Source organism: Gemmatimonadota bacterium (assembly GCA_026705765.1).
In the GTDB taxonomy this organism is placed as follows: Bacteria; Latescibacterota; UBA2968; order UBA2968; family UBA2968; genus VXRD01.
The window spans coordinates 1-57,671 of the sequence record JAPPAB010000055.1; the positions used below are offsets into that span (position 1 = coordinate 1).

Annotated in this window: 52 protein-coding genes (1 of these 52 running past the window's edge); 38 read left to right on the forward strand and 14 right to left on the reverse strand. The window is 50.9% G+C overall.

Translation table 11 applies throughout. The annotated features are described in order from the left end of the window. The 3 genes from OXH16_07120 to OXH16_07130 all read left to right on the forward strand — a co-directional run. On the forward strand, window positions 1–551 hold a 551-nt coding region (locus OXH16_07120; protein ID MCY3681150.1), incomplete at its 5' end, for a hypothetical protein. 11 nt (window positions 552–562) lie between these two features. Continuing rightward, window positions 563–1,135 (forward strand): 16S rRNA (guanine(966)-N(2))-methyltransferase RsmD, encoded by a 573-nt coding sequence (rsmD, locus tag OXH16_07125; GenBank protein MCY3681151.1) that lies wholly within the window; start codon window positions 563–565, stop codon window positions 1,133–1,135. Window positions 1,136–1,203: 68 nt separating this feature from the next. Next, window positions 1,204–1,344 (forward strand): DUF5069 domain-containing protein, encoded by a 141-nt coding sequence (locus OXH16_07130; protein MCY3681152.1) that lies wholly within the window; start codon window positions 1,204–1,206, stop codon window positions 1,342–1,344. A gap of 194 nt (window positions 1,345–1,538) precedes the next feature. Here OXH16_07130 and OXH16_07135 read toward each other — a convergent pair whose 3' ends face one another. The 7 genes from OXH16_07135 to OXH16_07165 all read right to left on the reverse strand — a co-directional run bounded on the left by OXH16_07135 (window position 1,539) and on the right by OXH16_07165 (window position 12,927). Continuing rightward, entirely contained in the window at window positions 1,539–4,754 is a 3,216-nt protein-coding gene (locus OXH16_07135) for a chondroitinase family polysaccharide lyase (GenBank protein MCY3681153.1), read from the reverse strand. Between the two features lie 85 nt (window positions 4,755–4,839). After that, window positions 4,840–6,525 (reverse strand): iron ABC transporter permease, encoded by a 1,686-nt coding sequence (locus tag OXH16_07140; GenBank protein ID MCY3681154.1) that lies wholly within the window; start codon window positions 6,523–6,525, stop codon window positions 4,840–4,842. Then, window positions 6,512–7,609, reverse strand: coding sequence for an ABC transporter ATP-binding protein (locus tag OXH16_07145; protein ID MCY3681155.1), 1,098 nt, complete (start codon window positions 7,607–7,609; stop codon window positions 6,512–6,514). The genes OXH16_07140 and OXH16_07145 overlap by 14 nt, the downstream gene beginning before the upstream one ends. Window positions 7,610–7,621: 12 nt before the next feature. Next, window positions 7,622–9,025 (reverse strand): ABC transporter substrate-binding protein, encoded by a 1,404-nt coding sequence (locus OXH16_07150; GenBank protein MCY3681156.1) that lies wholly within the window; start codon window positions 9,023–9,025, stop codon window positions 7,622–7,624. A 165-nt stretch (window positions 9,026–9,190) separates the two neighbouring features. Further along, a complete protein-coding gene (locus OXH16_07155; protein ID MCY3681157.1) occupies window positions 9,191–10,372 on the reverse strand; it encodes a hypothetical protein in 1,182 nt (393 codons plus the stop codon). Window positions 10,373–10,603: 231 nt separating this feature from the next. Further along, on the reverse strand, window positions 10,604–11,899 hold the full coding sequence (locus OXH16_07160) for a neutral/alkaline non-lysosomal ceramidase N-terminal domain-containing protein (protein ID MCY3681158.1): 1,296 nt from the start codon (window positions 11,897–11,899) through the stop codon (window positions 10,604–10,606). Between the two features lie 20 nt (window positions 11,900–11,919). After that, the gene (locus tag OXH16_07165) at window positions 11,920–12,927 is read right to left on the reverse strand and encodes an NAD(P)-dependent oxidoreductase (protein ID MCY3681159.1); all 1,008 of its coding nucleotides are present in this window, start codon (window positions 12,925–12,927) and stop codon (window positions 11,920–11,922) included. A gap of 93 nt (window positions 12,928–13,020) precedes the next feature. Between OXH16_07165 and OXH16_07170 the strand changes: the two genes are divergently transcribed. Beyond that, entirely contained in the window at window positions 13,021–14,796 is a 1,776-nt protein-coding gene (locus tag OXH16_07170; GenBank protein ID MCY3681160.1) for an ABC transporter ATP-binding protein, read from the forward strand. 13 nt (window positions 14,797–14,809) lie between these two features. Here the strand turns inward: OXH16_07170 and OXH16_07175 are convergent, their stop codons facing one another. Both OXH16_07175 and OXH16_07180 read right to left on the reverse strand, forming a co-directional pair. After that, window positions 14,810–16,318, reverse strand: coding sequence for an SLC13 family permease (locus OXH16_07175; GenBank protein MCY3681161.1), 1,509 nt, complete (start codon window positions 16,316–16,318; stop codon window positions 14,810–14,812). Window positions 16,319–16,843: 525 nt separating this feature from the next. Further along, the gene (locus OXH16_07180; GenBank protein MCY3681162.1) at window positions 16,844–19,570 is read right to left on the reverse strand and encodes an insulinase family protein; all 2,727 of its coding nucleotides are present in this window, start codon (window positions 19,568–19,570) and stop codon (window positions 16,844–16,846) included. A 227-nt stretch (window positions 19,571–19,797) separates the two neighbouring features. Between OXH16_07180 and OXH16_07185 the strand changes: the two genes are divergently transcribed. From OXH16_07185 to OXH16_07205, 5 genes are all read left to right on the forward strand, one after another. Then, complete coding sequence (locus tag OXH16_07185) at window positions 19,798–20,022, forward strand: YggT family protein (protein MCY3681163.1); 225 nt, start codon at window positions 19,798–19,800, stop codon at window positions 20,020–20,022. Between the two features lie 14 nt (window positions 20,023–20,036). Then, complete coding sequence (locus OXH16_07190; protein MCY3681164.1) at window positions 20,037–21,242, forward strand: multidrug effflux MFS transporter; 1,206 nt, start codon at window positions 20,037–20,039, stop codon at window positions 21,240–21,242. Then, window positions 21,239–22,183 carry an ROK family protein gene (locus tag OXH16_07195; GenBank protein MCY3681165.1) on the forward strand — a complete coding sequence of 315 codons (945 nt, stop codon included), beginning with the start codon at window positions 21,239–21,241 and terminating at the stop codon, window positions 22,181–22,183. Before OXH16_07190 ends, OXH16_07195 begins: the two co-directional genes overlap by 4 nt. 83 nt (window positions 22,184–22,266) lie before the next feature. Continuing rightward, window positions 22,267–23,181: a phytanoyl-CoA dioxygenase family protein gene (locus OXH16_07200; GenBank protein MCY3681166.1), complete on the forward strand. Its 915-nt coding sequence runs from the start codon at window positions 22,267–22,269 to the stop codon at window positions 23,179–23,181. 23 nt (window positions 23,182–23,204) lie between these two features. Further along, window positions 23,205–24,446 (forward strand): amidohydrolase/deacetylase family metallohydrolase, encoded by a 1,242-nt coding sequence (locus OXH16_07205; GenBank protein ID MCY3681167.1) that lies wholly within the window; start codon window positions 23,205–23,207, stop codon window positions 24,444–24,446. A gap of 55 nt (window positions 24,447–24,501) precedes the next feature. Here the strand turns inward: OXH16_07205 and OXH16_07210 are convergent, their stop codons facing one another. Continuing rightward, a complete protein-coding gene (locus tag OXH16_07210; GenBank protein MCY3681168.1) occupies window positions 24,502–26,847 on the reverse strand; it encodes a GWxTD domain-containing protein in 2,346 nt (781 codons plus the stop codon). Between the two features lie 420 nt (window positions 26,848–27,267). Here OXH16_07210 and OXH16_07215 point away from each other — a divergent pair, with 420 nt between their 5' ends. Genes OXH16_07215 through nqrF form a run of 6 tightly spaced genes read left to right on the forward strand, consistent with a single transcriptional unit; the run spans window position 27,268 to window position 33,172 of the window. Then, a complete protein-coding gene (locus tag OXH16_07215; GenBank protein MCY3681169.1) occupies window positions 27,268–28,614 on the forward strand; it encodes a Na(+)-translocating NADH-quinone reductase subunit A in 1,347 nt (448 codons plus the stop codon). An 8-nt stretch (window positions 28,615–28,622) separates the two neighbouring features. Beyond that, the gene (locus OXH16_07220) at window positions 28,623–29,822 is read left to right on the forward strand and encodes an NADH:ubiquinone reductase (Na(+)-transporting) subunit B (protein ID MCY3681170.1); all 1,200 of its coding nucleotides are present in this window, start codon (window positions 28,623–28,625) and stop codon (window positions 29,820–29,822) included. Further along, entirely contained in the window at window positions 29,812–30,609 is a 798-nt protein-coding gene (locus OXH16_07225) for a Na(+)-translocating NADH-quinone reductase subunit C (protein ID MCY3681171.1), read from the forward strand. The genes OXH16_07220 and OXH16_07225 overlap by 11 nt, the downstream gene beginning before the upstream one ends. Before the next feature lie 49 nt (window positions 30,610–30,658). Then, window positions 30,659–31,285: an NADH:ubiquinone reductase (Na(+)-transporting) subunit D gene (locus OXH16_07230; GenBank protein MCY3681172.1), complete on the forward strand. Its 627-nt coding sequence runs from the start codon at window positions 30,659–30,661 to the stop codon at window positions 31,283–31,285. 1 nt (window position 31,286) lies between these two features. After that, window positions 31,287–31,898, forward strand: coding sequence for an NADH:ubiquinone reductase (Na(+)-transporting) subunit E (gene nqrE, locus OXH16_07235; GenBank protein MCY3681173.1), 612 nt, complete (start codon window positions 31,287–31,289; stop codon window positions 31,896–31,898). 23 nt (window positions 31,899–31,921) lie between these two features. After that, the gene (gene nqrF / locus OXH16_07240) at window positions 31,922–33,172 is read left to right on the forward strand and encodes an NADH:ubiquinone reductase (Na(+)-transporting) subunit F (protein ID MCY3681174.1); all 1,251 of its coding nucleotides are present in this window, start codon (window positions 31,922–31,924) and stop codon (window positions 33,170–33,172) included. Between the two features lie 107 nt (window positions 33,173–33,279). Here nqrF and OXH16_07245 read toward each other — a convergent pair whose 3' ends face one another. Beyond that, the gene (locus OXH16_07245) at window positions 33,280–33,723 is read right to left on the reverse strand and encodes a CBS domain-containing protein (GenBank protein MCY3681175.1); all 444 of its coding nucleotides are present in this window, start codon (window positions 33,721–33,723) and stop codon (window positions 33,280–33,282) included. A gap of 509 nt (window positions 33,724–34,232) precedes the next feature. Between OXH16_07245 and OXH16_07250 the strand changes: the two genes are divergently transcribed. Both OXH16_07250 and OXH16_07255 read left to right on the forward strand, forming a co-directional pair. Continuing rightward, window positions 34,233–35,228, forward strand: coding sequence for an FAD:protein FMN transferase (locus OXH16_07250; GenBank protein ID MCY3681176.1), 996 nt, complete (start codon window positions 34,233–34,235; stop codon window positions 35,226–35,228). 10 nt (window positions 35,229–35,238) lie between these two features. After that, the gene (locus OXH16_07255; protein ID MCY3681177.1) at window positions 35,239–35,463 is read left to right on the forward strand and encodes a hypothetical protein; all 225 of its coding nucleotides are present in this window, start codon (window positions 35,239–35,241) and stop codon (window positions 35,461–35,463) included. A gap of 3 nt (window positions 35,464–35,466) precedes the next feature. On the opposite strand, the gene OXH16_07260 is transcribed toward OXH16_07255, so the two are convergent. Continuing rightward, window positions 35,467–35,766: a hypothetical protein gene (locus OXH16_07260; GenBank protein MCY3681178.1), complete on the reverse strand. Its 300-nt coding sequence runs from the start codon at window positions 35,764–35,766 to the stop codon at window positions 35,467–35,469. Between the two features lie 236 nt (window positions 35,767–36,002). On the opposite strand from OXH16_07260, the gene OXH16_07265 reads away from it, so the two are divergent. The 11 genes from OXH16_07265 (at window position 36,003) to OXH16_07315 (ending at window position 44,339) form a co-directional block, all read left to right on the forward strand. Continuing rightward, the gene (locus OXH16_07265; GenBank protein ID MCY3681179.1) at window positions 36,003–36,482 is read left to right on the forward strand and encodes a Na+/H+ antiporter subunit E; all 480 of its coding nucleotides are present in this window, start codon (window positions 36,003–36,005) and stop codon (window positions 36,480–36,482) included. 1 nt (window position 36,483) lies between these two features. After that, window positions 36,484–36,774: a monovalent cation/H+ antiporter complex subunit F gene (locus OXH16_07270; protein MCY3681180.1), complete on the forward strand. Its 291-nt coding sequence runs from the start codon at window positions 36,484–36,486 to the stop codon at window positions 36,772–36,774. Beyond that, entirely contained in the window at window positions 36,771–37,103 is a 333-nt protein-coding gene (gene mnhG / locus OXH16_07275; protein MCY3681181.1) for a monovalent cation/H(+) antiporter subunit G, read from the forward strand. Before OXH16_07270 ends, mnhG begins: the two co-directional genes overlap by 4 nt. Beyond that, window positions 37,096–37,635, forward strand: a complete 540-nt coding sequence (locus OXH16_07280; protein ID MCY3681182.1) for a DUF4040 domain-containing protein — start codon at window positions 37,096–37,098, stop codon at window positions 37,633–37,635. Before mnhG ends, OXH16_07280 begins: the two co-directional genes overlap by 8 nt. Beyond that, the gene (locus OXH16_07285) at window positions 37,632–38,057 is read left to right on the forward strand and encodes a Na(+)/H(+) antiporter subunit B (GenBank protein MCY3681183.1); all 426 of its coding nucleotides are present in this window, start codon (window positions 37,632–37,634) and stop codon (window positions 38,055–38,057) included. Before OXH16_07280 ends, OXH16_07285 begins: the two co-directional genes overlap by 4 nt. After that, the gene (locus OXH16_07290) at window positions 38,054–38,410 is read left to right on the forward strand and encodes a cation:proton antiporter subunit C (GenBank protein ID MCY3681184.1); all 357 of its coding nucleotides are present in this window, start codon (window positions 38,054–38,056) and stop codon (window positions 38,408–38,410) included. The genes OXH16_07285 and OXH16_07290 overlap by 4 nt, the downstream gene beginning before the upstream one ends. Next, the gene (locus tag OXH16_07295; GenBank protein MCY3681185.1) at window positions 38,406–39,881 is read left to right on the forward strand and encodes a monovalent cation/H+ antiporter subunit D family protein; all 1,476 of its coding nucleotides are present in this window, start codon (window positions 38,406–38,408) and stop codon (window positions 39,879–39,881) included. Before OXH16_07290 ends, OXH16_07295 begins: the two co-directional genes overlap by 5 nt. Further along, window positions 39,878–41,347 carry a monovalent cation/H+ antiporter subunit D family protein gene (locus OXH16_07300; protein ID MCY3681186.1) on the forward strand — a complete coding sequence of 490 codons (1,470 nt, stop codon included), beginning with the start codon at window positions 39,878–39,880 and terminating at the stop codon, window positions 41,345–41,347. The genes OXH16_07295 and OXH16_07300 overlap by 4 nt, the downstream gene beginning before the upstream one ends. After that, window positions 41,344–41,622 (forward strand): hypothetical protein, encoded by a 279-nt coding sequence (locus tag OXH16_07305; protein MCY3681187.1) that lies wholly within the window; start codon window positions 41,344–41,346, stop codon window positions 41,620–41,622. Before OXH16_07300 ends, OXH16_07305 begins: the two co-directional genes overlap by 4 nt. After that, entirely contained in the window at window positions 41,615–43,366 is a 1,752-nt protein-coding gene (locus OXH16_07310) for a Na(+)/H(+) antiporter subunit D (GenBank protein MCY3681188.1), read from the forward strand. Before OXH16_07305 ends, OXH16_07310 begins: the two co-directional genes overlap by 8 nt. A gap of 229 nt (window positions 43,367–43,595) precedes the next feature. Further along, window positions 43,596–44,339: a hypothetical protein gene (locus OXH16_07315; GenBank protein MCY3681189.1), complete on the forward strand. Its 744-nt coding sequence runs from the start codon at window positions 43,596–43,598 to the stop codon at window positions 44,337–44,339. A gap of 102 nt (window positions 44,340–44,441) precedes the next feature. On the opposite strand, the gene udk is transcribed toward OXH16_07315, so the two are convergent. After that, window positions 44,442–45,071, reverse strand: coding sequence for a uridine kinase (gene udk / locus OXH16_07320; GenBank protein MCY3681190.1), 630 nt, complete (start codon window positions 45,069–45,071; stop codon window positions 44,442–44,444). A gap of 66 nt (window positions 45,072–45,137) precedes the next feature. On the opposite strand from udk, the gene OXH16_07325 reads away from it, so the two are divergent. Then, window positions 45,138–46,439, forward strand: coding sequence for an L-alanine-DL-glutamate epimerase (locus OXH16_07325; protein MCY3681191.1), 1,302 nt, complete (start codon window positions 45,138–45,140; stop codon window positions 46,437–46,439). A gap of 396 nt (window positions 46,440–46,835) precedes the next feature. Here OXH16_07325 and OXH16_07330 read toward each other — a convergent pair whose 3' ends face one another. Continuing rightward, entirely contained in the window at window positions 46,836–47,315 is a 480-nt protein-coding gene (locus tag OXH16_07330; protein MCY3681192.1) for a 23S rRNA (pseudouridine(1915)-N(3))-methyltransferase RlmH, read from the reverse strand. Window positions 47,316–47,486: 171 nt separating this feature from the next. On the opposite strand from OXH16_07330, the gene OXH16_07335 reads away from it, so the two are divergent. The 9 genes in view from OXH16_07335 to secA are tightly spaced (at most 28 nt apart) and all read left to right on the forward strand, a layout consistent with a single transcriptional unit that may run on beyond the window. Beyond that, a complete protein-coding gene (locus OXH16_07335) occupies window positions 47,487–49,190 on the forward strand; it encodes a hypothetical protein (protein ID MCY3681193.1) in 1,704 nt (567 codons plus the stop codon). 16 nt (window positions 49,191–49,206) lie between these two features. Further along, complete coding sequence (locus tag OXH16_07340) at window positions 49,207–51,210, forward strand: hypothetical protein (GenBank protein ID MCY3681194.1); 2,004 nt, start codon at window positions 49,207–49,209, stop codon at window positions 51,208–51,210. Then, window positions 51,210–51,902, forward strand: coding sequence for a RibD family protein (locus tag OXH16_07345; GenBank protein ID MCY3681195.1), 693 nt, complete (start codon window positions 51,210–51,212; stop codon window positions 51,900–51,902). Before OXH16_07340 ends, OXH16_07345 begins: the two co-directional genes overlap by 1 nt. 6 nt (window positions 51,903–51,908) lie before the next feature. After that, on the forward strand, window positions 51,909–52,553 hold the full coding sequence (locus tag OXH16_07350) for a riboflavin synthase (GenBank protein ID MCY3681196.1): 645 nt from the start codon (window positions 51,909–51,911) through the stop codon (window positions 52,551–52,553). 17 nt (window positions 52,554–52,570) lie between these two features. Beyond that, window positions 52,571–53,821 carry a bifunctional 3,4-dihydroxy-2-butanone-4-phosphate synthase/GTP cyclohydrolase II gene (locus OXH16_07355; GenBank protein ID MCY3681197.1) on the forward strand — a complete coding sequence of 417 codons (1,251 nt, stop codon included), beginning with the start codon at window positions 52,571–52,573 and terminating at the stop codon, window positions 53,819–53,821. Further along, window positions 53,805–54,281 carry a 6,7-dimethyl-8-ribityllumazine synthase gene (ribE, locus tag OXH16_07360; protein MCY3681198.1) on the forward strand — a complete coding sequence of 159 codons (477 nt, stop codon included), beginning with the start codon at window positions 53,805–53,807 and terminating at the stop codon, window positions 54,279–54,281. The genes OXH16_07355 and ribE overlap by 17 nt, the downstream gene beginning before the upstream one ends. Next, entirely contained in the window at window positions 54,278–54,700 is a 423-nt protein-coding gene (nusB, locus tag OXH16_07365; protein MCY3681199.1) for a transcription antitermination factor NusB, read from the forward strand. The genes ribE and nusB overlap by 4 nt, the downstream gene beginning before the upstream one ends. After that, window positions 54,693–55,427 carry a metallophosphoesterase family protein gene (locus OXH16_07370; GenBank protein ID MCY3681200.1) on the forward strand — a complete coding sequence of 245 codons (735 nt, stop codon included), beginning with the start codon at window positions 54,693–54,695 and terminating at the stop codon, window positions 55,425–55,427. The genes nusB and OXH16_07370 overlap by 8 nt, the downstream gene beginning before the upstream one ends. A gap of 28 nt (window positions 55,428–55,455) precedes the next feature. Next, on the forward strand, window positions 55,456–57,671 hold the 5' portion of the coding sequence (secA, locus tag OXH16_07375) for a preprotein translocase subunit SecA (protein MCY3681201.1). Its footprint extends 1,003 nt past the window's final position; the window shows 2,216 of its 3,219 coding nt (coding positions 1–2,216); its start codon is at window positions 55,456–55,458; its stop codon lies off the right edge, out of view.

Genomic DNA, 57,671 nt, shown 5'->3' on the forward strand with positions numbered 1-57,671 from the left:
CCGGCAAATACGAACTTCAAGTACAAATGAAAGACCTCATCTCTGGACGCACCGGACTCTACCGGCAAGAACTCCAGATCAGAGATTATCAAATCCCAGAGCTTCAAGTCAGCGAAATTCAACTGGCTTCGAACATCGCGGAAGCAGGCGCAGCAAAATTCCAAAAAGAAGACGTGTGGATCATCCCCATACCCACGCGCAGTTATGCTATAAAGCAAAATGTCTATGCCTACTTTGAAATCTACAATCTGACCAAAGACACCTTTGGACAAACCCGTTACAAAACCGAATACCGCATTCGCTCCAGTGCCATGCCCGCCGTTGGCGTATTTGGCGCAGTGGCCACGGGGTTGCGAACCATCTTTAGAACCACCAAACCCCAGGTGGCCATCACCAACGAACTCACAGGACGGGATGCCGACGAGCGCGAATACGTCGAAATCGTACTCAACAAAGTCAGACCCGGTGTCAACGCACTCGAAATCGTCGTAACCGACCTGGTCAGTGGCAAGAGCGTCGAACGCGAAGTGCGCTTCCGGTATGGAAATTAAAACACGCTCTTATGCGCATCATCGCTGGGGAATTTAAGGGCCGCCGCATCCCCTTTAACAACAAAAAGTACGGCAATGCCCGCGTCACATCCGACTTTGTCAAAAAAGCCGTATTCTCTTCCCTCGGCGAAATCCTCCACGGCAAATATTTCCTCGACCTCTTCTCCTGCTCTGGGCAAATCGGCCTCGAAGCCTGTAGCCGAGGCGCGCGGGTGATCATCAACGAACCCGACCGTCGCTGCAACCGCTTCATCGTACAGCTCATAGACAATTGGCAACTCAACGACCGCATCCAGCTTTACGCGCGTCCCGCACAAAAACTCTTGCCCCAACTCGCGCATGCAAAAGCCCTATTCGACATCATCTACCTCGATCCCCCCTACCACCAACAATTAGACGGACAACCCATGTCCTGTGCCATACTCACCCGCCTCGCAACAACGCCGATACTCGCGCCCAATGCCCGCATTCTCGTCCAACACGCCTCTCGTACAACGCTACCCAAATCCTTTCCCAATCTCACCATCTCTCGACAAAAAAAATACGGCGACACAACCTTGAGCACATACACCCTTACTTTCTGACTTGCTACCCATCGCCAAAATCACTATGTTATGACACGAAAAAGCCATTATACCTGAAGGAGGAATCAATGGACAAACTCAGTTCCGCCGTCGATTTTAGACCGCGCAGCCGTCAGCTTTACATGGGCGACATGCCCTGGCTCCCGCGCATTACAGATAAAGCCCGCGCCAAATTGCGAGGCTGCATCGGTGACTACGTCTATCCGTGACCCGCTGACAGAAAGTTCCTGGAGGAACTCGGAGTTGAAGCTGAAGAATTTACGAACATCGTCGCATCCAGCCCGACCGATGCCGAAGTCATCGAAAAAGTAAAACCCATCTGGGACAAGTCACATTCTAAGTAACAACAAAAAAGCCGCCACATAATGTGGCGGCTTTTTTTCGTTATAAAGGCCTCAAACTGTCACGACCCCAACCTTTCTCCTCCATTTCGGAGAGCCACTGGTTTTCCACCCACCGGTTTGCCAAATCCCTGTGTAAAAATCAGAAAATCGCTGAACCCCACCACACCATTGCCATCCAGATCGTATTTTGCGTCAAAACCCGCATCACCCTCCGACAGACCAAATTTGCCGGTAAAGAGCAAAAAATCCGTAAACCCGACCGCACCATCCCCATCAAAATCCAGATTTGCAACACTCACACCTGTTCCCGATATCAGTTTCACCTCTACGCTCTCGCCATCCTGACAGATAAACGCCACAACCGTCTGATCTTCGCTCTCCTCTACAATCTCTGCCAGATCATATGACTGGTCCAGACGCCATTTTCCGCGCATCGTCACCTCTACCTTCCGAGGCTCACTCGGCTGATTGACAATCAACGAACCATCTTGCCGATGCGGCGTCTGAATCTTCCAGTCCCACCCAAAATCCGGATCAGCAACCGAAAGCAATACCCCATCACCCACTTCGCGAGCCATCACCAAACTCGGCAAAGACACACCCTCAACCGGACCACCTATTGGCCTTGCATCCTTATCGAACAGCGCATAACCCGTCGCCTTCATCCCCTGATGATGCACAATATGTGCATCACCATCTCGCTGCCACACATCGTATTCCGGCGCATTGGCAAACGCACGCACCCTATCCGGCGACCTCTGAACCAACACGGCATATTCATAGGACTTACCCTGAGGCATAGGACCGTGATCCAGATACGCCAACTCAAAAGCCCCCACACCCCCAGCATCTTCAAAATCCCCGGGTGCTTGCACCTGGCGCTGCACCTGCAGACCCTCACCATCTGGAATCACATAGCCATTACCCCGTGAATCCATCAGCCACGCTCGCTGCCCCTTTATCCCCTCAAACATATATGGAATCCCCCGCACACGCTCCCCATTCACCCCCGTAGAACGATCCTCAGAAATAGACACCTGAAACAACGGCGTCACCGTCGCATGACCACCATCATTATTCTCTATACCCGAACCCAGGCAAATTAGCACATCATCAAAACAAAACACCGTCTTAACCGCCCGAAAACTCGTATTGAATCTCGTATCGTGCAATCTCAATGCAAACACACCATTTTGTCCCTCCAAATTCACCCCACCCACAAAAGTCTCATCCGAAAAATTGCGGTCACGCCCCTCGTGTTTGAGTTGCTCATGACTCAGGCGAATCACCGTCGTACCCGGCCACATACTCCAATCCCATCCATCCCGAACAATCCCACTCGCCTCACGCGTGACCGGATCGCCACTGGCGTAAATCAGCATCGAACCATAGCTCAAATAACGACCGAGTTGATTTTCCCCACCGGCTGACGACTCGTAATCCCACACGTACTTGCTCCACCCCTTCATACTCACCATCCAGTCCCCGCGTCGATGAATGGACAACGCACCATAAGGCAATGTCCAGTGCCCAGAAGGTGCAGCGATCGGCGGGTATCCCGCACTTGCAAAATCCATCATCATCTGCATCGCACCTGGCGTGTGCAAATACATAATCCGCGAAGCTACCTGTTCAAACAAACCTTCTATCAACAACTGCGATTGAGGTCTCCAAAGCTGCATAAACGTACCAGCCAATTCTGCATCCACCGAAGGATAACTCAAAGCCACATACATATACGCCGGCAAAAGACCATCCGTTACCGTTGTATTGAGCGGAAAGCGCCCGTTAATGGCCGTTGAAATATCATACGCATTCGCCATAATCCTGGACGTCAACAGCGCCTGCTTCAAATTATCGCGCTTATCATCCCCAACTGAAAAAGGCGTATCGTGCAACAAATACACCAGCACAGAAGCCACATGAAAGGCGTTTGGCGCATACGCATTGGCGTAAATACCCCGATGGTGAAAACCCACAAAATCCGGCTTAATCGTATCCAACCACCCCGGCGCAATATCCAGCGCATTATTCAGCCATACAACATAGCGGCGCATATTCGCCACCTTCTCGGGCGAATCGTCCATCATCAAAATGCACAACAACCGATACATCGCCACCGAACGCAAAAAATCCGCATTCGTGCCCGGATCCCAGTTCTCTTCATACAACTCGCCAAACATGCTATACCATTTCAAACTCGCCAATTCCCGTTCCAGTCGATTCGTATCACCCAAAATATCCCGCATCAAATACACCGCGTGGGCATAGCTCGCAATCCGCAAAAACTCGTGATGCATCGCCCCAACACCACTGCCATCTGCCCACCCCTGATCGTGTAAATAATCGAAAACATCTATCACCCGATCACGTGCCTCCACATTCCCATTCAACCGATAATCCAGCACCAGACGCAACAAGACATTCTGAAAAACACTCTGAAAATAGGGCCTGTAGGATGACCGAGCCGCAAACAGGGGTTTACCCAGAATGAGGTCATCCTCGCGTCGAATCTCGTAATTTGCGAGATTGCTATGCCCACGCCTTATATAGGCTGTAAGTTCATTGAGCCGAATCCTCACAGGCTCCCGCTCATCATCCTTCACCCCATTGCCCAGAACCCATGCCTCATATCGTCGGGCAATCTTATCAAAAGCCCGTCTCTCATCATCGGTAATCTGCGAAGGAAGCGGACCCGGCAATCTATTCAGACTCCATCGATATTCGCGGGTTTTATCGCCACTTGTATTTATACCTCCATTCACAAATGGAACCTGTGCATCGGGAGATCGCCTGGAGTCAATTCTTTCTACCAACTCCATCAAATCCAGATACACAGCCCCGCTATTCGGTGCCCTAATTTCAAACGCCGTCACCCGTCCATTTCTCGGACCCGTATAAGAATTATTCCGCGCATCATCCCGCAAATGGATCCACATCGCCCGCCAGCCCGTAAAATTCAAGCCAAACTCAAACTGGTAGCGCGGATTATTTGCCGCCAGTTCGGATTCCGTACCAAACCCAAACGTCAGCACCTCATCGAGTGCCTCCTCGTTGTACACCCACGCCCGAAAACCGTTCAGCGTCCGATTGCGTTGTGTTACTGGATCCGTGAACACAAGCCGGCCATTGTTCTGCCATGCCCACTTCAGAGATTGCGTTCCTCCCTTGTAACGCCTCGCCGAAAGCGAAACCTCACTGCCTGCATCTGCCCGATAGGCTGCCGACAGCGTCGTTTCCTCAAAACTGTAGTGCCACGGTGTATTCTGTGCCATCGCCGCGTCAACCATCCCAAGTACACCCCCTGCAAAAATAATTATCCATCTCCGCAAATTCATCACAAGCCCTTTGAATTTTCATTTAAGCGCGGAACAACTCGCCCATGCGCCTGCCCAAAAATCGCCCGGCTAAAAACAAACTCACAATCAACAACACCATACCAAAAACACCCATCGCACTGGCCAGATACGCGCCATCTGCAATGCGCCCCATAAGCGCGTAAATCGCTTTTGTGATGGGATAGTACTCATCCTTGAGTGCCAAAATCAAACTATCGCTCACCTCGAGCATTGCAAACGCAAAACACAAAATACCGCCAGCCACCAGATTGGCTAAAATCAGCGGAAATGTAATTTGAAAAAGTGTGCGCAACCGGGAAGCCCCCAAATTCTGAGCCGCCTCTTCCAGCGTCACACTCGTCTGCTGAAAACCCGCATACGCCGCGCGCACCATATAGGGCAACCGCCGCACCGCATAGGCAATAACCAGCAGTGGCACGGGATAGTGCCGCGCATCCAAAAAAGTGCCCGAATATCCCGCCAGATACCCAAAAGCCAGCACCAGGCCGGGCAGAGCTAAAGGCAACATCGCCATCGCATCTAAAACGCCCTTATACGGGATGCGGGTGCGCGTCAACAAATAGGCAATGGCAATACCCAGAACAATATCCAGCGTCGTACTCAACACACTCAACATCAGACTCATCTCAATACTGGACAGAGACATCGGGTGTTCAAAAACCATCGTATAAAATCGCCCGGTCGTCTCCTGGGGCAACACAGCCATAAACCAGCGCTCGGCAATAGACGTCAAAAACACACTCATATGCGGAATCAGAGCAATACCCGTAAGCGACAGCATCGCGGCGTAAATCAACACCGTCATCCCGCGAGAAGCCGGGCGCGACCCCGAACTGATATACCCTCGCGCAATCATCTCATAGCGGCGATTGCCCAGCATCGCCTTTGACAGATAAAAGAAAAAGACCGTCAAAAGCAACACAAAGACAACCAGCGCGTAAGCCATCGGATTTTCGTTAATATCCTCAATAGAATTAAAAATCTCGACCGCCACAACCTGGCGATAATTAAAAATAAGCGGCGTTCCCAAATCGGTAAACGCCCAGATAAAAACAATAATCGCCCCGGCAAAATAGCCCGGCAACATCAGCGGAAATGTCACCGTGCGAAAAAGACGAAACCCGCTACTGCCCATATTGCGCGCCGCCTCTTCCAGGCTCGGATCGACATTGGCAAGAGCAGCGGCCACATTGAGATACATAATGGGATAGAGATGCAGCACCTCTAAAATCACCACCCCCACAAAACCACCGCCGCCAAACCAATCTACCGGCTGATCGATAAGCCCCAAATCCAAAAGTAGCAAATTGATCGAACCAAAACGCGCAAACATCTGCTTCATGCCAATAGCCCCTACAAACGGGGGCAAAACCATAGGCACCAGAATCAGACCATTGAGAAACCCCTTACCCGCAAAATTGTATCGCACCAGCAAAAATGCCAGAGGCAAACTGAGCAACGTAGTCGCAATAGTCGTAATCATCCCCAGCCGAAAACTATTGAGGATAGCTTCCTGATAGACCGGACTCGTCACCATTAACTCGTAAAACGCAAACGTAAACCTGCCATCGACCACCAGCGACTGCACAAAGGCATACCACAGGGGATAAAACAAAAACAACGCAAAAAAGCCGATCAACCCCACCAAAAAAATGAGCGTGGGCAAATTGAGATCAAACCGCCTCATCGCGCTCCTCCCCTTCATCGCGCAAGACAACCACCTCCTGCTTCGAAAACCCCAGTCGCACCTCATCGCCGGGTTGTGCGTACTGCATAGTTGCGCCGTATGCAATCAGTCTGATCTGATCGCCGCTCGCCAATTCAACAAAAAATTGCTCGACTTCCCCCAGATAAATCGCACGCCGCACGCGCCCAAAAATGACATTATCCGCCGTCCCAGATTCATCTGAAAGAAAATCCATTGCCTCGGGCCGAATCGCGCACAACACCTGATCCCCCGCCTGAACACCCTCATACCCCGCCTGGCCGCGAATATCCCCCACATCTGTTGTAGCGACCACCTCGGATTCCACAGATTTTATTTCCCCAGAAATCAAATTAATCTCGCCAATAAAATCCGCGACAAAGCGCGTGATCGGTCGTCTATAAACATCCCGCGGAGTGCCGACTTGCGCCACCTTCCCCATCTGCATAACCGCAATGCGCGCACCCATAGCCAGTGCTTCTTTTTGATCGTGTGTCACATAAATCATCGTAACACCCAAAGAGCGCTGCAAATCCTGTAACTGCTCGCGCATCTCCAACCGCAATCGCGCATCCAGATTGGAAAGCGGCTCATCCAGCAGCACAACACCTGGTTCTATGACCAGTGCCCGCGCCAGTGCCACGCGCTGTTGTTGCCCTCCCGAAAGCTGATTGGGTGACCGCTCGGCATAACCGCTCATCTGAACCATTTCCAGGGCGCGCCTCACTTTTTGGTCGCGCTCCTGCTGCGACATATTGCGCATGGTGAGGCCGTATTCCACATTCTTCCAAACCGTCATATGAGGCCACAAGGCATAATTCTGAAACACCATACCCGTATTGCGCTCGTGCGCAGGCACAGCAGTCACATCGCGCGCGTCAAAAAGCACCCGACCCGTCTCGGGCTGCTCAAAACCCGCCAAAATGCGCAACAACGTGGTTTTGCCACAACCAGAGGGGCCCAGCAAAAAAAAGAACTCCCCCGCGTCAATTTCCAGATTGATGCGATCCAATGCCAGAACATTGTCAAAGCGCTTGGTCACATTTTCCAGCTTAATCCCGAACATATCTCACCCTCTTTAGCCACTGCGCAAACGCCACAAATAAGCCACCACACAGCAGGCAATACCCATAGGGAAAAACAAAGTAATCGCATTGGTGATGCGCACAGACAAAGGCATATCGCGAGCACCGTATTTGTCGCGCGCAAAATCCGTCCAATCAGCCATCGTGCGATTGCGCACCTCGGCATCTGCCCATGATTGCTCCAACTCCAGTGCTTCGGCCTCTGAAATGGGTACAGATGACAGCACCTTGCGTTCTTTTTCTGACACCCCATCCACCATCGCGTCCTTCCAGGCAGCTTGCAATGCCCGCTGTGAGTCAATGACCATCACGCCGATCAAATCGTTCAACACGCGCCAGCGCCCGCTACCCAATTCAGCATCGTATATCAAATCAGAACGCCATTCAAAGGGATTTAACGTCACCGCAGCATCACTTTGATAGCGCGTGTACAGATCCGGCAATACGGTAAATCGATTCAACTGCTTATTGACAGGACCGCCCAGCGCACCCTTTTTTAAAAACCAGAGCTTCTGCCCTGCATCGGACATCACAAACTCCAAAAACGCCTGTGCCACCTCCAGATTTGGCGCACCCTTTAATATGGCAATGCCATCGGGATTGACAATGGTCAAATTGTCGGGCATCACAAAGCCCACGTATTCATCGCCCACTTCTGCGACCTGTGCCCATGCATAAAAGTCGATGGACAAACCGTAAGCCACTTCGCCCACAGCGACTTCCTTTGGAGCATAAGAGCCACCCTGCCCAAAATTTCGCACATTGGCCCCCATTGTAGTAATCACTTCCCATCCCCTTTCCCAGCCATAAGCCTGCAAAATCAATTCATAAGCCATGTGAACGCTGCCACTCTTGCGCGGATCGCCCGAACCGACCCACGAAAACAACTCCGGCGCGCCCAAATCTGCCCAGGTTTGGGGAATGGGCAAATTCAAAATGTCAAGTACGCGCCGATTGTACACAATGCCAAAACCCGACAGCGTTGCACCATACCATTGATAGGCAGAATCGTAAAGCGGAACCCCCCCAATCTGCGCGGGCAATCGATTGAGCGCGGCATCGGACAACCGATAGGGCTGACACAGCCCGCGCTCAGACAAATCCACATAAGGCGCAGTGCCTCCGCCAAAAAAGATATCGATGCCAATGCCCTCGGGCGACCGCCCAAATTCCGATTTGATATAACGCAAAATCGAACTCGTCCCCCCCCCGATATCGAGCCATTCTACCCGCACATCTCGCCCTGTGGTCTTTTGATAAAAAGCCACAAAAGCCGACTCAAACTCGTTTTGAATCTCATCTGAATGTGGCGACATCAGCACCAATTGATCGGCATTGCATGGAAAAACCAGCAACCCGATAAGAGCAAAATGAAAAATGGCATAGTAAGATTTCATAACCGTTGACCCCGTATGTTTAGGGTAAAAAGTATATAGTATGTGCCTTCTGGTGTGTCAACGTCTTTTTAAATAAAAAAAGCACTCTAAATATAGAGTGCTTTGCTTGCAGACTTATTCCCGCTCGCCCTTAAAATCTGTTTCCTCTGGCGATGGGATAAACAGTTAATCAGACGTTTCAATCCGCCCAATTCGATTCCCCTCTGAATCGATGATCCAGACAACACCTCTGGAATCAACACGCAAGTTTTTGACCTCAACATCATCATCGGAAATCTCATAGAGCGTAAACGTTGTATCTTGCAAACTAAAACTGGTCAGCCATCCCGACGATTGTCCACCGATCCACACGCGATCATTCGAATCGACCTGCAAAGCATGTGGAGATTCCATCTTTTCGGGAAACCGGAAATAACGCGTTTGCCTGGTGATAGAATCAAACATGCCCAGCCTCGTCGAATCCGTATCCGTAAACCACATCTTCCCCACTGAATCCAATCCCATTTGCCCAATAGCAAAACCACTATCTGGAAGCGAATAGGTGGTAATCTCTTCAGTATCGGGATCGAGCATACCCAACTGACTTTGTTCGTGATTGACGAACCAGACCCGCCCGCCATCATCTATCTGAAGCGAACCAAGCGCGACATCTTGTTCACCAACTGAAAATTCTTCTATCGTCTCGGTGACGGGATCCAGTCGGGCAATGCGGTCGGCTCCACTCTCGATAAACCAGAGCTTCCATTGATCGTCAAATTGCAAACTCACTGGCCGACTGCCCGGAGTCGGAACTGTGAACTCCTGAATTTCATCGGAGAAGGGATCCAGGAGTCCAATGCGGTTGGCGGCAATTTCTGAAAACCAGACGTGTCCCTGGCTGTCGAGGGCAATACTGTGTGGTTGCGCACCCGGCGTGTTCAAAGAAAATCGGCGAATCATATCTGTGCGCGGCTCTAATCGGCCAATCGCATTGGCCCCCATCTCTGTAAACCATATATACCCTCGCGGGTCAATTGCCAGATCATTTGGCCGGCTATTCGCCGTCAAAAGCTCAAAAAATTTGATCTCAGCAGAAGCTTCTTGCGCCTCGACTTCCTCGGTGACGGGTTCAGAAGTATCTTCCTGATTGTACGCACTGGCAAAAATGATAAGATCTTTGAAATTAACCACGCCATCCGGGTGCAAATCATACTTCGCATCATTTGTACCAAAGGCTTCGGTCAGAGCCAAAAGATCTTGCAGATCAACGACGCCATTATCGTCAAAATCAATATCGACATCTGATTGCGCATATCCCGAAAGGGGAAAAAGCACGACCAGCATCATATAGAAAACGTTTCGATACATTGAGCCTCCACAACAGTACCGATAATGGCTCCCCGTACCATGTGTACTGTCGGAATATGGCTTGATGCGATGTGGTGGCTCTCGGTGTACACATAACCCGTGCTTATAGAGAACCCACAAAAAATAAATACTCTTCCAAAAAATATATCTATGATAATACGCACCATTTGTCAAGCATTTTCTACAATTTCAAGTGGTACAAACGCCTTATTATACAAGATATAGACACTTTTACATCTCTCTCAGCATATCGATCGTCGCCGTTTTAATCATATCTTCACACGCCGCACCTATCATTAATGTTCCATAATACTTAAAAGCTTGATCGACTTCATATCCACCAACGGGATAGGCATCGGCAGTCGGAACATACCCAACACACCCATTGGTATATCCCAGGGCGATCGTTCTATCAAAAGGAGAAGCATCATCTAAAAACAACTGGTAATCGACAAACATCTCCCCCGGATACCCCACTACTGCCAAATTGCCAATATGTATGGTCTGAATCTCAAACGACTCTGTTGGACTTCCGCCTCTTCTCGCAGCCTGCACATAATCCTTTGCCCACCCGACCATCCCCTCGTATTGTTGTCGGCGTCGATAGGGCGTTATACTTTTGTCCTCTCGCACGCGTTGCAAATTCGCTGTGGCATCTGCAAGTGCCTGCTCTGCTTCATCGATATCGGGTATCATAAGAGGCAATTCGACAACCCGATTATTCACCGCCAGCACATCGCCCTCCAGTCTCTCGGCATACAACGCAGCCGTCACGGTTGCTGCGCCCAGGCGCGTACCCAACAACTCGCACCCCTCAAACTTCCCGTCCTTAGGAGAACAGTTGATATCTCCACAACAACCCTGCAAAAACAGAGGCATTGCCAGATTATCCCGCACAAACTGCGCGGCATATCCCGGAAACTCTGCACTGATCGATAACAAATTCAAATTCACGGGATGCGCCGCAGTCGCAAATACAACAGCCACAGGCACATCGCTTGCTGTATCCACGCGCACCACATCGACCCAGGGAGCTTCGGGGCCTTTGGGATGATGCCCCAGCACAATGCGCCCATCGCGCATCTCTCTGCGGTTATGGGCAATACGCACGGGTGCTCGTCCCTGCGAAAGCCATGCGGGTATCGCCCCTTCTGACGCCATTTTAATTGCGCCAACGACCTTGCGACACAGCACATCTTCATAAGCTGCATCGCGGTCGCCCATACACCGGAAAGCCATCACAGAGGGTCCCGAATGGGAATGAGATCCATTGAGCAAAATATGTCCCCCTGGAATCCCGACGGAATGCTCAACCATCTCCCGAATCCGAGTGACCAGATCCGGTGCAAAACTGATCACATCGGCCCCTACAATTGCGACCTGCGTCTTACCGTCATCCAGCACCAGCGCCCTGGCGTACAACTCGTCGTGTATCGCCTCAGATGGCCCTCCGCGCGCGGCAAACCCACACATCGAAACGCCCACCGGCGGCGTAATATTCACCTCTGAAATCCCCGCTTTTATCATGTTATATCCCTTTCACACGCCTAAAATTTCCCTGTCCTCGACTCGTACTTGGTCGGCTTGCCCAGCGTGCGTCCATCACTCATAACCCAGTGTGCAACCCACGAGACAATTTCTTCAACGGGAACCCACGGCGATCCCATCTCCTCAAACAGCACCCCTGCATCGCCCAACAATGCCGTCTCGCGCTCTTCGCCTTCAAACACGGGATCAATATCCAAATACTCGCCCAATTGCAAAGCCAAATCGCGCACCGACAACACATCCCTACCCGTCATATTCACCACCCGTGCAGGACATGCACAAAGCGGAAACATCTGCGCCAAATACGCATTCGCATCGCCCTGCCATATCTGATTGACATGGCCCATAGACAGATCAATAGGCGTCTCGGATTTTATCTTCTCAGCAATATCCAGAATAATGCCATAGCGCAACTCCGTCGCGTAAAACAAACGCACAATTGCCAGAGGCGTTTGATTCTCTTTGCAATAAAACTCGGCAAGCCGTTCACCGCCCAGCCGGGACATGGCGTATTCGCCAATCGGATTGACAGCAGCATCCTCCTGAGCACCCGAACCCGTCACCGAAGCAAACTCGTAAACATTGCCAGAAGATACATAAACAATGCGCGAATCAGGAAATTGTTGCATGACTTTTGCGGGCAATACCGCATTCATCGCCCAGGTCAACGGCTCATTGCCCGTAGCTCCAAACTTATGCCCGGCCATCAAATAGAGATACGGCACGCGAGGCAACTGCGCCAGCCCCTCATCGTCCATCAAATCGCACTTAATCGTCGCAATACCTCGCGCCTCCAGATCATCGCGATCCAGCGGATTGGAAAACCGCGACACGCCAATCACCTCATCTGCGCCAGCGCGCAGTAGCAACTCTGCCAAAGTCGGTCCCATCTTTCCCGCGATACCCAAAATCATCACGGGACCATCTAACTTTGACACAGCCTCGACCACCTCGGGTGAAGGGGTCGTCATCTGATCGATCAACTCCTCTTCTGTTTTAATTGCCATCGTCGTTCTCTCCATTCTATTCTCTTGACTTCTATCCCATCAAATAATAGGTTTGGGTCACAACCATAACAAACCTCAAACCACAACAGATTTATGACCTTTATCAAACAAATCTACGACCTGCTCGAAGGTCGCCGTCTCCTTATGGCATGCTGCATCGCCTGTGGGTTTATCTTTGCAGCGGCCAATCTCATCCCACCATTGCTCATCCGCAGACTCATCCAGTGGCTCACCGAAGCAAAACCCGTAGGAGACCTCATAGAAGTCAGCCTCTTACTCCTTGGGATTTACCTGCTTCGCGGCGTTTCCCGTTATGGTTATGGCTTCTTTTCTCACGTCACCGCCTATCGCGTGATGCACGCGCTTATGACGCGCGTGTACAAGCACCTGCAAAACCTGTCCCACAGCTTTTTCAATCGCCAGCGCACCGGCAATCTCATGGCCCGCTCCATCAACGACATCGAAGCCATCGAAGACTTTATTGCACACGGCATACCCGAAACCGCGCTCGCCACGGTTATCCCCATATCCATGGTCGCCGTACTCTTTTACCTCAATCCAGAACTCGCCCTCATCGCCATATTGCCCATTCCGCCCACGGCATTTCTCGTATATCGCTATGTATCCAAAGTGCGCGCCATGTGGCATGCGGTGCGCGAACGGCTCGCTGAACTCGCCGCCCTCGTACAGGATAACATGTCGGGCATTGCCGTCATCAAATCATTTGCCCGCGAACGGGAATGCGCCCGCAAGGTAACCCACCGCAGCGCCACCTTTCACGACCGCCTGATCAAAGCCAATACAGTTTCGCTTCTGCCCGCTGGCATCATCGAAGCCACGGGTGGACTGGGCATTGTACTCGTTATCTGGAGCGGTGGCAACATGGCCCTCAGCGGCAGCATCTCGGTAGCTGATCTATTTGTCTTCATCGTCTATATGGGCCACATCTACCAGCCTTTTTTGCAACTGGCATCTTTTAACGACGTATTGCAAAAAGCCGCCGCCAGCACAGACCGCGTTTTTCAACTCCTCGCCATCCGTCCGGAAATTACCGACGCGCCTGATGTCACCGTGCCCAAAACCATCACATGGGATGTTCATATTGACGCACTCACCTTCGGCTATGATCCCAACACACCCGTCTTGCACGACATCGACCTGTACATTGGCGAAGGAGATATCCTCGCACTCGTCGGGCCCACGGGAGCCGGCAAATCAACCCTTGCCAACCTCTTGCCCCGATTTTATGACCCCCAACAGGGCGCGATTCGCATTGGCGGACATGACCTGCGCGACCTACCCCTCTCTTTTGTGCGCCAAAACATCGCCTCAGTCCTTCAAGACGTCTTCTTATTTCACGGCACAGTATATGAAAATCTGATCTTCGGTCATCCAGATGCGACCGAGCGCACGGTAAAAGAAGCCGCACAAGCAGCCAATGCCCACGCCTTCATCCGCGACCTGCCCAAAGGATATGACACCGTGATTGGAGAACGCGGCGTGCGCTTATCTGGCGGCGAAAAACAACGCCTCTCCATAGCCCGAGCACTGCTTAAGGACGCCCCCATTCTCATCCTTGATGAAGCCACATCCTCTGTTGACGTCGAAACCGAGACACTGATTCAAGAAGCCCTTTATCGCCTCACGCAAAACCGCACCACCCTCGTCATTGCCCATCGCCTCTCCACTGTGCGCCGGTCGCCCACCATTGCTGTAATCAACGAAGGCCGCGTAGTCGAAACGGGCAACCACCGTTCCCTCATCAACCGCGATGGACTCTATGCGCGCATGGTACGGGCGCAAGACCTCACGCGCAATGGAGAAATGCTATCGCGAGTTGCGACCCGCGAGTCGCAGGTCGCGGATTGACGCTACCTCCCGCCTATTGAATCTTTGCCCAATCGGGCATCACCCCGAGTTCAATACCCAGCACAACGCGACCAACAACAGCAATCGCAGCAGTAATCATCACCGCCCCAACCAAATTCAACCCCACGCCCACACGCGCCATATCGCGCATAGAAATTCTATCCGTGCCAAACACAATTGCATTGGGTGGCGTGGCTACCGGCAACATAAACGCACACGAACACGACAATGTGGCTGGAATCATCAGCAACAATGGATTGAGACCCACAGCCACAGACAACGCCGCCAAAACCGGAAGAAACATCTCTGCCGTTGCCGTATTGGAAGTCAACTCTGTCAAAAAGGTCATCATCACACACAAACCACCCACCAAAAATAGAGGATGCAAGCGCCCCATACCCTCCAACTGCTGCGCGCACCAGAGCGACAACCCCGACTCCTTAAACCCACTTGCCAGAGCAAATCCACCGCCAATCAGCAAAACAATATGCCAGGGCACATTGCCAGCCGTTTGCCAATCCATCACCCTGGACCTCGCGCCATCTCGCGCGGGTACGACAAACAAAATCAAAGCCATTGCCATAGCAACCGACCCATCGGTTATCAATCCGCCAGATTCTAAAAACTGAGACCAGCCCGGCAGCGTCCAATCGCCAATTTGAATGGGGCGTCTCGACAACCACAACAGCGCCAACAACACAAAATCGGCCAGCACCACCTTCTCGGCAAATGACATTGGCCCCAACTCGGCATATTGCGCGCGCACCACGCTCAGATCAATATCATCGCCGCGACCGCGAATGCCAAAAACAAGGCAAAGCGCACCCCACGCACAAACGAGCATCACACATGCCAGAGGCAGAGCAAACGCAAACCACGTCGCAAACGAAATCTCGGGAACCTCTGAAAAATGAATCGATAAAATTCTCACAAAAGACAAATTGGTCGGCGTACCCACAAGCGTCGCGCTCCCACCAATTGAAGCCGCATAAGCCACCCCCAGAAACACCGCCGTGCCAAAAGAACCCGTTGCCACGCCCTGCTCTTCCATCCTGACCACAATTGCAAGCGCAATAGGCACCATCATCATCGTTGTCGCCGTATTGGAAATCCACATGGACAAAAACGCCGTCACCAGCATAAAACCCGTCAGAATACACCGGGGACACCCCCCAAAAAGGAGCAACAAGCGAAGGGCAATTCGCCGATGTAAATTCCAGCGCTGCATGCCCAAAGCCACCATAAAACCACCGACAAACAAAAAGATAATGTGATTCAAATAAAGTGGCGCAACCTCTTGCCCGCTCATAATACCCAGCAGGGGAAACAGCACCACGGGCAACAGTGCCGTCGCAGCCAAAGGCACGGCCTCTGTCATCCACCAAATCGCCATCCAGCAGGCCACACCAGCCGTATGTGTCACCTCCGGATGTCCCGGCTTGAGATCCCCAAAGACTATAACTCCCAGCCCAATCACCGGACCGAGCCACAGCCCCCAGCGTTCTATTTTTTTATTCAGCATATCTTCTCCATGATTACATCTTTTAGAGAATCAACAATATACACCATAACACAAAAAGACAAAACTCGTTTGAACCAACAAAAAATCACACCATTCGGGAACCTTTCCAGCCCTTAAAAGTAAAAGAATATGCGACAAAGCGTGTCGCAAAAATATCGGCGTTGACTCCTATACCCCGGCTGAGTCAACGCCGTTACTCTTTCTTGGAACTCTTTTCTGTACAAATGCGTCTAATCCGGTACCATGCAACATCCCTTGAGGCGCTGGTTATTCCCTCCCGACCGGCGCCTCTTTATTTTTATAAATAAAAAAGCCTTTGAGGGCTCCCTCCCGACACCCTCAAAGGCGTCATACTGTTGCTACAAAAGCAAAATAAATTCCAAAAATAACCCTGTCAATAAAAAAAGCGGGCTACCAACAGCACTCTATTTATCGGGAGGGAGGAAATAAACAGAAATGCTGAGGCAACCCGCTGTGCATAAACATACCCAACTTCAAAAATATCGTCAAGAGGATAAAAGGAAATTATTCCTCAATCAGAGTCTGAATATCAAAAACCGTTGTCCTGCCCATGATATACCCCCGCCTCAATGCGTCCTTAATGCGATCAACATCCCCGTAAAAAAGCATCAAAAAATTCTTGACCTGATAGTTCAACAGTCGCCTGAAAACGCGGCGAATATCCTCCTCTGCCACGCCATCAATAGCCGACTCGTATTCTTCCAGCGAAAGAGCGGGCACCCCATCGCGATCATAGCGCACCTGCTGGCCGAGCCTGGTCTGCGGACCGAGTTGCAAATGATACGCCCGCTTGAGTCTTTCGCGACCTTTCTCCACCTGCGCCCAAAAATCTGGCTCGGACAAACAATGGTGCATCAACCGAAACATCTCGGGAACAAGCTCAGGGGTATAAACATCGCGAGGATCAGCCCAAAAATGTAATATTGGCGGCGACGTCCATTCCTGAATACTCACGCCAACCGAATAACACCAGCCTTTCTGGTCTCGAAGCCGAATAAACAAGAGCCGGTTTAGCGCATTGACCAGAACCGCTTGTGCAAACCAATCCTCATTTGTGCGGGGCAAGCCATTGGTTAGCCAATTACAAAGATCAGTTAGATGACTACTTTGAGAAATTAAAACATGCATGCCCGTAATTTCTTTGCGTTCTGGTCGAGGATGTGGCGAAAAACCATTCCGATGTCGGTTATCCGTCATCACCCGTAAACTCCGTTCAATTTCCGACTTACTCAGATCGGAAGTTACCCTAAAAAAGAGGACTTGTGCGCGCAAGGTTTGATCCCAAAATTGTTGCAAGTCCTGTGCTGTCAAATTTTCAAGTGCTGTGCGCGTACCTACTCGCCGGTCTTTATCGTATTTGTACAGGTGATAGCGCAAAGTCTCTGTCACATCATGATCATCGATATAATCCTCAAATTTGTCTATGATCCGTGCCCGTTCTCTGTTCAGCAGTTCTTCAGAGAATCTGAGATCTTCTATCATCGCTTTCAGATGTCTCAAAGCCGCATCCAAATTTTCGCTAAACACAGTCAGGTTAACGGTGGTATATAAGTTAGAAATATTGAACCAGAACTCTGCGCCAAGCCGGTCCATTTCTTTTTTATCTTCTCCGTGTAATGTCAGATTAATCACGCGAAAAAACGCAAAAGACAAACCGCGTGTCTCCATTGTCTCCTGCAGACTCCCCCCTGTATAATACCTCATTGAAAGCCGAGTTTGCGGCACGCGCGTATCCTGGACATAATATATTTTGTGATTGGGAATTTCCGCATCTGCTGCTGAAACATTGCAAAGGACTGCCAATAATCCAACCGCAAGTACTCGCCGTCGCCAGTACCAGAATCCTCCCAGTCCCACGAGCACCCACACAACACCAACATAAAGCCACACGTTCCATGATGATACTGACTCCTCAAAAGAGACCAGGACAAAGGTATGGGGCGGCTGGTCCAAAAGATATTGCTTTGCCACCCGCTTGATATCCGCCGCGGTAACACCATCGAAATTCTGCATCCACTTGAGATCAAAGGCAGGGTCATTGGTGCAAATGAATCCATAAGAGATCGCATTTGCCAGACGGGATTGACTGGTCATCATGTAGTACAGATCTTTACGCGCTTCGTTTCTCGCCAGTAAAAGATGTTCCTCAGACAAAGAATCGACAGCCGTCTGAATAATTTGATGCATGGCCGAAACCACACGTTCATAACGCGCACCCGAAGGTAAATCGGCATAAAAATAAAACAGCCCTTTATCGCGTAAAAAAAGAAAATAGGAGTTGACTCCAAGAACTTTTCCTGAACCAATTAGTCTTTGGCGCGCAAGAGAATATTCACCTTCAAAAAGAACTTTATCAAACAAATACAAAGGATGACAGTCCGGGTGCGTATCTGTTGGAATATGCCAGACACCCCAAACAGAAGAATGCAGATCACTTGTAGATTGCGTGGAATCCTGAGGTACAGACGCGCTATCCAGCGTATCAATATCATCGTGAATAAACCCCTCGCGCTTTGGAATCTCCCCGAAATGTTGAACCACAACGGGCAAAATATCAGCCCTATTCACATCGCCGACAATTACGAGACACGCATTATTCGGCACGTAATAACGCTTGTGAAATGCGGTCGCTTCCTCCAGAGTAAAAGTTTTAATCGTATCTCGATGGCCCAGAATATCGTACTGATAGGGATGTCCCGCAAACATGCGGGCATATAGCTTTTTATACAAAAGCCGACGCGCAAGACTTGCACTTCTCGCCCATTCAGCCAGAACGACCTCTTTTTCGAGATCGAATGCTTCCTGCGAAACATCAAACCGTGTCATACCCCGTGCAAAATAGGCAATCAGTGTATCCAGCTGCGCTTTGGGAACAGTCGCGTAGTATTTTGTACCATCTTTAGACGTACTGGCATTGGCGTGTGGCGCACCCAAAAGATAGAGCGATTCTAAGAATGAGCGATCCAGTGCGAGGTGCTCGACCAGATGCGCCATGCCTTGCCGGCCGGGTGCTTCGTGAGAAGACCCTACGCGATAGGCGATTTGGCACGTCACAACGGGTCGGGTATCGTCTTCCACAATCGCAACCTGAAGGCCATTGGCGAGGCGATAATGCTGGAGAGAAAGGGAGCCAGCAAGCGAAACATCGGCGACTTTTTGGTAGGGTGGCGAACTTGCCAGTGCCTGAAGCGGCAAAAGACAGATCAGAAGAAAAAAATATACAGAGCGCATCACAAAGTTCTCAGTAGTCAGCTAAAAACCTTCTGGATCGCGGCTTTAAGCATGCCGCGATGACAATCGCTTATTAATACCAAAATTTCCCAACGTGTGCAATGCCCAAAAAACCTCTGGCACCCAAAAAACACGCGCCGATTAGCCCCGTCTTTTCCGTTGCATTTCTCGCGCAAACTGATAATTTATCAAATCTTCTTTTTAACCCCATTGCGAAAGGTCCTCTTATGTTCTTAGTAACTCTCCTCAAAATCTACGGCTACATCATCATAGCGCGAGCACTCATCTCATGGATAAATCCCAACCCGTACAATCCACTCATCAGAATAATATGCGCCATCACAGACCCCGTACTCGTACCCCTTCGCCGCGTGTTGCCCGACCTGGGTGGCCTGGACATATCGCCCTTTGTCGCCATCCTCATTATATGGTTCATCATGTCTCTGATTTAGCGGAAGGGCATAATTTGAGCGCAGAACAACAATCTCCCACCTCTCGCATCCTCATACCCATCTTACTAACCGGCCTGTCTGGCCTGCCCCCCCTGTCCATTGACATGTTTTTGCCCTCCATGCCGGCAATGGTACGGGAATTTCAAACCCAACCCACCCACATCCAGCCCGCCGTCACCTTCTTCTTAATAGCACTGGGCGCAGCACAACTCGTCTTTGGTCCCCTCTCTGACCGATATGGCCGCCGCCCCATCTTGCTCATCGGCCTTGCCTGTTACGCCCTCGCGGGCCTGGGTTGCCTATTTGCCCCCACAGTGGGCGCACTCATCACAGCCCGTGTATTACAGGGATTTGCCGGAGGCAGTGGCCCTTCTGTAAGCCGCGCTGTCGTACGCGACATATACGGCGAAATCCACGCCGCCAGAATAATGTCCTACATGGCCACAGCCATTGCCCTCGCCCCCATACTCGCACCCGTAATCGGTGGATTTTTACAAGCCCATTTTGGATGGCACGCCGTCTTTGTCGTACTCAGCGCGCTGGGTGCCCTGTTCTTCTTCGGCTACCTGTGGGCAGTACCCGAAACCAATAACATGATAGACCCCACAGCCCTGAACCCAACGCGCATGATAGCCAATTACCGCGATCTCCTCAGCAGCCGTCAGTACCTCGGATATACCTTTATGGTCGCCATCCTCTTCTGGGGCATGTTTGCCTTTATTACAAACTCATCTTTTGTACTCATCACCGAACTGGGCGTCTCTCCCCAACTCTACGGCTTCTGTTTTGGATCCGTCGCCGTGGGCCTCATGATCGGTGCATTTTTATCTGGCCGTCTCAACAACCGCCTCGGCAGTGCACGCATCATTCAAATTGGCAGCCTGATCGCAGCAGGCGCGGGCCTGCTCCTACTTGGACTCAAACTCGCGGGCACATTTTCGGTCATCACCATCATCGGCCCAATGTGTTTATTCACAATAGGCGGCGGTATGGTGCGCCCCCAGGCAATGGCCGGCGCAATCGTACCCTACCCTGAAAAAGCCGGACTCGCCTCCGCCCTCATGGGATTTATACAAATGAGCACAGCCGGATTATTTGTCACCCTCTTCAGTCAATTTTACAGCGCCTCATCCATCTCCATGGTCACAGCCATTGCCATCTCAGGCATCATTGCCCTGCTCGTGCGCCGCACACTATTGCCATCTGGAGCCACATCATGATCCTCGCCATTGACATCGGCGGCACCCAATTTGGCCTGGCCCTTGCCACGCTCGACGGTCGCGTCATCAAACACATCCAGCACCAAACAGATCGCGCAGACCACGCTGACAAACGAATTGACCGCATACTCGCCACAAGCAAAACACTGATCGCACAATCATCCGTATTGGCCTGTGGCATAGGATTTGGCGGCCCCGTCAACTTCGACACACAGCGCATCGTCAACTCCACCCACGTCTTAGGATGGGACGACTGCCCACTACCGAAAATTGTCGAACAACACCTCGGCGTACCCGCAATAATCGACAACGATGCCAACGTGGGCGCACTGGGAGAATTTACTTTTGGCGCGGGTAAAAACAGTCGCCACATCATCTACTACACGGTCAGCACTGGCATTGGTGGGGGCATCATCATCAACGGCGAAATCTACCGCGGTGGCAACGGATATGCCGGCGAACTCGGCCATGTGCCCATCTTGCGCGACGGACCCCAATGCGACTGCGGCAATCGCGGTTGCCTCGAAGCCCTGTGCTCTGGCACTGCCATCGGCAAACGCGCAACAGAAGCGGTGCAAAAACATCCGCGCAAAGGCATCGCAATCACACGAATCGCAAACAACAACCCCATCACAGCCAAAACCCTATTCGACACCGCGCGTTCTGGAGACCCTTATGCCAGAGCACTCGTCGATGAAATCTGCACCGACCTCGGGCAGGGTCTGGCAATGGCCATAAACGCATTCGCCCCCGACGTCATCGTCATCGGAGGCGGCGTCTCAAACGCGGGACGCATCCTATTTGAACCGCTGCGAAGAGAAACCCGTCGATTCCTCATGCCGGTTCACCGTCCAAACCTCAGAATCGCCCCAGCCAAACTCAAAAACCGATCCGTCCTTCTCGGCGCAGTCGCGCTGGCAAAACAACGGATACAACACTGACCGCTTTTTTATCTTGAATTTCGGACGTTTTTGAAGTTCATTACGGACTCTACTTCCGGAGTAAAAATGCGAGGACCCCCGCAATGGACGCAAAGGAAAGATACTTCTGGGACCTCACCGGGCATCTCGTCGTACCTCAAGTACTCAGCCCCGATGAAATCGCAGAGGCAAATGAAGCCATCGACTATTACACCCGAGAAATTCTAAAAATCCAGGACTCTGACGACCTGCCCGGAAGACCCGATGTTCGGACAAATACAGTCGTCAGAACCAGCAACAAGCATCCCTATTTCCTGGAAATGCCTTCGCCGTATTCCGATCCCTTCAGGAAAATGCTCGTCCACCCCCAGATCGTATCTCGCCTCAACAAAATGTGCGGTCGCGGCTTTCGCCTGGACCACGGCCCCGAGTTAATCGGTCACGTCAAAGGCGTAGATGGCCTCCGGCTGCACGGATCGGGCGACCGCCACAAACCCTATGTGGCCTATCGCAATCAAAACGGCGAAATGCACTGCGGCGGCGTCACGGTCTCCTATCAACTATCAGACGTCGGCAAAGGCGATGGCGGATTTGTCGCTGTACCGGGATCTCACAAATCCAAATACGTCATACCCGAAGACCTCAAATACTTCAAAAGCGACATGGACGTACTCGTTCAACCCACTATGAAAGCGGGAGATGTCCTCTTTTTTATGGACGGCGCGCAAACGCACGGCACCTTGCCCTGGCAAGCAGAACACCAGCGCCGATCCATCCTCTACAAATACACCAGCAGAACGTCTGCCCGGCAGGGAACCGCGGAAGAAGTTGCACCACCCAAAAATTATTGGGATCAGTCAATCACCGACGGCATGACACCTGAGCAACTCGCCGTCATGTGGGGACCTTATGCCAATTACCACGAAGAACTGCCCGTCCTGGGCATCGATAATCAGGGCATTGTCCACACAGAAGAACCCATTGACGCCGATAATATCTGGAGTGACCGCAGGGGATAAATACAATAAAAAGGAGACTCCCAATGCCCTACGACCTCCTCCTGAAAAACGCCACGGTCATTGATCCCTCTCAGAACCTCAACGCCATCCGCGATGTCGCCATCCAAAACGCCACCATTGCCGCCCTCTCCGAATCCATCACCGATTCCGCCAGAGAAACCCTGGACCTTAGTGGCAAAATCCTCACCCCCGGCTGGATCGATATCCATGCCCACGTCTTTGCCGGCGCAACAACCTGGGGAATTCAAGCCGATGCCCTCTGTCTCGCCACCGGTGTCACCACCATCGTTGACGCCGGCAGTCCCGGCTGGGCCAATTTCCTCGCCTTCCGCGACTTCATCGCCACCCCTGCTCGCACCCAGATTCTCACCTTTATCCACATCAGCGGCATCGGTCTTACCTACGGGCCCATCGGAGAAATGACCGACATCAAATACGCCGACCCCGAACGCACCGCCTACGTCGTCCACACCTATCCCGAAACCTGCGTAGGCGTCAAAGTGCGCATCAGCAAAACCATCACCGGAGAAAACGGTATCGTCCCCTTACAGTTGGCCGTTAGGGCCGCTGACATGTCCCACACACCCGTCATGGTCCACATGGGTGCTGGCGTCGCCCTCTCCGACATCCTGGCCGAACTGCGCCCGGGCGACATCGTCACCCACTGCTATCGCGGAGACGGAGACGCCACCATTGGTGACACCATTTTAAACCGCCAGCACAACATCCGCCCCGAAGTCCACCAGGCCCGCCAGCAGGGAATTCTCTTCGACGTCGGCCATGGCGGCGGCAGTTTCCTTTTTGAAACCGCCAAAAAAGCCCTCGCCCAGGACTTTCTCCCCGACGTCATCAGCACCGACATCCACTCCGGTTCAATCAACGATCCCGTTTACAGCCTCCCGGAAACCGCCTCCAAACTGCTCAACCTGGGCATCAAACTCCCCGACATCGTCCGCCAAACCACCACCGCAGCTGCAGCCGCCATTGGCAGAAGCGACCATCTGGGCACCCTCAAAATCGGCACCGTCGCAGACCTATCGGCCTTTGAAATCCGCGAAGGCGAATTCCAATTTCACGACGTCAGAGACAATTTGGAAATTGGCCGCAAAAACATCCATCCCGTACTCACCATCCGGGCTGGCAAAGTCTATCGTCCCGGACCCCTCCAGGAAGAACGCGACGAAACCCTCGCTCGCGCCCGTGAGATTCGCGCTCTGACCTCCCGACGGTTCGGCGATCTGGGATGGACACCACCCGGCGCATAAAAAAAGGCGATCACAGTTGTGTGATCGCCTCTCGTTTTTCCCTGAAAACTCGCCTCTACCGCCGTCGTTCACCACCCCGCCTCCCGCCCCTACCCTGCCGCACATCATCGCCCTGAATTCGCCGTTGTCTCTCGGCCACTGGCGGTGGTTCCAATCTAAAAATAGCCTCGCGCTTCACGGATTGACCACTCGACAAATCCGTCACCTCAACCTCAACCTGATTGAGGCCCAGAATCATCTTTTTTGAATCCAGCTCCAGATGGATCGGCTCCCACACATCTCGCCCCACATGCTCATAACTCACCGCCACCTGTGGTTTTCTATTCCTCGCCATCAATCTTTTGAATCCCCCACTCAACAGCCCAAAAATCGAAGACCCCGACCGCACATCCTGCTGAATCGTATAGGACACCTTGTATCGCGTCTGTCCAAACTCATCGCGTTGCAAATTATAGACCTCATAATAGACAAACACACTGCGATCATTCACAAAGCTACGCGACGGCATCGGCATCACCCACACATCGCCCTTGAGGTACTTGTCGTGAAACCTCTCCTCATCGCCAATAGACCACGCCAGTTCCAGATCGCTCATCGCCAGTGAATCGGAAAATACCGGCGCTTCCAGATCCTGCACATAAACCCCCCACTTACCCGAATTTACATCGGTCAAATGCACCGCCATGCGATAGGTCCCAGGTGGCACCTCCAGATAAGCCACATCGGGCACAAATGTCCCTCTCTTCAACTGCCCGGAATCAATACCCCCAAAATACAAATCATCCCGCGTCCGAAACACCTCCTCACCCTCATCGTCTGAAATCACCACCGAACGGCGCACATGCCCATTCTCATTTTCAATACCCACCTCCAGCGTCGGCACCCCGTAATACACCTCGACCCCGGTCTTGCCCTCTTCTCCTCTAAAACGCGCCACATCGTAATAAAACGCCAGCGGCTCAATCCCCGGCGGCAAATCAAAATACTCCGGTGTGGAAGCCACCACATCGTTCAACACCGCGCCCGGATGGATTCGCAAAAGCGCGGACAATCGCTCACCCGACATGCGCGTACCATCTGGCAGCGAAGGAAACTGCCACTTGCCATTGAGCAACTCATCCACAAACACAAACTCCACACCGCCGCCAACCTGCGTGTAAATCCACGACTCCCACGGCACCGACCGCTCGTTAAACGACACGGGATAAACAGGCTCAACCAGATTAACACCCTCGTAATCCCCCACCGGCTGTTCATCCTCCACACCGCCAAAAAACGACTCCGCAGTCATTTCACCCGACGCTACAAAACCACCCTCAATATCCAGAGCCAATCGCTCCTTCACCGCCTCGGCCTCGGCACTCGGCACCGCATTGGGCGCGTGTGACCGCGACCGATAATCCGGCTCCCCAAACCGAATATACACCTCGCCACGCCTGTCCCACGGCTGCACAGCTTTTGCAAAATGCGTCCGTGCAAACCACACCCGGCGATAGTGTTCTGCCTCGCGCGCAAGACCACCCGATATCAGCGTCAAATCGCGCTTGCGCCAAAACGTCGCCAAAAACGCTGCGCGCTCATCTTCTGGCAGCAATTCATATTCTTGCAACTCCTCCGGCCTTGCCACCAGTTGCAAATCTTTGTAAAGCGCCTGTTCTCCTGCCGGAATCACATTGAAATACTCCGCGAACAACGCCAACGCCCGATCCGGATCACCCAGACCTGCATAAGCTTGTGCAAGCAGCGCCAGCAATCGCGCCTCACCCGGATTCTTCATCAACGCCATCTCGCCAATCTCAACGACAGACCGGTAATTGTGCTCCTCCGTATAAGACACCGCCAGTCCGTAGAGCGCCTCGACATCACCCGGCCTCAGCCTCAAATACTTTTCGTACAGCAGGCGAATCTCGTCGTAATACATCTCGTAATTGTTATTCACATACCAATCCGCCAATTCCAGATACACCGGCGCGTAATCCGGCGCCAGTGCAATCACGCGGCGAAATGCATCCTCGGCATCCAGATCGCGCAGCATCACCTTTGCCCGCGCCAGATACAACTCGGCATCTATCGACTTCGGATCCTTTGCCCGCGCCATCCGAAAATACGGCAACCCCTGTCGCGCCCGCGTCCGTCCCCGCGCCATAAACACCCGCCCCAAACCAACATAAGCCTCTGCCGACCCTGCATATCGAATCCCCTTGCGAAACGCATTATCGGCCTTCTCGATCTCCCCCGCATTCAGATACACATTGCCCAACCTGACCCAGGCATTGCCATCTTTTGGCACAACCTTCACGGCTTCCTCCAGAACAGACAGCGAATCCGCCACCTCTGAAGTTGCCCATCCCGCGGATGGCAGAAGCAAAACAATCCACAAATTGAATATCGCGTATTTCACATCGCATCCATTTCTATAAAAATTTTCGAGAACCTTCTTGCCGTATTCATACATACCCTATTGGGCCCATTTGCACAAGCGCAAATCTTCTATTGAACTTTATGACGGATTGGGAAACATACGGGTTCCCTTTCTGTGCCCTGAAAACCCTCACATAATTTATTTCTCCTGATACAACGCCTTTTGCTTGACAATTAAAAACGCTTATAATAAATTTATTCGCAAACAAGAAAACCATTGCATTTTTGAACAACACATCTGTTCTTTATCTGGACTACGATGGATTTGTTTCCAATGCCTGCAGATGCTTATAGCACCTGCAAAACAGCAACCGCGTTATCTGTCTCCCCCCTTGTTTATTAAGGCTGCGACAGTTGTGGTTGCTTTTTTTTATTGGAAAAAATTGAGGACCCCATGGCATTGACAAAAATTAAACAAGGACTCGACCTTCCCATTAGCGGCGTACCCGATCAATCCACAGTACAAAATGGCAAGCCCGTCCAATCCATAGCACTCTCAGGTGAAGATTATGTAGGCATGCGCCCCACAATCGCGGCTCAAGTGGGAGATCGCGTCAAACTCGGCGATGTATTGTTCACCGACAAAAAAATGGAAGGTGTTCTCTATACCTCACCCGGTGCAGGCGAGGTCATCGCCATAAACCGGGGAATAAAACGCGCCTTTTTATCCATGGTCATCCGCCTGGAAGGCAATGACGAAGTCACCTTTGAATCCCATCGAGAAGATGAAATCGACAACCTGGACAGGGAAACAGTCAAAAAACAACTCATCGCATCCGGACAGTGGACCGCCTTGAGAGCGCGGCCATTTGGCAAAGTAGCCGATCCCGAGACAGAACCCCGATCCATCTTTGTCAACGCCATGGACACCAATCCTCTCGCCCCGGACATGGCGCGTGTATTAGCCGGACAGGAAAAAAATTTCACACTGGGCCTCAAAATCGTCTCAAAACTCATGGATGGGACGATCTTTCTCTGCAGAGACCCCGAATTGGACCTGCCCGAAATCGACGATAATCGCGTCCAGATCGAAGAATTTACCGGTCCCCACCCCGCTGGATTGGTCGGCACGCACATCCACTTCTTAGACCCCGTCCACCGCAACAAAACAGTCTGGCACATCGGCCTTCAGGACGTCATAGCATGGGGGCATCTGTTCACAACCGGGCGGATCATGACCGAGCGCATAGTCGCTCTGGGCGGACCAACAGTAAAACACCCCAAATTGATCCGCACCCGCCTGGGTGCTTCAATAACGGACCTCGTAGAAGACGAACTCGAAAACGTCGAAAACCGGGTCATCAGCGGCTCTGTACTCTCCGGGCGCAAAACAGATGAAACTCGCGCCTTTTTGGGGCGATATCACCAGCAAATTACCGCACTTGAAGAAGGCAACAAACGCGCCTTTTTGGGCTGGCTCACGCCGGGATTCGAATTTTTCACCATCAAGAACCTGGCACTGTCCAAAATGTTCTTCGGCCAGCGCCTCAAATTGAACACCTCCACCAATGGCAGCCATCGCGCACTCGTGCCGCACGGCAATTACGACGACGTCATGCCGCTGGACATCTTGCCCAACTTTTTGATTCGGGCACTCGTCACCCGCGACCTCGACGACGCCGAAAAACTCGGCATACTGGAATTGGAGGAAGAAGACCTATCACTATGCACATTCTCGTGTTCATCAAAAATGGATTTTGGGCCTATTCTGCGCGAAAATCTCACCGAAATTGAAAAGGAAGGATAGTAAGGAAAGTGAAGCCCCTACGCGATTTATTAGACAAACAGGCCGAACACTTCGAAGAAGGCGGCAAACTCGAAAAACTATATCCGTTTTACGAAGCCGGGGATACATTCCTTTACACCCCCGGCGAAGTCACCCAGGCAGATGCCCATGTGCGCGACGGCATGGACCTGAAGCGCATGATGATCACAGTCGTCCTTTCGCTACAACCCTGTATTTTATTTGCCCTGTACAACACGGGCTTGCAAGCGAGCCTGGCCTATCAAAACATCGGCGCAATCGGCACTGGCGATTGGCACGTCTATCTCGCCCAGACACTGGGCTTGTCTTTCCTGCCCTCCGACATACTCAGTTGTTTTGCAATAGGCGCCATTTATTTTGTACCCGTACAACTCGTAACCATAGCCGCGGGCGGCATCTGCGAAGCCATCTTCGCTGTCATTCGCAAACACGAGATCAACGAGGGATTTCTCGTCACCAGCACACTATTCCCCCTGACAATGCCGCCCCTGATACCCCTGTGGCAGGTAGGCATAGGCATCATCTTTGGCGTCGTCATAGGCAAAGAAATTTTCGGCGGCGTGGGAATGAACTTCTTAAACCCCGCGCTCACGGGCCGCGCATTTCTCTATTTTGCCTATCCCGCGCAAATCTCAGGCGATGCAGTCTGGATCGCCGTCGATGGATACAGCCAGGCAACGCCATTGGCGGCCTATGCCGACACCCACATCCAGTTGGACTACACCTGGTGGGAGTCCTTTATCGGTCTGATCCCGGGATCCATGGGAGAAACCTCAACCCTTTGTTGTCTATTGGGCGCAGGCGTCTTGATACTAACCCGCGTTGGCTCGTGGCAAATCATGGCCGGCGTAACCATCGGCATGATCGTATCTGCACTATTCTTCAACTGGATCGGCAGCACCACCAACCCGCTACTCAACGTATCTCCGGCCTGGCATTTCGTCATCGGCGGCTTTGCATTTGGTACCGTATTCATGGCAACTGATCCAGTCAGCGCGGCCATGACGCGCCAGGGCAAATGGGTCTATGGCATCTTAATAGGCGTCATGACAGTATTGATCCGAGTAACCAACCCGGCCTATCCCGAAGGCATCATGCTGGCCATATTATTCGCCAACGTATTCGCGCCCATCATCGACCGCGTCTTTATCGACCGCAATATCAAAAGGAGACTGGCCCGTGCAGAATGACAGCATCCAAAAAACGATCTTTGTTGCGGTGGCCCTTTGTCTGGTCTGTTCTCTTTTTGTCTCACTATTTGCGGTATCCTTACACGATATCCGGAAAGAAAACAAACGCCTTGACAAAGTAAAAAATATTCTGATTGCGGGTGGATTGTACGACCCCTCGGTCAATGTCCAGTCCGTTTACGAAAAAAAGGTCGTACCACTGCTCATTGAACTGGACACGGGGCAGATCTTGAACAGCGAAGAATATCCCGATGGCATCGACGTAGATACTTATGACCTGAAAAAAATGGCCGCCGACCCCACTTTTGGGCGTTCTGTTGACTCTGATAGAGACATTGCAAATATTCGCAACCGTCCGAAATACATCTTCGTCTATAAAGTGATGGAAAACGACAAATTGCAGCGCATTATCTTGCCCATCTACGGCTATGGCCTCTGGTCCACGCTCTACGGCTTTGTATCTCTGGGCAATGATCTGCAAAGCATTCAGGGCATCACATTTTACGAACACGGTGAAACCCCGGGACTGGGTGGCGAAGTGGATAACGCCAGATGGAAGGGATTATGGCCAGGCAAACAGGCATTTGACGATGCAGGCAATGTCGCTATCTCCGTAATCAAAGGCCAGGTCAATCCCAAAAGTGCAAAAGCAAAATACCAGGTCGATGGTCTATCGGGAGCGACCATCACCACACGGGGATTAGACAGTATGCTCAAGTACTGGTTGGGCAACGAAGGATACGGTCGATTTTTAGACACACTAAAACAAGGAGGTGCTCGTGGCTGAAGTAATCGAAAGGGAAGAACAAGCGCCAGAAGTGCCACCATCTCCGTCTTTGACGGCGAAAGAAGCCAAAAGCCTGGTATGGACGCCCATCTTTGATGACAACCCCATCGGGCGTCAGGTATTGGGAGTTTGTTCGGCACTCGCGGTGACCACAAAGCTGGAGACCTCAATCGTCATGTCTTTGGCGGTCATCTTTGTTATAACGCTCTCCAATATATCGGTAAGCCTGATCAGAAATCACATTCCATCCAGCGTGCGCATCATCGTTCAAATGACCATTATTGCCTCGCTTGTGATTATCGCCGACCAGGCTATTCAGGCATTTGCTTACAACATATCCAAGCAATTGTCGATCTTTGTCGGACTGATCATTACCAACTGCATCATCATGGGACGCGCCGAAGGATTTGCAATGAAAAATCCACCCACGCACAGCTTATTAGACGGCCTGGGAAATGGATTGGGTTACAGCACCATCTTAATTGTGGTGGGATTTTTCCGCGAACTTCTGGGATCGGGTAAACTTCTGGGCGTTGACATTTTGCCACTCGTCACCGAAGGCGGCTGGTACATGCCCAACGGCTTGATGTTATTATCGCCGAGTGCGTTTTTCTTAATCGGGTTCTTCATCTGGGTTGTGCGCGCGTGGAAACCCGAGCAAGTGGAAGAGGATTAAAATGGCCGAACACTATATCAGCTTATTTGTCAAAGCCGTTTTTGTCGAAAATATGGCCCTCGCTTTCTTTTTGGGCATGTGTACATACCTCGCCGTCTCCAAACAGGTGACAACCGCTGTGGGCCTGGGCATTGCGGTGATCGTGGTGCAGACGATTACAGTGCCGATCAACAATCTCATTTTTACCCATGTCCTGACCGAAGGCGCGCTCGCCTGGGCGGGTTTGCCAAATGTGGATCTCACATTTTTGGGCCTGGTCACATATATCGGCGTCATCGCCGCGATGATTCAAATTCTGGAAATGGTACTGGACAAATACGTACCCACCCTGTACAACGCCCTGGGCATATTCTTACCCCTTATCACAGTGAACTGCGCCATCCTGGGCGGTTCATTGCTCATGGTCGAACGCGACTTTAACTTTTCAGAAAGCGTCGTCTTTGGGCTGGGCAGTGGCACGGGTTGGGCACTTGCCATTGTCGGGTTAGCAGGCATACGCGAAAAAATGAAATACAGCAACGTGCCACCTGCATTGCGCGGGCTGGGCATCACATTTATGACCGTGGGCTTGATGGCAATGGCATTTATGCTCTTTTCGGGGATTCAACTTTAGATCCAGGCAAGCGTGGAGATAATATGGAAGACGTAAGGCTGATTTTACTCGGTGTAGGGATGTTTACCACCATTGTACTGATGCTGGTAGCGGTTATACTCATTGCCAGATCGCGATTGGTTGCCTCAGGACAGGCGCACATCACCATCAACGACGATCCCGACCACAGCATTGCTGTTCCCATAGGCGGCAAATTGCTCAACACATTGGCCGACAATAGAATTTTTGTATCCTCCGCATGTGGCGGAGGCGGCACCTGTGGACAGTGCAAAGTGACGATCAATGACGGGGGAGGCGATATCTTATCCACCGAACTATCGCACATCAACCGCAAAGAAGCGCGGGAAGGGTGTCGGCTTTCGTGCCAGGTCACGGTAAAGGGCGATATGGATATCGAAGTGCCCGCCGAAGTATTTAGCATCAAAAAGTGGGACTGCAAAGTAATCTCAAATTACAATGTCGCCACATTCATCAAAGAACTCGTTCTCGAACTACCCCCAGGGGAAGACGTCGGATTCCGAGCCGGTGGTTTTATTCAAATCGAATGCCCGCCCCACACCGTTGACTACCGCGACTTCGACATCAAAGCCGCCGACGGTGAAGACCGGTTTCGCGGCACCTGGGATCATTTCAACGTATGGGACAATGTCTCGGTAGTAGATGAACCCGTCTTCCGCGCGTACTCAATGGCGAATTATCCCGAAGAAAAAGGGATCATCATGCTCAACATCCGCGTGGCATCCCCGCCGCCGGGCACAACGGGCATTCCGCCGGGCAAAATGTCGTCGTGGACTTTTGATCTAAAACCCGGCGATGATGTAACCATCTCGGGACCTTACGGCGAGTTTTTCGCCAAAGAAACCGATGCCGAAATGATCTTCATCGGTGGCGGCGCAGGCATGGCACCCATGCGGTCGCACATCTTCGATCAATTCAAACGCATAGAAACAGACCGCAAGGTAACCTTCTGGTATGGCGCGCGCAGCCTGAATGAAATGTTCTACGTCGATGACTTCGACGGATTGCAGCGCGATTTCGACAACTTTACATGGCATGTGGCATTATCCGATCCCATGCCGGAAGACAATTGGACGGGCTTGACCGGGTTTATTCACCAGGTACTCTACGATGAATATTTGAAAGATCATCCAGCCCCTGAAGACTGTGAATATTATATCTGCGGTCCCCCGCTAATGTTAGTTGCATGTATGGATATGCTGGACGATATGGGTGTGGAACCCGAGAATATCTTATTCGACGACTTTGGCGGGTAATCTGGACCAGATCAGTTCATTAAAAGTACATAAAAAAAGTCTTCGGTTCACCCAGCAACCGAAGACTTTTTTGTCGGGTAGTTCTTCAGACACATCAACCTCCTGTGTTACGATGCCCGCCAATCCAGCGTGACAAAATCCTTGTATATCATCACTTCTTCCTCAGCAGATTCCAACTTGGCTTTAACAATATCGCCAATCGACACAATGCCAGCAAGACGACCTACCTCATCAACAATCGGCATGTGCCGGAATCGCCCCTCTGTCATCTCTGCCATCACATATTCGATATCGGAATCCGGATTGCTTGTCACAAGATCGCGCGTCATCACATCTTCAACGCGCACAGCCTGCAAATCCGCGCCATTATACACCACGCGCATCAGATCCCGCTCAGTAATAATACCGAGCAAATCTCCTATTCGATTCTGCACGACAAGCGCACCCACGCTATTTTGAATCAGCGTAGCCAGCACCACATCCAATGTGCGATCGGGGGCAATCGCAATCACGCGGCGACCTTTTTGGTCGAGAATATCTTGAATGATCATAATCATACCTCCATGAGTTCGGGGAAAAATTTCATGGGTTCAGGGACAAAAAAGCGGCCTCGATCAAAAGTGATTCACAGTATGACTTCTCATCGGAGCCGCATAAATTCGTTGGTGGCATGGCCCTCCTCCTTGTGTGCGTGTTAGTTGTCAAAACCCGCCTAAAAGCACAGGCTATATGCCGAAAATCTCCACCAAATATTTTATTGCACCCCAGCTACGAACCGGGTTTAGGCAACACAGTCAACCTCCTCGTTGAATTGTTGGATTATTCGCTGTTTTGGAGAATATAAAGAGATTAAAACGCCGTGTCAAACAAGTTTAATAATACTTGTATAAATTATTGAAATTATTTATATTTACAGCGCGATTGAATTTTAAATTGTATTTTGAATTGAAGCGATGGGTATAGTGTGCGTAATATAATTCCCAATTCCCATTCAGAACTGCTAATACCTGAGATAGAGAGACACAGCTTTCAACACGACATTTGGGGCATGTGACGGAAAATGGACAGAATTTGGCGATGGATATTTCCGATCCTGTTAATCGGATGTCAGGATCATCTGACAACGATCTCCGGTCCTACGATGGGAACGACATTTCAGGCCAAGATCGTCCAAAAAGACCAAACTCTTGACGCGGATGTATTGGACCGAGAAATCAACGTGCGATTGGAAGAAGTCAATCGCCAGATGTCCACTTATCAGGACAACTCCGAAATCACCCAATTCAATCGCTCCCCTTCAACAGACTGGTTTGCAGTCTCATCGGACTTTGCTTATGTTTTACACATCGCTCGAGAAATCAGCACCTGGTCCGACGGCGCGTTTGACGTCACCATTGGGCCGCTGGTCAACCTGTGGGGATTTGGACCCAACGCCATCCCCGAGCGCGTACCATCGCCCGACTCAATTAACGCTACTAAAACACTGGTAGGCTATGAAAAAATTCACATTGACCTATCTGCCCCCGCCATAAAAAAAGAACGACCCGAAATCTATTGCGACCTATCCGCAATCGCCAAGGGATTTGGTGTAGATCGCATAGCGAGTTATCTGGACAGTTTGGGCATCAATCACTATTTTATCGAAATCGGCGGCGAACTGCGGACAAAGGGACACAACCACCTCGGACAACTCTGGCGAATTGGCATCGCGAGTCCCGCGGGACAGGGCGAACTACAAAAAGCACTCGCCCTGAACAACATGTCCATGGCGACATCGGGTGATTACCACAACTATTTTGAACGCGACAGCATACGATATTCCCACACCATTGCCCCGCGCACAGGACGGCCCATAACGCATGCCCTGGCCTCCGTAACAGTACTACACAAAAGCTGCGCCTACGCCGATGGATTGGCCACAGCGATCAACGTAATGGGACCGGAAAAGGGATTTGCATTTGCCGAAAAACGCAATCTCGCCGTATTTATGATTGTGCGACAAGGAGATGGATTCGTAGAAAAAATGACGTCTAATTTTGAGGCATTGCTCAAATAAGGACTCTACTATGGAAACAATATTGACAGCGACGATCTTTCTCATCATAGCATTTGCATTTATGGCAGGCGCGTTGACATTTGCGCAGTACAAAAAAAAGCAGCAGAGTTGTTGTGGCGACATCCTGGAAACCCATGAACAGAGCCTCGACGAAGACTCGGCCTGCTTTACATGCCCACGTCGCAAAAAAGCGGAAAAAGATCAGAACACCGTCTCCATCTCGGAAAAGGTGTAATAATCAACTCAGCGGAGGATGCCAGTCGAGTTGTCCTCCTTCAACGCGGCAGCGGGTCTCGCAGAGATTGTCATTCCGATCTTTGTAAATAACCTTCCACTCAATGCGTTTTAATGCCAGCAGATCCTGATGTTCATTCACCTGAATATCTCTCACCACGCGCTCAATACTCACAACCCGCCCTTCAACTTTGTAAACAGATAGGCGAATCTGCGTCACATAGCGATTGCGCCAAACAAAATAATAGAGAAAAAATCCAAAAACGAGTGCTGTAAACAGATATGCGATCAGAATAGTTGACACTGATTATACCTTTCTATTAATTAAATCGTCTCTAATGCATCTATCTACAAAATAGGACACAACGCGATATTTCGCTTGATTTTTTGCGTTGAAAAATATTAAATAGACAGTTCGCACATCTCCATTCGAGTGAACGAGTGGGTTTTTTGTGCCTTTCCCGATTGCGTTCCTATGGTACTGGGCGGTTGGGCGGTGTACCCTCCTCTTACATCTCACCGCTTTCATCCGAGGTTTATATGCGATACATCTTTTTTTTCGTTTTGTCATTTGCCCTCTGGCTGCTCTTGTCCGGACATTACTCATTTTATCACACACTCGTCCTCACCATGGGTATATTGTCCTGCGCTTTTGTCGTTTATCTGGCGGGGCGTCTGGATATTGTAGATGAAGAAGGGATCCAGATTAATCTCGCCCGACACCTGATTGTGTATATTCCGTGGCTGGTTTGGGCCATTATCAAAGCGAATATCGACGTGGCAAAACGCATTTTGAATCCCAGATTGCCCATTGCCCCGCGCATAGTGCGTGTAACGGGAACGCAAAAAACCGATCTCTGTCGCGTCATTTTTGCCAATTCAATAACCCTGACCCCCGGCACTGTATCACTCGACCTGGACGAAGAAGATATTGTGGTACATGCCCTGACAAAAGAAGCCGCTGACGATGTACAGAGCGGCGATATGGACCGCCGTGTGACGACGGCACTGGAGCAATGAGATGTTTATTGCGGCAATGATCGGCATAGTGGTCACCATGGCATTGGCACTTTGCCGCGCCCTATTGGGGCCAACTGTGTACGATCGCATCCTATCGGTAAATATGTTTGGCACCAAAACCGTATTATTTATTGCCGTACTCGGATTTTTAACTGACCGACCCGATTTTCTGGATCTCGCCCTGATTTATGTATTGATCAACTTTATCGGCACATTGGCCGTTCTAAAATTTGTGACCTATAATGATCTTGGTGCCGATCCCGAAGAACAAAACAGGACCCAAAAACCATGACGATTCTCGATATATTGAGCTGGATTTGCCTTATCCCGGGATGTATTCTATGCATGATAGGCGGCCTGGGCCTGTTGCGCTTACCCGATTTTTACAGCCGCATGCACGGCGGTGGCATTACCGACACACTGGGGGCGGGCCTCGTTCTCATAGGATTGATGTTTCAGGGCGGCCTGACAACGGTCACAGTAAAACTGGTGATGATTCTGGTGATATTACTCATCACCAGTCCCACATCGACCCACGCGGTAGGCAAAGCGGCATTTACGTCGGGCCTCAAGCCTTTTTTAAGCGACCCCGACAACAAAGGGAAAAATGAGCATGACTGAAATACTGGACATCGCCCTGCTGTCTTTTATGATAGTACTCGCGATTGCGGTTTCCCGAATGCACAATTTGTTTATGGCCGCAATGATGCTGGGCATATTCAGCTTCCTCGCGGCTATCGTATTTACATTGCTCGACGCCGTCGATGTCGCATTTACCGAAGCGGCTGTCGGAGCCGGTGTGTCAACCGTGCTCCTCCTGGGCACATTATCATTGACGACGCGCGAAGAAAAAATTGCCAAAAAAAATAACGCATTGGCACTGCTCGTGGTGTTCATTACGGGTAGCGCGCTTATTTACGGCACACTGGACATGCCGATGTTCGGCGATCCCAATGCGCCCGTTCACACACACGTTGCCGATCGCTATATTGAAAAATCGGGAGAAGAAATGGGAATCCCCAATATTGTAACATCGGTATTGGCGAGCTACCGGGGATACGATACACTGGGTGAAGTAGCCGTGATTTTTACGGCTGGCGTCGGCGTAATATTGCTCCTGGGACATATCAGGCGCAAGGAGGACGGGCAATGAGACATCAGAGTATTCCCCGCGTAGTGGGCAAGTGGTTCATTCCTCCGATTCTGTTATTCGCACTCTACGTGCAATTTCACGGCGACTTCGGACCCGGAGGAGGATTTCAAGCCGGTGTGATTTTTGCCGCAGCAGTGGTGCTCTACACGCTCATTTTTGGCTTGCAAGCCACAAAGAAAATTGTAAAACCCCGCACCATTGAAACGCTCGTCGCACTCGGCGTCTTGCTCTATGCGGGCACGGGATTGGTCTCCCTATTTCTCGGTTACAATTTCCTGAATTACACTGCTCTGGATCCGGAAACTGCATCGCACGGACAACATCTGGGCATCTTTCTGGTTGAACTCGGCGTGGGTATTACCGTGGCTGCCGTAATGATAGCCATCTTTTTTTCTTTTGCAGGTCGGAGGCGATTGCGATGATCTCCGTAGGATTATTCAACTACTGGGCCTGTATGGTCTTGATGATGATTGGATTGTACACCGCTATTGCGCGCCCCAATCTCATCAAAAAATTGATTGGCCTGAGTATCTTCCAGGTTTCCGTTTTCTTGCTCTATATCACCGTGGGAAAAGTAAGCGGCGGCACTGCGCCCATTTTGGAAGAAGGTATTGAAGTGTATTCCAACCCATTGCCCCATGTACTCATCCTGACGGCAATTGTCGTGGGCATCGCAACCCTCTCCCTGGGTTTGGCACTCGTCGTGCGAATTGGGGAAGCTTATGATACAATTGAGGAAGATGAAATCATAGAACAGGACCGCGTGAATGATTGATATGCATCTGCCCATATTGTTGATCGTCGTACCCCTTGTATCGGCCCCCTTATGTGTGTTATTGCGGCAAAAAACGCTGGTGTGGGCTTTTGCATCTTTCGTGTGTTTGGCCTCTTTGGGCATAGCATCTATGCTACTCATCCGCGTGCTCGAAGAAGGCGTGATCTCGTATGCAATAGGCGGATGGATTGCCCCCTGGGGCATTGAATACCGCGTCGATACGATCAACGCTTATGTGCTGCTGCTGGTTTCGATCATCGCCGCCGTGCTGATGTTTTTTGCACAGCCGAGCGTGGTGGATGAAGTCTCCGGTAAGCAGCATTATTTGTTTTATACAGCTTATTTGCTATGCCTCACCGGATTGATGGGCATTACAATCACGGGCGACGCGTTTAACGTCTTTGTATTTCTGGAAATATCATCGCTATCGTCCTATACCCTCATCGCCATGGGACGCGATCGGCGTGCACTGACTGCATCTTATCAATACCTCCTCATGGGCACACTGGGAGCCACGTTTATTGTCATCGGCATCGGTCTGATGTACATGATGACCGGCACGCTGAATATGTTTGATCTCTCCGGGCGATTGCCCGCCATGTTCGAAACCCGCACAGCAATGGTCGCATTCGCCTTCTTAACCGTAGGCATGTTAATCAAACTGGCGATGTTCCCGTTGCACATGTGGTTGCCCAACGCCTATTGTTACGCCCCCTCTTTAGTCACGGCTTTTCTGGCTGCAACAGCGACAAAAGTATCCATCTACGTATTTCTGAGATTCACATTTACCGTATGGGGTGCCGAATTTGTATTTGAAAAACTCAACCTCGACATCTTTTTAATTCCCCTATCCCTCATCGGGATTTACGTGGCATCCCTATCCGCCATATACCAGACCAATATAAAGCGGTTATTGGCTTATTCAAGCGTGGCGCAAATCGGGTACATAATGCTGGGCATCGGCTTTGTTTCCATAACCGGATTGACCGGCGGGATTGTTCACCTGTTTAATCACGCCCTGATGAAAGCCGCCCTATTTTTGGCCGTGGGCTGCGTGGTATTGCGCCTCGGATCATCTAACCTCGCTGACTGGAAGGGCCTTGGGCGACGCATGCCCATAACAATGGCGGCTTTTGTGCTGGCAGGTCTGAGCTTGATTGGCGTGCCGTTAACAGTGGGCTTTATCAGCAAATGGTATTTGATCCTTGCCGCGCTGGAAGCCGGATGGTGGCCCGTAGCACTGCTGGCCCTGCTCAGTTCTCTACTCGCCGTAGTATATGTGTGGCGCGTCGTTGAAGTGGCCTATTTTCAGAAAGCCGATGATGATTCCAATATAAAGGAAGCACCGTTAATGATGCAGATCTCCATGTGGATTTTGACGGGAGCGACATTGTATTTTGGTATTCAAACGGACTTAACCGTCAACATAGCACAACGCGCCGCCGAATTATTACTGGGGGTAACGCCGTGAGTGGATCAACAGCCATACTCCTATCCATCGCGTTACCGCTTCTGGGCATGCCCTTTATTGCACTGACCTCGCGCAGCCCCAATGTGCGCGAAGCCATCGGATTGATTGCGGCTGTATTGACCTTTGGCACTGTGCTTTCACTCCTGCCTTCGGTAATGGACGGCGCACAGCCCGCCGCGCATGTCACAGACGTAATGCCGGGCCTATCACTGGCATTTCAGGTAGAGCCATTGGGCATGATATTTGCCCTCATCGCGTCGGGTTTGTGGATAGTCACCACGATCTATGCCATCGGGTACATGCGCGGGCACCACGAAGAAAATCAGACGCGGTTTTTTGTATTCTTCGCATTTGCGATCTCGGCTGCTCTGGGCGTGGCTTTTGCCCGCAACATGTTCACCCTCTTCATATTTTACGAGATATTGACCCTATCGACATATCCACTTGTAACACACCACCGCAGCGAAGAAGCCATGCGCGCCGGGCGAATATACATGGGCATCTTGATGAGTACTTCCGTGGGATTCTTGTTGCTGGGCATGGTGTGGACCTGGCAATTGACCGGCACGCTGGAATTTGCGCCGGGCGGTATTCTAACCGGCAAAGCAAGTGAAGGCATTGTAATCGTCCTGCTCGGCCTCTATGCCTTTGGAACCGGAAAAGCGGCGTTAATGCCATTCCACCGATGGTTGCCCTCGGCAATGGTCGCGCCTACACCTGTCAGCGCATTACTACACGCCGTAGCCGTGGTAAAAGCCGGCGTATTTACGATAATGAAAGTGGTGGTCTATCTCTTTGGCACAGACCTGCTTTCGGACGCGGGCCTCAGCGAATGGCTGACCTACATCGCGGGCTTCACCATTCTGGTGGGATCGCTGGTAGCGATGACTAAGGACAACTTAAAAGCGCGACTGGCGTACTCTACAATCAGCCAATTATCCTACATCGTGCTGGGAGCGTCACTGGCAAATGACCTGGGTGTACTGGGCGGCAGCATGCACATCGTAACGCACGCCTTTGGCAAAATCACCCTGTTCTTTTGTGCTGGAGCCATCCTGGTGGCCTTGCACAAAACAGAAATTAGCGACATGAAAGGCATTGGACGGCAGATGCCATTTACCATGTTCGCCTTTTTGATCGGTGCTTTGAGCATTATCGGAATTCCACCTTTTGCGGGCGCGTGGAGCAAGTGGTACCTGGTATTGGCGACAATTGAAGCCCATCAGTATGTGGCCGCAGGGGTATTGCTGATGAGTTCCCTGCTCAACGTCCTCTATTTATTGCCCATTCCCATCTATGCATTTTTTGCGTCCGCAACCGATGACCATCACGCAGACGGTCTGCACGAAGCACCGCTTGCATGTGTGATCCCCTTATCATTTACAGCTATCGGCTGCCTGGTACTCTATATCTATCCCGAACCTGTTCTGCACCTGTTGCTCATGATCGGAGAGGCCATGCCATGAACCATCCCGAATCCCCAAAACAGAATGAACGCCTGTTGGACCATCTCGGCACCGTGCGCTGGCTGATTTTGGGCTTCTTCGCGTGGTGTGGGTTGTTGATCCTGACCGACCTCATCGTACATCGGCACCTGACATTTGCCGAAGGCGAATTGCCAATTGAAGGCCGATTTGGATTCTACGCCATTTACGGATTTGTCGCTTATTTACTAATCGTCTGGGGCTCCATATTCTTGAGAAAAGCGCTGTTACGGTCGGAGGACTATTACGATGAGTGAGGTTCATCCCGCACTGATCCTGCTGGCGGGCGGCCTGTTTTTATTTTGTCTGCCAACCACACCGCGCCGCATCGCGTCGGTATGCTTGCCCGTGCTCGGATTTTTAAACCTGCTGACCATTGCCGATGGCACCCTGTGGCACATCACCTGGGGCGGCTACGAACTGACCGTATTGCGCGCGGACCGCTTGAGCATGCTATTTGGGTACCTATTCCACCTGGCGGCTTTTATCGGCGCAATCTACGCGCTACATCTCAAAGACCGGTTGCAAATCGGCACGGGATTAATCTATGCGGGATCGGCGGTTGGGGCGGTATTTGCCGGCGATCTGATCACCCTATTCATCTTCTGGGAATTGCTGGCAATCACATCGGTATTCCTCGTGTGGGCGCGCGGCGGTGAGCGGGCACTGCGGTCGGGAATGCGCTATCTGGTCATGCACATCTCGTCGGGATTGCTCCTCCTGCTCGGTGCGGTATTCTACTATTTAAACACAAAATCCCTTGCCTTTGATCACATCGGACTAAATGAGGGACATCACTACCTGATATTTTTTGCCTTTGGAATCAAATGCGCCTTTCCCCTGCTCCACAACTGGCTGATCGACGCCTATCCAGAATCCACACCCGTGGGCACGGTATTTCTGAGTGCATTCACCACCAAAGCCGCTGTATATGCCCTCGCGCGCGGATTTGCCGGTGAAGACCTGCTCATCTACATCGGCGCCATCATGACCATCTTTCCGATATTCTACGCAGCCATCGAAAATGACATGCGCCGCGTATTGAGCTACAGCATGATCAACCAGATCGGATTTATGGTCGCGGGCATTGGCATCGGAGGCGCACTGGGCATTAACGGCGCAGTATCGCATGCATTCAATGACGTGCTATTCAAAGGGCTGCTATTCATGTCCATGGGCGCTGTCTTATTCTCCAGCGGGCGTATCAATGCCTCAGAACTAGGTGGCCTTTACAAGTCCATGCCCTGGACCTGTGCCTGCTGTATTATAGGCGCCGCATCCATATCCGCAATACCCCTGTTCAACGCGTTTATCAGCAAATCCATGGTCATGCAGGGCGTGGCCGACAGTGGCGCTGTGACAATCTGGCTGGTGCTCTTATTTGCATCGGCGGGCGTGCTTCACCACGCAGGCGTCAAAATTCCATTTTTTTCCTTCTTCGCGCATGATTCTGGAATTCGCTGTTCCGAAGCACCCCTCAACATGCGGATCGCCATGACCATCTCAGCCATACTCTGTGTCGTCATCGGCTCCTATCCACCGCTGCTCTACAACCTGTTGCCGCATCCCGTAGATTACGTGCCTTATACCACGACCCATGTCGTGCTCCAACTCCAACTGGTCTTCTTCGCAGTACTGGCATTTGCGGTCTTGATGTTGACCAATGAAATCGACGCATCCCTGGAAACCCAAAAGAAGCGCGGTATTGTCGGAATACTGATATTGATAGGTAAGCACCCTCCCGAATTGCCCGGTGTAAATCTCGACTTCGACTGGATTTATCGACGCGCTTTACCAAAAGGTATTCGCGCCATAGTCCGCACAGGTGGACTGGTCGTGGATCGTTTTTTTGCGGGTGCAAAGGCGGTGATTCAAAAACTCATTGCGGCTATTCGGGCACAACACAATAATAGAGGACTATTTGGCCGCTCGTGGTTATCGCAAAGCAATGTACTCATCGCAATTATTTTTCTCGCAATTTATCTGATTTACTATTTTTAATAACCGTTTACACAATTGAAACATTGGACGTATTTTTGTTTTTTATTTCATTTTTTTTTATTTTTAAGAAACCCTGAGGAAACATCTTTCGCATATATTTTTAGAAAGGAGAAAAGGGAAAACTAAAAGCGCATGCTTCAAAAACCAAAACATGGTCTGTGTGTACGCCACAAAATTTTGCATACAGGTCATCATGCATCACTGTGTATAAACTCATCAGGAGGGAATTATGAAGAAATTATGTGGCATTTTACTTGTAGGAATAATGCTCACCGTCCCCGCAAATGCTCAGATGTCGGTCGGTATTACTCTGGATAGCTACACGGGATATATTTGGCGCGGTTATGTGCTCGGAGCCGATGACAAAATTGTGGCCCAGCCGGGTATTGAAGTGGGATTCGGTGAAACCGGTTTGTCGTTAGGCGCGTGGGGATCGTGGTTTGTGCAGGACCGTATTGATGACAGAAATCCCGATACACAGACCCAAAATGTCGATGAACTCGACTTTTATGCCGACTATTCGAGGTCCTTGAGCGATGACATGGGCCTGGGCATTTCCATCGGGTATATTCAATACGTATTTCCCAGTGCGGATGAAGACTCAAATCTCTCACAAGAAGCTTATATTGGGCTATCTCTGGACAACGCCATATCACCCGCACTGACATTTTATTACGACTTTGGTCTGGTCGAAGCGTGGTATGCGTCTTTGTCGGCTGGCTATGACATTCCACTCGGCTCAGAAGACGGGCAAGTGTTGAGCATCGGTGCAAGTGTTGCCATGAGCAATTACGCAGATGAAACGGGTGAGAATAAAACGGGTTTTAACGATGTCACGGTTACAGCGTCTCTCAGTTGTAATGCCTGCTCAATTTCGATAGCGCCGACCCTTGCATTTTCTTATGCCGATACAAAAATCAATCCCGACAACCGCACTATTTGGGGAGGCGTGAGCATCGGATTTGGGCAGTAAGTTATTCAATTCTCGACCCGGGTCGGCATTTCTGGTTTGCTTCGTGGCGTGGTTAATCAGATGCGACCAGGCGAGAGGGGGAGATCTTTTGAGGTCTCCCCTTTATTTTTGCAGGGTACATAGATGTCCCAAAATCAAATCCGCTGCAATGGTAAAATCGCGATCTCCGCAAACGATGAGATCGGCATATTTGCGGGACGGTTCGACATAAGCATCGTGCATGGGGCACACGGTTTCGAGGTATTGAAGGGTAACGGATTCGGGGGTGCGCCCGCGTTCATCGACATCCCGATTAATGCGACGAATCAGGCGAATATCTGGCGGTGCATCCACAAAAATTTTCAAATTCAGGACATCGCGCAGTATTTGTTCCACCAACAGGAGAATGCCTTCCACAATAATAATGGGACGCGGGCATAACTCAAGTGTTCTATTAGAACGGGAATGGGTCGCAAAATCATAAGTTGGTATCAATACGGTCTCCCCGCGGGATAGTGCCTGAAGATGTTGGACCAGCAAATCTGTCTCAAGTGCATCGGGATGATCGAAATTGATTTGCCCGCGCTGGTCTGCCGGGATATGAGAAAAATCGCGATAATACGCATCGTGGGCAATCCGTAGAGCACGATCTTCACCGAGATGATCAAAAAGTATATGGGCAAGTGTGGTCTTACCCGCGCCAGTGCCTCCGGCAATACCAACTACGTAGGGCTTGCAAATTTTTGGGGGCATGTATATTATCTCTGAATGCCGTTTAGGGGACGGTCCCTGTGCCGTTCTATCAAAGGATACAAACAAATGCACATTGTCGAAACAGATTTAGAAATTCAGCGCGAACCATTCGCGCGGCCCTTTGCATTTAAGGGATCGGCTTTTCACGAAAAGTGGAATCTCGTCGTGCGCTTAAAAGATGCCGATGGGTATGAGGCTTTTGGGATAGGTGGTTTGGCCGTACTGTGGTCAGACGCTACCGTATTTGCTGCGCATACGGAAATGGGCGGCAATTTGCTTCAAGCGTCTCTCCTGGAATTCGCACTACAGCACATCAAGGGAAAAAATTTTTCCAACCCCATGGCATTATTCGACACCATTGAAAACGACGTCTTTTCTTTTGCCAAAGCGATCACAGGCCATGGGGAATTGCGCCGAACATTTGCGCTAATTGCACTGGTGGCACTGGACAACGCCGCCTGGACCTTGTATGCAAAGCGGAAGGAACTATCGACCTTCGACGCCTTAATCCCAGAAAAATTTCTCTCATTTTTATCCCATCGCCAATCGCATGTCGCGCTTGTCCCCGCAGTGAGTTATACCCTGCCCATAGATGAATTGCGGGCAATTTTAGATAGCGGAGCGTACATACTAAAAATCAAAATTGGGCACCCAGGAGATGAAACCGAAATGGTAAAAACAGACATGGCCTGTCTGTCGCAGATTCACAGTCTGGCATCTCAGTATGAAACGGAGATGACCGATTCGGGTCAGGTGCTCTATTATCTCGATGCCAATGGTCGTTATGGCAAAAAAGACAGCATGGCGCGCTTATTAGATCATGCGGACAATGAAGGTATGATAGATCGCATTGTCCTGATTGAAGAACCCTTTTCTCGCCCATCAGATATCGACGTACACGGCTTGCCCGCCCGTTTTGCAGGGGATGAAAGCATCGAAACCGTTGCAGATGTACACACCCGTCTGGAGCAGGGATATGGCGCTATGGCGATCAAACCCGCGGGCAAAACCCTCTCATTGGCTTTCCGCATGATCGAGGCGGCAACGCGATATAGTGTGCCGTGTTTTGTGGCGGATAATGCGTGTGTACCCGTACTCGTGGAATGGAACAAAAACGTGGCCGCGCGATTGCCCGCATTTCCCGGTGTGAAAGGGGGATTGATGGAATCCAACGGCCCGGAAAATTACGGAACATGGGATCGCATGCTCTCAGAATATCCCCTGCCCAATGCATCGTGGTTGCGACCCAGAGATGGTGCATTTGTATTGGATGAAAACTACTACAATCAAAGCGGAGGGATTTTTGAAGAACCAGTTGTGTACACGCGATTATTTAAAAATAGAACCACATTGGGCTGTGGTAAATAATGATTTGATACACAATATCTGGCGCATACCAGATGAAACAAAAAAGTAATCTTGACTTAATAAAAACAATGGCTTATTTTAATGCCGTCTTTGTAATAAAAACTCGTCAATTCCCCCCGAGTCAAGCAGGTGATCCCGATTCCCCATCGGATATTCTCCGTCATCTGTGAATAGCTTATCTGAACTCCCCCCGTTCCTGTTCTCTCTATCACACATTTGAATTAGTGAACTCGCTATTACTGATTTAATCCATATCAGCACACGTTTGGTTTTGACATAATAAAAAAACCCGGGGGCGAGTTGACTCAACGTAGCCGGATTCTCTGCCGAATCATCTCTCCCAGGCTGTGTGGGTCGCCTGCCCCCGGGCTGATTTTAAGCAGTTTCTAAATTTTTTCACTTGTGATAATTTTCACCTCTGATAATCGTGAAAGCGCGATAGAGTTGCTCGAGCAAGATAACGCGCGCCAATTCGTGTGGAAAAGTCATAGGTGAAAGTGACAGATGCCAATCGGCACGCGACAAAACTCGGGATGCAAGCCCAAAAGGGCCGCCAATGAGAAAAATGAGGCGGCTTTTTCCTTGTACGCGCAGATGATTCAATCGTTTGGCTAAAATTTCAGAACGACACAATTTGCCAGAAGGCCCAAGAGCAACCACAGTAGCATCTGGATGCAGTGCACTTAAAAGGCGCCGGCCTTCCTTTTCGATAATATCAGACACACGGGCATTTTTGCCACCGCGCTCTTCGCGCACTTCGATCTCATCATAAGCGACGTAGTGTTTCAGCCGTTTGATATAATTTTGTGCGGCGCCTTGATAACAGGCGTCTTTGAACCTGCCCACAGTGACCAGAGTGATCTGCATATTTGCCATTATACTCAGATTAGATATGTTTTACAAGAAACTTGTTCACTGCCCCAAAAAACGGTATAATATCAAAATGCGAAATTTTCTTTCACCTCATTCTATAGAACCATGCGCTCTCGATTTTTGACATTTTTCACAATCTGCATACTATATGGATCGAGTTGTGCCGAGTTATACATGGCCGTCGATGATATCCAGCGCGGCATGAAAGGCGTTGGCCGCACGGTATTCCAAGGCACCCGTATCGATACATTTGGCGTCGAAGTATTAGGTGTTTTGCGCAATGTTTTTGGCCCAAAAAGCGACATAATTCTCGCTCGCCTATCCGGTGGCCCCATGGCGCAAACGGGCGTTATCGCTGGCATGAGTGGCAGTCCTGTATATATCGAGGGCAAACTCATCGGCGCAGTCGGCTACAGCATTGGCGCATTCGCCGAAGAGCCAATTGCGGGAATCACGCCAATCGGCGAAATGATGACGGTGCTCCAACGCACATCGCAGGACACCCTGTCGAACGCGACATTTGGATCTGCGCCGTGGGATGGACAAATAGATGGTGTACATGGCGGCGTGCTAAAACCCGTGGCTATACCTTTGATGCTCTCGGGATTTGCTCCGCAAGTGGTCGCGGAATATCGCGGTGAATTTTCAAAATACGGCCTGTTGCCCATGCAGGGTGGGGGTGGAACAGACCCATCCCTATCTATCGGTCCATTTGAACCGGGCGCGCCTCTGGGCGTACAATTGGTTCGGGGCGATCTCAGTGTCACAGGTATTGGCACCCTGACGCATCGCGTGGATGATAAAGTAGTGGGATTTGGGCATCCCCTGTTATTTGGTGGTCGCACGGCGATGTCTATGACCGCAGCATTTATTCACGAAGTGATTTCCAGCCAGATGCTTTCGTTTAAGGTAGGCACTGCATCGCGACATATCGGCGTGATCTTGCAAGATCGCGCACCGGGCATTGCTGGCGTAATAGGATCTGAAGCAGAAATGATGCCAGTGCGCATCTCTGTCGTATCTCCCAACCACGACGCCTCGTTTAATATGGAGGTATTTCGCCACAGAGAATTGGGACCGTTGCTGGTGCGAATGGCCGTAGCGACCTCTGTTATCTCCGCTGAGAAATTGACGGGTGAAACCACTGTTGCAGGACAATTGACATTGCACCTGCCCAAACGCGAACCCGTCATAATAAAAAATAAATACGCAGGTACTCAGGGACTTGGGTTGGCGGTATTGGGCTTGACACAACCCCTTGCACAAGTGATCCAGAATCCTTTTGTCGATGCCAATATTGACTCGGCTATATTCCAATTAGCCGTTGAGGAACGCACCCAGAGTGCGCGTATAGAAGGGCTGCGATTGGATCGTTCGCGCTACGAACCGGGCGATACAGTACACGTCTCTATTGCGCTGGCTCCGTTGCTGGGCAAGCGCGAGACCGTAAATATCGCCTTGCCAATTCCCGGATTTATAGCACCAGGACGTTTGATATTGCAGATTGTGAATGAACGCGAACAGCGATTACAAGATATGAAACGCACCGCTCATCAACCCAAAACACTAAATGAACTGATTGGTCTGATCGAGAAATCGGGGCGCAATGATGTACTCGTTGCGAGATTCATAGCTTCCCGCCCCAGCGTGACAATGGGCGGACGCGAAATCTCGGGATTGCCCACTTCGGTTCTGTCAGCACTATCACTGGCGCGTGGGTCAGATGTCGTGCAAAAGTCACAGCAGTCAGTATATAGCCAAAAACAGGTACGGACCAACTATGTATTGACCGGCAGTCAAACGGCACTTCTGGTCGTGGGCAAAGACGGTAGTGCAACTTTTTCAGGCAGGAGAGGCTCGGGTGAAGAAAAAAGATAGAATATTGAGAGCAGGAATGACACAGGTACTGCTTTTCGTCCTACTTGGAACAATCGCAAACGCCGTGTCGCCCAAAATTTGGCGAGAAAATTCACAGACGGCTTTCCTGAAAGGAGAACCCGATGGCGTATCGCTCACGCGGGAAGGCACAGTGACATTGGCACCATCCTATAAACGGGTAGCAGATACAGGTGAAGACTTTGTGTGGACATTATCTGTAGATAAGGACAAAACCCTGTACATCGGAACCGGCAATAAAGGTCGAATTTACATGCTCAAACCCGACAGCGATCGGGCAGAACTGTTATTTGATGCCCCCGACTCCGCAACAGTTCACATTTTTAGCCTCGCCGTTGGCGCAGATGGTGCTATTTACGCGGGCACATCGCCGGGCGGACTGATCTACCGCATCGCCCCGGGACAAAAACCTGCGGAATTTTGTCAGACAGGTGATCGCCACGTATTTGCACTAATCGCACATCCAGACGGTAGCTTATACGCGGGTACCGGCGGTGACCAGGGACGCGTTTTGAAAATTGACAAACAGGGCAAAGTCACCGCGCTCTACGCGTGCAAAGACCCCAATGTGGTATCGCTCGCGACAGGTGCTCAGGGCGAAATTTATGCGGGCACAGACAACAGCGGCCTGATTTATCAGGTGCGCACTCAGGGTGGTGCAGATGTGCTTTACGATGCCCGTGAAAAAGAGATTCACTCGCTGAGTGTAGCGCCCAACGGCACAATTTACGCAACAGCGATGGCGCAAAGTGGTCGAACAGAAGGAAATGGAAGAGAACAAAAAAGGTCAGATCAACCCGGCGCAACACTGTATGCGGTCCGACCTTCGGGATTGGCAATGCGACTGTGGAACACCGATGATCCGATGTTGTTGGATTCCGTAATAGATGCCGACGGAACAGTAAAAGTCGTCACGGGAAAACACGGCCGCGTACATCGCGTTTGGCCCGATGGCAACGCCACATTGCTCGCAGAACTAAAAGATATAAATCCCTATGTTATGGTTGCCGCACACAAAAATGCACTGTGGATTGGGGGCAGTGGATCCGGCGAAATTTATCGCATAGAAAAAGAATTTGCCCGGGAAGGGCAACTCACTTCTGAACCCTATGACTTTGATCGGGTATCGCATTGGGGGCGCGTATCCTGGCAAAGCGAAACACCGGAAGAAACATCCGTCGCTGTTCAAACGCGGTCCGGCAACAGCGAAGAACCCGATGATACGTGGAGCGCGTGGTCAGAGCCAATCACCACATCGGGAAAACCCATTACCAGTCGCCCCGGGCGTTTTTTGCAATATCGGTTGACTTTGAAGACACAATCAGAAAATGTGACACCTCTGGTGCGTTCTATCAAACTCGCGGGCTTACAGGACAATGTTCATCCCAGAATATTACAGGTTAAAGCCGAGGCCGACCAGTCTGGCAACGAAGGTGAAAATCCAGAATTTATGGAAAAAGGCGTGTGGAAAATTGATTGGACTGCCGGTGATGCCAACGACGATGCCTTAATTTATACCCTGTATTTTAGAAGTATTGGCGAATCGCACTGGCGGCTACTAAAAGACGACTTGAAGACCTCACATTATTTTTGGCACACCGAAGCGGTTCCCGATGGTACAGTCAAAGTAAAGGTCGTCGCATCAGACCGATTGGACAATCCCATCGAACTGGCATTAACAGCCGAAGCGGTTAGTGCGCCCTTTGAAATTGATAATTCGGCTCCAACTGTGCAATTGCACAACATAAGACAGATCGACAAAAAAGTACGCGTAACCGGTTCAATCCAGGACGCTGCCACTGCGATTCACAAGGCAGCGTACTCACTCAATTCCGACGACTGGAAGGTAGTCTTTCCCACTGACCAGATATTTGATTCGCCGACGGAATCACTGAATTTCTCCATTCAAAATCTAAAAACCGGCTCTTATACACTCGTAGTGAAAGCGGAAGATGCACTGGGCAATGTGGGTGTTGGAAAAACCGTTTTTGAAGTGAAATAATGAACGCAATCGAAACCAAATATCGGTCAACCGGATTGCCTTTTGTCACCTTAAAGCTGGCGCAAACACTGGACGGCAACATCGCCACCTGCACAGGAGACTCGAAGTGGATCACATCAAAAGCATCGCGGGTGCGCGGGCATAAACTTCGCGCAGAAGCCGACGCAATTCTGGTCGGACGCGGCACAGTGATGGCCGACGACCCGGAATTATCCGTGCGATATGTCAATGGATGCAGTCCGACAAAGATCGCACTGGACTCTCAGCTAAAAATCGGATCAAACGCCAAAATTTTTAGCGGAGCACCCCTGATTATAGCAACCTCTGAAGAAGTGTGCAAAAAACGAATAAAAGAAAGAAAAAAGAAAGGAGCGCAAGTCTGGCAGTTGCCACTACTGAATGGTCAAATTAATTTAAAGGCGGTCTTGCAAAAAGCCGCTCAAATGGGATTGCGACACATCCTGATCGAAGGCGGCAGTTGCGTGGCTGCATCGGCATTGCGCCTGGGTCTGGTGGATCGGATAGCCGCATTTGTCGCGCCCAAAATACTGGGTGCTGGCATACCCTCAATCGGATCCTTAGATATTGCTTCGATAACCGATGCAATTGCACTTGAAAACGTAAAAGTCGAATCCGTCGGCAATGATTTCTTATTCACTGCCCGCGTAAAAAAATCGTCCAAAAATACCTGAACAACCATGTTTACCGGCATTATAGAAGAAGTGGGAACAATTCGGCATATTGAATCGCGCGCAGATTATCAGCGCACGACCATAGCAGCGAAGCAAGTCCTCAACGGCATAAAAATAGGCGACAGCATTGCCATTGAAGGGGCATGCCATACCGTCGTACATTTTGATACCGACACATTTGTGATCGAATCCGTAGCAGAAACACTGCAAAGAACCACATTGGGTGATTGTCGCGTGGGTAGCCGCGTCAATTTGGAGCGATCTTTAAAACTCGGCGACCGTCTCGACGGTCATCTCGTAGCCGCACACGTCGATGGCGTGGGCCGCGTAAAAGACCGAACGGAATCTCCGGATCAAATTGTATTTGAATTTGAAGTGCCGTCTGAGTTGGCCCCTTATATTGCCGAAAAAGGCTCTGTCACCGTCAACGGAATCAGCCTGACAGTAGTCTCAGTAACGGACCGCACCTTTTCGATCGCGGCAATTCCGCACACACTAAAAGTCACGACACTATCGGAAAAATATCCGGGTGACAGGGTAAATATCGAAGTGGATATGATCGCGCGTTATCTGGAGCGATTGGTGCAGTTGGGGGATGTTAAAAATACGCTCACAGAAGATCGCATCCGGGCGATGATGAGCGACCGTTAATTTACAGAGAGATATATATGGACAAAATCGCAACAATAGAAGAAGCCCTCGAAGATATTCGAGCGGGAAAAATCGTCATTGTCGTCGATGACGAAGACCGAGAAAATGAAGGCGACTTCATCATGGCTGCGGAAAAGGTCACATCTGAGGCCATTAATTTTATGGCACGCCATGGACGCGGACTGATCTGCTTGCCCGCAACACCCGACCGCCTCAAAGAACTCGACCTCGACATGATGGTCAATACCAACACAGCGCTTCACGGCACGCCATTCACCGTGAGCATCGACGCGCTCTACGGCGTGACAACCGGTATCTCCGCACAGGATCGCGCCGAAACAATTCGACAATTTGTAGATCCCAAATCGCAACCTGAAAATTTTGGTCGTCCGGGCCACATCTTTCCACTCCGCGCAATGCCCGGCGGAGTTTTGAGACGAGCGGGACACACAGAAGCAGCCGTAGATCTGGCGCGTTTGGCCGGCCTGTATCCCGCCGGTGTACTGTGTGAAATCCTCAATGAAGACGGCACCATGGCCCGCTTGCCACAGCTTTTGGAAATTGCCGATCAATTCGGCTTGAAAGTAACGACAATTCACGATCTGATTGCCTATCGCCGCCGTTCCGAAAAACTGGTGCGCTGTATCGAGCAAGTGGATATGCCCACGCGATTTGGCGTGTTTCAATTACACCTGTATGAAAGCGACGTCGATGAACGCGAACACGTCGCACTGGTAAAAGGCGACCTTTCCGGCGATGCACCCGTAATGGTGCGGATGCACTCCGAATGCCTGACGGGCGACTCGCTCGGCTCATTGCGCTGTGACTGCGAAAAAAACTTACACTCTGCCCTCGAAATGATCGAAAAAGAAGGACGCGGAGCACTGGTGTATATGCGACAGGAGGGGCGGGGTATTGGCCTGCGGGCAAAATTGCACGCGTACAAACTGCAAGAAGAGGGATATGATACCGTAGAAGCCAATTTGAAACTCGGATTTAAAATGGACGAACGAGACTACGGCATTGGCGCGCAAATCCTATCCGATTTGGGAATCAGAAAAGTCGTACTCATCACCAATAATCCATCAAAGCGCGTGGGATTAGAAGCGTATGGAATAGAAATTATAGACAGCATCCCGGTCGCCATTCAGGTCAACAAGTGGAACCTATCATATATGCGAACCAAGCAAGAAAAAATGGGGCATTTATTTAAAGAGGACGACTTGTATTTAGACAATGAAGGAGATAGTGATGCCCAAAGTTTATGAAGGTCAGTTATCGGCAAAAGGCAAACGATTTGGCATTGTGGTGGGGCGATTCAATGCGTTTATCAGCAAAGAATTGCTCGGCGGGGCGCTCGATTGTATTGCGCGACACGGCGGCGATACAGACGCCATAGACGTGGTATGGGTACCGGGAAGTTTTGAAATTCCCACCCTGGCGCAAAAAATGGCGCAGAGCGGTCGATATGACGCGCTGATCTGTCTGGGTGCTGTGATCAGAGGCAGCACGCCGCATTTTGACTACGTATGCAATGAAGCTTCAAAAGGCGTAGCGTCCGTTGGCCGAGAAACAGGAGTACCCACCGCATTTGGCATTTTGACCACCGACACCATTGAACAAGCCATAGAACGGGCGGGAACAAAAGCCGGCAACAAAGGCTGGGAAGCTGCCCTGGGCGCGATTGAAATGATTGGGGTTATCGCCGCATGGGAAGCGGAAAAATGATTAAATCGAGACGCAAAGCGCGTCAGGCTGCGTTACAAGCGCTTTATTGGACCGCAAGTGTGGGCGATCCAGTACAACAGACAGCGCAGACCATGTGCATCCGCGCGCGTCTTTCGGCATCGACCTCGAATTTTGCGATCAATCTGGCCCAAACGGCCTGGGAACACCGCGAAGAACTGGACGCATCTATTGAGCCCGTACTGGAAAACTGGTCATTGGATCGGGTTTCGCGCATCGATCGCATCGTACTCTGGATGGCTCTTGCGGAAATGCGCTATTTCAAAGATATTCCCTACAAAGTCTCTATTGACGAAGCCATAGAACTGGCCAAGCAATTTAGCGAAGCCAATGCTTCTAACTTTATCAACGGTATTCTGGATACCTTGTCCAAGACGAATGCCGAACAACCCAATGGATAATATTGGACGCATTGCAATTTTTTCAGATGTACACGGAAATCTCGAAGCCTTGCAAACCGTACTGGAAAAAATTGCAGAAGCACAGGTAGATCGGATTATATGTTTGGGCGACATCGTTGGATATGGCGCAGACCCCAATATGTGTATAGAGCGCGTGCGCGAAGTATCGGACCTCGTGCTGGCGGGCAACCACGATTGGGCGGCTGTGGGCCTGGAAGATCCGGGGTTCTTTAACCCCGTGGCACTGGCGGCAATACAATGGACCGTCCAAATGCTGAGTGACGAAAACGCCTCGCTATTGCGATCTTACCAACCCTTTCAAAATGAAACTGCTTGCTGTTATGCCCACGCTTCGCCAATTGAACCCGAGTTGTGGCACTATTTATTCGACCCTGAAGATGGCTGGTCAATGCTCGATCAAACCAATTTTGAGATGTGTTTTGTCGGACATTCTCACCGCGCATTTGTGTGCTCGGCATCTCAAAAAACAGTACTTACGCGCGAAGGAGAAGTGCAGTTGTCCGACAATGACCGCTATCTCGTAAACGTCGGCAGTGTAGGACAACCTCGCGACGGAGATGCGCGGGCGGCTTTTGTCGTATGGGACCGGGAAAATGGGAACCTCCAATTGCGCCGCGTGTCTTACGATGTGGCAACAGCACAGGCTAAAATTTTATCCGCGGGACTACCGCCTTTTTTGGCCGAACGCATAGAACTTGGGATGTGACACCTCATTATCCACAGGACAAATCACCATGAATTTCCTGACAAAAATTTTCGGCAGCAAACACGATCGGGACGTAAAGAAAATGCAACCGATTGTGGATGAAATTAATCAACTCTACGAAGAATATGCCTCTTTGTCCGACGAGGCATTAAAGGGCAAAACAGCGGAATTCCGCACGCGCATCGCTGAAGCGGCCGACGATGCTCAAAAGCATCTCACTCAGCTCAAGGAAGAACTGGACGCGATGCAGCGAGACGAAGACCGCACCGAACAGTTGGAAGCCATTGCCGAAGTCGAAGCCGAAATCAAGGATATTGAGCGCGATGTGCTCGATGAAATCCATCCAGAGGCATTTGCCGTCTTTAAGGAAACGTGTCGCCGCTTCAAAGAGCGGGAGAAGTCCTGGGACCGGGCTGGCGATCAAATCGTGTGGCATGAAATACCCTACGATGTGCAATTGATCGGTGCGACCGTATTGCATCAGGGCAAAATCGCCGAGATGGCCACGGGCGAAGGCAAAACACTGGCTGCAGGCCTGGCTCTGTACCTGAACGGCTTGCTCGGGCGCGGTGTGCATCTCGTCACCGTAAACTCCTACCTGGCCAAGCGCGACGCCATGTGGCTGGGACCCGTGTATTTATTCCTGGACCTCACCGTAGGCGTCATTCAGGACCGCGCACTGGGTGCCGAAGGTTTTATTATGGAAGAAGAGGGGAAAGACGGGTATCGCATGCGCGCGTGTGACCACAAAGACGCCTGTCTCATGGATATCGTGTACGGCACAAAAGACCAGTTTGGTTTTGACTACCTCTACGACAACATGGCGATTCGCTCCGAAGACCTGATACAGCGCGAGCACTATTTTGCAATTATCGACGAAGTAGATAGCATCCTGATTGACGAAGCGCGCACACCGCTGATCATTTCGGGACCCGTATCGGAATCTTCATCGCATCGGTATGAAGAAATGCGTCCGCTGGTCGAAAAATTGGTACGCGCTCAAACCCGAATCGTAAACAATATTTTAAAGCAAGCAGAAGAAGAACTCGAGTCTGGCGACGAATACGAAGCAGGCATCTTGTTATTGCAGGTTCAGCGCGGAATGCCCAAAAATAGTCGCTTCATGAAGCGACTTCAGGAAGAGGGCATCAAACGCCTCGTGCAGCGGGTTGAATCCGATTATATCCGCGACAAGCGCACCGGAGAACTGGACGAAGACCTCTATTTTAGCATCGATGAAAAAAGCCACATCATTGACCTGACAGAAAAGGGACGCGACGAAATCAGCCGCAATCCAGACGACTTTGTATTGCCAGACCTCGACGAAGTACTTCGGGATATCGAAGAAAATAAAACGCTATCCGATGCCGAAAAAGACCACGCAAAGGAAGCCGCCTATCAGGACTACGGAGAAAAGAATGAGGCCATCCACAGCGTGCGAAAATTATTGCAAGCCTATTCTCTGTACGAAAAAGACGTGCAATATATGATCGACGACGGCAAGGTCGTCATCGTCGATGAATTTACGGGACGGCCCCAGCCCGGACGCCGTTTTGCCGATGGATTGCACCAGGCATTGGAAGCAAAAGAAAAGGTAAAAGTCGAACGCGACACCCAAACCGTGGCAACGATTACCCTGCAAAATTACTTCCGCCTCTACGACCGACTGGCGGGCATGACGGGCACTGCCGAAACAGAAGCCGAAGAATTTCATCAAATCTACAAGCTCGATGTGGTGGCAATCCCAACGCATGAGCCGGTGCGCCGCATCGACTTCAACGACTGGATCTACCGCACAAAACGCGAAAAATACAATGCCCTGCTCGACGAAATCGTACACTTGCACGAACAAAAATTGCCCGTCCTGGTCGGCACAATCTCCGTTGAAACCTCCGAGTTGATTTCGCGGATGCTCACGCGCAAAAAAATCAAACACCAGGTACTCAACGCCCGACAAAATGTACAAGAAGCGCAGATCATCGCGCAAGCCGGGCAACCCGGTGCCGTGACAATAGCGACCAATATGGCCGGGCGCGGCACAGACATCAAACTGGGACCCGGCGTCATAAAAGCACCCGATGAGCACCAGTGTGCATTGATTGCAGATCCCGATAACACCCGGCCCCTGTGTCCTTACATAGACAAATACGGATGCCGGGATGAAGTCCCGTGTGGATTGAATATTATCGGCACCGAACGACACGAATCCCGGCGCATTGACCGGCAATTGCGCGGTCGCTCTGG

Bases quoted from the DNA above. Each gene is read 5' to 3' on its own strand.
- rsmD (MCY3681151.1), top strand. From the start codon at position 563: ATGCGCATCATCGCTGGGGAATTTAAGGGCCGCCGCATCCCCTTTAAC.
- OXH16_07130 (MCY3681152.1), top strand. From the start codon at position 1,204: ATGGACAAACTCAGTTCCGCCGTCGATTTTAGACCGCGCAGCCGTCAG.
- OXH16_07135 (MCY3681153.1), bottom strand. From the start codon at position 4,754: ATGGCACAGAATACACCGTGGCACTACAGTTTTGAGGAAACGACGCTG.
- OXH16_07140 (MCY3681154.1), bottom strand. From the start codon at position 6,525: ATGAGGCGGTTTGATCTCAATTTGCCCACGCTCATTTTTTTGGTGGGG.
- OXH16_07145 (MCY3681155.1), bottom strand. From the start codon at position 7,609: ATGTTCGGGATTAAGCTGGAAAATGTGACCAAGCGCTTTGACAATGTT.
- OXH16_07150 (MCY3681156.1), bottom strand. From the start codon at position 9,025: ATGAAATCTTACTATGCCATTTTTCATTTTGCTCTTATCGGGTTGCTG.
- OXH16_07155 (MCY3681157.1), bottom strand. From the start codon at position 10,372: ATGTATCGAAACGTTTTCTATATGATGCTGGTCGTGCTTTTTCCCCTT.
- OXH16_07160 (MCY3681158.1), bottom strand. From the start codon at position 11,899: ATGATAAAAGCGGGGATTTCAGAGGTGAATATTACGCCGCCGGTGGGC.
- OXH16_07165 (MCY3681159.1), bottom strand. From the start codon at position 12,927: ATGGCAATTAAAACAGAAGAGGAGTTGATCGATCAGATGACGACCCCT.
- OXH16_07170 (MCY3681160.1), top strand. From the start codon at position 13,021: ATGACCTTTATCAAACAAATCTACGACCTGCTCGAAGGTCGCCGTCTC.
- OXH16_07175 (MCY3681161.1), bottom strand. From the start codon at position 16,318: ATGCTGAATAAAAAAATAGAACGCTGGGGGCTGTGGCTCGGTCCGGTG.
- OXH16_07180 (MCY3681162.1), bottom strand. From the start codon at position 19,570: ATGCGCTCTGTATATTTTTTTCTTCTGATCTGTCTTTTGCCGCTTCAG.
- OXH16_07185 (MCY3681163.1), top strand. From the start codon at position 19,798: ATGTTCTTAGTAACTCTCCTCAAAATCTACGGCTACATCATCATAGCG.
- OXH16_07195 (MCY3681165.1), top strand. From the start codon at position 21,239: ATGATCCTCGCCATTGACATCGGCGGCACCCAATTTGGCCTGGCCCTT.
- OXH16_07200 (MCY3681166.1), top strand. From the start codon at position 22,267: ATGGACGCAAAGGAAAGATACTTCTGGGACCTCACCGGGCATCTCGTC.
- OXH16_07205 (MCY3681167.1), top strand. From the start codon at position 23,205: ATGCCCTACGACCTCCTCCTGAAAAACGCCACGGTCATTGATCCCTCT.
- nqrE (MCY3681173.1), top strand. From the start codon at position 31,287: ATGGCCGAACACTATATCAGCTTATTTGTCAAAGCCGTTTTTGTCGAA.
- nqrF (MCY3681174.1), top strand. From the start codon at position 31,922: ATGGAAGACGTAAGGCTGATTTTACTCGGTGTAGGGATGTTTACCACC.
- OXH16_07245 (MCY3681175.1), bottom strand. From the start codon at position 33,723: ATGATCATTCAAGATATTCTCGACCAAAAAGGTCGCCGCGTGATTGCG.
- OXH16_07250 (MCY3681176.1), top strand. From the start codon at position 34,233: ATGGACAGAATTTGGCGATGGATATTTCCGATCCTGTTAATCGGATGT.
- OXH16_07255 (MCY3681177.1), top strand. From the start codon at position 35,239: ATGGAAACAATATTGACAGCGACGATCTTTCTCATCATAGCATTTGCA.
- OXH16_07265 (MCY3681179.1), top strand. From the start codon at position 36,003: ATGCGATACATCTTTTTTTTCGTTTTGTCATTTGCCCTCTGGCTGCTC.
- OXH16_07270 (MCY3681180.1), top strand. From the start codon at position 36,484: ATGTTTATTGCGGCAATGATCGGCATAGTGGTCACCATGGCATTGGCA.
- mnhG (MCY3681181.1), top strand. From the start codon at position 36,771: ATGACGATTCTCGATATATTGAGCTGGATTTGCCTTATCCCGGGATGT.
- OXH16_07280 (MCY3681182.1), top strand. From the start codon at position 37,096: ATGACTGAAATACTGGACATCGCCCTGCTGTCTTTTATGATAGTACTC.
- OXH16_07285 (MCY3681183.1), top strand. From the start codon at position 37,632: ATGAGACATCAGAGTATTCCCCGCGTAGTGGGCAAGTGGTTCATTCCT.
- OXH16_07290 (MCY3681184.1), top strand. From the start codon at position 38,054: ATGATCTCCGTAGGATTATTCAACTACTGGGCCTGTATGGTCTTGATG.
- OXH16_07305 (MCY3681187.1), top strand. From the start codon at position 41,344: ATGAACCATCCCGAATCCCCAAAACAGAATGAACGCCTGTTGGACCAT.
- OXH16_07310 (MCY3681188.1), top strand. From the start codon at position 41,615: ATGAGTGAGGTTCATCCCGCACTGATCCTGCTGGCGGGCGGCCTGTTT.
- OXH16_07315 (MCY3681189.1), top strand. From the start codon at position 43,596: ATGAAGAAATTATGTGGCATTTTACTTGTAGGAATAATGCTCACCGTC.
- udk (MCY3681190.1), bottom strand. From the start codon at position 45,071: ATGCCCCCAAAAATTTGCAAGCCCTACGTAGTTGGTATTGCCGGAGGC.
- OXH16_07325 (MCY3681191.1), top strand. From the start codon at position 45,138: ATGCACATTGTCGAAACAGATTTAGAAATTCAGCGCGAACCATTCGCG.
- OXH16_07330 (MCY3681192.1), bottom strand. From the start codon at position 47,315: ATGGCAAATATGCAGATCACTCTGGTCACTGTGGGCAGGTTCAAAGAC.
- OXH16_07335 (MCY3681193.1), top strand. From the start codon at position 47,487: ATGGCCGTCGATGATATCCAGCGCGGCATGAAAGGCGTTGGCCGCACG.
- OXH16_07340 (MCY3681194.1), top strand. From the start codon at position 49,207: ATGACACAGGTACTGCTTTTCGTCCTACTTGGAACAATCGCAAACGCC.
- OXH16_07345 (MCY3681195.1), top strand. From the start codon at position 51,210: ATGAACGCAATCGAAACCAAATATCGGTCAACCGGATTGCCTTTTGTC.
- OXH16_07350 (MCY3681196.1), top strand. From the start codon at position 51,909: ATGTTTACCGGCATTATAGAAGAAGTGGGAACAATTCGGCATATTGAA.
- OXH16_07355 (MCY3681197.1), top strand. From the start codon at position 52,571: ATGGACAAAATCGCAACAATAGAAGAAGCCCTCGAAGATATTCGAGCG.
- ribE (MCY3681198.1), top strand. From the start codon at position 53,805: ATGCCCAAAGTTTATGAAGGTCAGTTATCGGCAAAAGGCAAACGATTT.
- nusB (MCY3681199.1), top strand. From the start codon at position 54,278: ATGATTAAATCGAGACGCAAAGCGCGTCAGGCTGCGTTACAAGCGCTT.
- OXH16_07370 (MCY3681200.1), top strand. From the start codon at position 54,693: ATGGATAATATTGGACGCATTGCAATTTTTTCAGATGTACACGGAAAT.